This is a genomic window from Actinomadura rayongensis, assembly GCF_009831215.1.
Classification (GTDB): Bacteria; Actinomycetota; Actinomycetes; order Streptosporangiales; family Streptosporangiaceae; genus Spirillospora; species Spirillospora rayongensis.
In genome coordinates this window covers 1706825-1763352 of the sequence record NZ_WUTW01000001.1, presented here as the reverse complement: position 1 = coordinate 1763352, position 56528 = coordinate 1706825, and the positions used below count along the sequence as shown (strand labels likewise).

Below are 56528 nucleotides of genomic sequence, written 5' to 3'. Positions count from 1 at the left end.
GCGCGGATGGAGCGGCGCCGCCCCGAGCACGTGGTCGCCGACCTGGTGAAACGGCTGCCCGTGCCCGCCGCGGGGAAGTGACTCGCGGGACGTGAGAAGAGCGCTGGCCGGGCTGACCACCCGCGGACGGTCGTTCGTCGCCGCCGGGGCCACCGCGATCGTGTGCGCGTTCGTCCTCGGCGAGCGGGACCTGCTGCGCGCCGGGGTGCTGGTCCTCGCGCTGCCGCTGCTGTGCACGTTCGCGGTGTCGCGGACGCGGTACCGGCTGGCGTGCGCGCGGCGGCTGCGCCCGGCGCGGCTGCCGGCGGGCCGGGAGGCGCGCGCGGACCTGCGGCTGGAGAACGTGTCGCGGCTGCCGAGCGGGCTGCTCATGGTCGAGGACCAGGTGCCGTACGCGCTCGGCGGGCGCGCCCGGTTCGTCCTGGACCGGATCGAGCCGCGCGGGTCGCGGCAGCTCAGCTACCGGATCCGCTCGGACGTGCGCGGGCGCTACCAGGTCGGCCCGCTGGTCGTGCGGCTCACCGACCCGTTCGGGATGGTGGAGCTGATCCGGTCGTTCAGCCTGTCCGACACGCTCGTCGTGACGCCGGAGGTGGTGCCGCTGCCGCCGGGCCGTCCGGACGGCGGGCCGCCCGGCGGGGGCGACGGGCCGGCGCGGGCGCTCGCGGCGGCGGGCGAGGACGACGCGGCGCCGCGCGAGTACCGGCACGGCGACGACCTGCGGCGCGTCCACTGGCGGTCCACGGCGCGGCGCGGGGAGCTGATGGTGCGGCGCGAGGAGCAGCAGCGGCACAGCGCCGCGACGCTGTTCCTGGACACGCGCCGCCGCGCGTTCCCCGGCGACGCGCCGCCCACGTTCGAGCAGGCCGTGTCGGCGGCGGCGTCGGTCGGCGCGCATCTGGCGGAGGCGGGGATGCGGCTGCGGTACGCGACCGACGAGGGCGAGGCGCTGCCGACGTCGGACGACTTCACGGGCCCGCTGCTGGACGCGCTGGCGGTCGCGCGGCGGTCCGACGTCCGGTCGCTCGTCCCCGGGCTCGGCGCCCTGCACGGCGCGGGCCGGGAGAACGCGCTGGTCGTCGGCGTGTTCGGGGCGCTCGGCGGGGACGACGCCCGCGCGGTCGCGGCGGCGCGGCGCGGGGCGGCGGTGCATCTGGCGATCCTCGTCGAGCGCGGCGGCGGGACGGCGGCGGGCGCGGCGCGGACGCTGCGCGCCGCGGGCTGGCGCGTCGCGGTGATCGGCGCGGCGGCGGAGCTTCCCGCGGCGTGGGCCGCGCTCGGCGACGTCGGCGCGGAGCGGATGGCGGGAGGCGGCGCATGAGGATCCGCATGACGGTGACGGCCGTGCTGGCGACGCTGGCGGGCTCGGCCGGGCTGCATCCGCTGTTCACCTCGGGCCGCTGGTTCTGGGCGGTGCTCGGCGCGGTGCCGTGCGCGGCGGCGGGCGGGCTGCTCATGCGGCGGCTGCGGTTCTCCGCCGCGATCGGCGCGGCGGGCGGGCTGGCCGCGCTGCTGCTGTACCTGACGGCGGTGTTCGCGCACGCGCAGGCGCTGCTGTGGGTCGTTCCGACGCCGGGGTCGCTGCGGCACCTGGTGGCGCTCGGCTCGGACGGGTGGCGGGCCGTCAACCAGTACGCGGCGCCGGTGCCGCTCGTCCACGGCATCACGCTGCTGGTCGCGGCGGGCGTCGGGCTGGTCGCGGTCCTGGTGGACCTGCTGGCGGTCCGGCTGCGGCGGGCGGCGCTCGCGGGGCTGCCGCTGCTGGCGATGTACAGCGTCCCGGCGGCGGTGCGGGAGGAGGGCGTGAGCTGGCTGGCGTTCGGCGCGGGCGCGCTCGGCTTCCTGATGCTGCTGACGTCCGACGCGCGCGAGCAGGTCGGCGGCTGGGGCCGCGCGGTGTTCGCCCCCCGGTTCGGCGGCGACGTGCCGCTGGCGGGCGCGGACGAGCCCCGGCCCGGCGACCGGGTCCCGGCGGGCGCGCTGGCGGCGAGCGGACGGCGGATCGGCGCCGCCGCCGTGGCGATCGCGGTGCTCGTCCCGCTCGCGCTGCCCGGCCTGCACCCGAACGGCGTGTTCGGCCGGGACGACGCGGGCGGCGGCTCCCGGACCGTCACCACGCCGGACCCGCTGGTCAGCCTCAAGCGGGAGCTGACCCGGCCGGACGACTCGGTCGTCCTCACCTACCGGACGAGCGACGCCCAGCCCGACTACCTGCGCCTCTACGCCCTCGACCGGTTCGACGGCGACCGGTGGACCTACGACCCGCTGCGGAGCACGCCCCGCGACAAGATCACCAAGGCGCCGCTGCCCGCGCCGCCGGGGATGACGCTCGTCCCGACCCGGACGGTCCGGACCCGCGTGTCCGTGCGGCCGGAGGTGCGGCGGATGACGTTCCTGCCCGTCCCGTACGCGCCCGCGCGGGTGACCGTGTCCGGCGACTGGCGGGTCCACCCCGAGTCGCTGATGGTGTACTCGCTGCGCGACTCGGCCGGCGGACGCGCCTACACCGTGGACAGCGTCCGCCCCGAGCCGACGGCGGCGGACCTGTCGGTCGGCGGCGCCCTGCCCGCCGACATCGTCGGCCGGTACACCGCGTACCCGAAGAACGTGCCGGCGATCGTCCGGAACCTGGCCGACCGGGTCACGGCGGGCGCGACCAGCTCCTACCAGCAGGCCGTGCGGCTCCAGCGGTGGTTCACCGAGACGGGCGGGTTCACCTACGACCTGTCCGCGCCCCCGCCGCAGCACGGCAGCGACCTGCTCGCGTTCCTCGTGAAGAACCGGCGCGGCTACTGCGAGCAGTTCGCGGCGTCCATGGCGCTCATGGCGCGGATCCTCGGCATCCCCGCGCGCGTCGCGATGGGCTACACGCCGGGGACCGAGGAGGACGGGCGGTGGGTCGTCCGGTCGCGCGACGCGCACGCCTGGCCCGAGCTGTACTTTCCCGGCGCGGGCTGGATCCGGTTCGAGCCGACGCCGTCGGGGATCGCGGGCCAGGGCACGGCCGTCCCGCCGGTCTACACCGCCCGCACCGACCCGGGCGCGGACGACCCGTCGGGCTCGCGGACGACCGTGGAGGAGCCGTCGGCGGGCGACGAGCCGACCAGCACGCCGTCCGGCAGCGCGTCCGGCCGCCGGGACCTGCTGGACTCCCCTGAGAACACCCGCGAGGAGAACGGCCGGGGCGTGCCCGCCGGGTGGATCGGGCTCGGCGTGCTCGTCCTGCTGCTGCTGGCCGCCCCGACCGTCGTGCGGGTGCTCATCCGGCGCCGCCGCTGGGCCGCGGCCGAGCCGCCGCCCGAACCACGCCCCGGCCCGGTGCCGACGCCCCGCGAGCCGACGCCCGGCGCCGCGCACACCGCCTGGCGCGAACTCCGCGCGGACGCCCTGGACCACGGCCTGCCCTGGCTCCCGAACGAGTCGCCCCGCGCCACCGCCCGCCGCCTCACCGAGACGCTGGAACTGCCCTCGCCCGCCCGCGAGGCGCTCGGACGCATCGCGATGGCCGAAGAACTGGCCCGCTACTCGCGCTCCGGGGTGCGGGTGCCGCGCGGCGCGCTGCGCGCCGACGTCCGGACCGTCCGCGCGGCGTTCGCGGCGGCCGTCCCCCGCCGGACGCGCTGGCGCGCCCGCGTCCTGCCGCCCTCGGCCCTGGAGACCGCCCGCGACTCCGCCCGCGCGTCCGCGCGGGAACTAGGCCGCGAACTAGCACGCCGGGGCCTGCGCACACCGTCCGGCCGCGTCCCAGAACGCCTGGCCGCCCTCACCGCATCAGCCCGCGAGGCCGCCCACCGCGCCCGCAACCGCTTCCGCACCTGACCCGCACGTGGGTCAGCGCGCGGGGCAGCACGCGGGGCAGCACGCGGGGCAGCACGCGGGGCAGCACGCGGGGCAGCACGCGAAGGTGATGCCGGGCGTGCGTGGGCGCGGGTCCAGGCGGACCGTGACGAGGACGTCTGGTGCGGGAGGCCGCGCGGCGGTTGGACCGGGCGTGCGGGCGGCGCCGAGGTTGTGGAGGCGCGCACGGGTGGGCGTCTGGGAGGGCGTGCGGAGGCAGTGGGGGCGCGGGTCCCGGGCGGGTGGCCCCGGCGGAGTGGCCGGGGCCTGCGGACGGCGGCCCTTGTCAGAGAGCGGGAGCGGGTCGGGTCAGGGCTCGTCGCTGCGGCGGCGCCAGCGCTCTTCCATCCGCTCCATGAAACCCGCGCGGGACCGCTTGCGGCGGCCCTGCGGACCGGCGGGCGCGGGCGCTCCCCCGGTCATCTTCTTCCAGCTCGTCAACGCCCACACGCAGCACGCCACCATGAGCAGGAACCCGGCCACGCTGACGACGATGGTGACGGCTCCGGCGTTGACGATCAGGCCGGCCATCAGGGCGCAGACGCCGGCGACGAAGCCGAGCGCGGCCTTGACGATCCGCCGCTTGTAGTGCACCCGCGGATCCTTGTTGCGCACGGCCTGCGCGAACTTGGGATCCTCGGCGTACAACGCCTGCTCGATCTGGTCGAGCATGCGCTGCTCGTGATCAGAGAGCGGCACGGCGCCTCCCATCGACGGCCCCGCGGCGGGTGACCCGGTGCAGGACGTGGACCTCAACGGTGATATGCCCAGAATACGAGGCGGGGCGAGGACACGAAAGCGAACGGCCGACCGCGGTCCCTGTGCCGGTCATCTCACCTTCCTCTGGCGTCGTTCCCTTCATCATCTCTTCTTCCCGTCGCGGCGGCGACGCCGGGTCCGTCCCGTCGGACCAGGGCCGCCGGGCGCAGCGTACCCCGGCCGAACCGGTGCGCCACCTGGTCGACCGCCCGTTCGGCCGCGTGCCAGCCGTCCTCGGCGTCGTCGAGCGCGAGCTGGCGGGGGGCCGCTCCGGCGGTGACCAGGTTCTCGACCCGGACGCCGATCAGCCGGAGACGTACCCGTTCAAGTCCGGACGCCTCGTACAGCTCGCATGCTGTGATGTAGATCACACGCGTCAGATCGGTCGGATCCGGCAAAGTGCGGGACCGCGTGATCGTCGAGAAGTCGCCGCGCCGCAGCTTGACGGTGACCGTCCGGCCCGCGTGGCCGCCCCGGCGCAGCCGCTCGCCGACCTTCTCGGCCAGCCGCAGCAGCTCGCGGCGGATCACGACGGGATCGTCCACGTCCGTCGGGAACGTCTCCTCGGCGCCGACGCTCTTGTCCACGCCGTCCGGGTCGACCGGACGCGGGTCGCGTCCCCACGACAGCTCGTGCAGATGGCGTCCGACGGCGGTGCCCAGCTCGCGCTGCAGCCGCTCCAGCGGCGTCCGGGCGAGCTGACCCACCGTCCGCAGGCCGAGCCGGAAGAGGGCGTTCTCGGTGCGCTCCCCCACACCCCACAGCGCCGCGACGGGCAGCGGGTGCAGGAAGTCCAGGACGCCGTCGGCCGGGACGACGAGCATCCCGTCGGGCTTGCAGCGCGTCGAGGCCAGCTTCGCGACGAACTTGGTGGTCGCCACGCCGACCGAGCAGGTGATGCCCTGCTGCTCGGCGACGTCCGCACGGATCTTCGCGGCGATCTCGGCGGGGCGGCCGAGCCGCCGCAGCGCGCCGGAGACGTCCAAGAACGCCTCGTCCAGCGACAGCCCCTCGACCAGCGGCGTCACGGTGTGGAAAAGCTCGAACACCGCCGCCGACACCGCCGCGTACCGCTCGTGGCGGACCGGCAGGACGACGGCCTGCGGCGCGAGCCGCCGGGCGCGCGACATCGGCATCGCCGAGTGGACGCCGAACCTGCGCGCCTCGTAGGACGCCGCCGACACGACGCCGCGCCCGCCCGTCCCGCCGACGATGACGGGACGGCCGCGCAGCTCGGGCCGCTCCAGCAGCTCGACGCTGACGAAGAACGCGTCCATGTCCACGTGCAGCACGCCGCAGCCGGTGTCGTCGGCGGGCGGCCCGGGCGGCGGTCCCGGCCGGTGCAGCTGCTGCTTGCGGCTCACGGCCGGTCGGCGAGCAGGTGGAGCTGGGCGGCCAGGTCCCGCAGGACGGGGTGCACGGCGGCGGCGGCCTCCAGGGCCAGCAGCGCCTCGGCGGACTCGGCGTCGCCGTCGGTGAGCCCGCTCGGCACCAGGTCGGCGAAGATCCGGACGCCCTGCAGCGCGACGTCCCGCAGCCCCGCGCCCGCCGCCAGCTCCGCCAGCGACTCGCGGGTGAAGCGGCGGGGCATCCGGTCCTGCGCGCCGTACCGTCCGGACGGGTCGGCGAGGGCGGCGCGCGCGTCGGCGAAGTGCCCGCCGAGGGCCCGCGCGAGGACGGCGCCGAGCCGCCCGGCGGCGAGCACGCTCAGCGTCCCGCCCGGCCGCAGCGCGGCGGTCAGCGCCGCCATCGCCGCGGCCGGGTCGTCGACGAACTCCAGCACGTTGTGGCACAGGACGAGGTCGGCCGTCGCCGGGCCGAGCAGACCGGGCAGGTCCACGGCGTCGCCCTGCACCGCGCGGACGACCACGCCCGCCTCGGCGGCGCGCCGCTCCAGCGCGGCCAGCGCGTCGGGGTTGGCGTCCACGACCGTCACCCGGTGGCCGCGCTCGGCGAGCGGCACGGCGAACCCGCCGGTGCCGCCGCCCACGTCCACGACGTCGCGCGGCCCTTCGGCCGTGACCCGCGCCAGCACCGCGTCCCACAGGACCGCGCTGCGCACCCGGCCGCGTCCGCCGCCGGCGGCGCGCCGCCCCTGCCGGGCCGTCACGGCCGCCGCTCTCGTCTCCTCCGCCACGCGTCCACCCTACGCGCAGCCTCCGACAATGTCCGCGTCAGAGGCTGAGCGTGGGCTTGAGCCGCTGGAGCCGGGCCAGGAGGCCGTTGACGAACCGGGGCGACTCGTCGGTGGACAGGTCCGTGGCGAGCGCGACGGCCTCGCTGACGGCGACGCCGTCGGGGATCTCGTCCAGCCACAGCAGCTCGAACGCGCCCATCCGCAGGATGTTGCGGTCGACGGCGGGCATCCGCTCCAGCGTCCAGCCGGTCGCGTACGTCGCGATCAGCTCGTCGATGCGCTCGCGGTTCTCCTGGACGCCCTCGATGATCCGGACGGCGTGCTGGAACTCGGCCAGTTCGTCCTGGTTCGGACGGCCCCGCTGCGCCAGGACGTCCGTCGGGCGCTCCTCGCGCAGCTCGGCGGCGAAGAGGATGTCGAGGGCGAGCCTGCGGGCCTTCGAGCGGGCGCTCACCGCGCCCGCCCCGGGGGAAGAAGGTCGGCCATCAGCCGCGGCCGAGGTATTCGCCGGAGCGGGTGTCGACCTTGACCTTCTCGCCGGTCGTGATGAACAGCGGGACCTGGATCTGCGCGCCGGTCTCCAGCGTCGCGGGCTTGCTGCCGCCGGTGGAGCGGTCGCCCTGCAGCCCGGGCTCGGTCTCGGTGATCTCCAGGACGACGGCCGCGGGCAGCTCGACGTAGAGCGGGTTCTCCTCGTTGAACGCGATCACCGCGGTCTGCTCGGGGAGCAGGAAGTTCGCGGCCGTCCCGACGACGGCGGCCGGGATGTGCGGCTGGTCGTAGGTCTCGGTGTCCATGAACACGAAGTCCTCGCCCTCGCGGTAGAGGTACTGCATGTCCCGCTTGTCGACGTTCGCGACCTCGACCTTGGTGCCGGCGTTGAAGGTCTTGTCGACGACCTTCCCCGACAGCACGTTCTTGAGCTTGGTGCGGACGAACGCGCCGCCCTTGCCGGGCTTGACGTGCTGGAATTCGAGGACGGTCCAGAGCTGACCCTCCATGTTCAGCGTCATGCCGTTCTTCAGGTCGTTGGTGGTCGCCACGCGCGTCCTTCTCCTGCGTCGAGGGACCGCCCGGGCGTCAGAGCACGAGCAGTTCCTTGGTGGTCCTGGTGAGGCGTTCCGGGCCGTCCTCGCGGGCCACGAGCGTGTCCTCGATGCGGACGCCGCCCCGGCCGGCCAGGTACACGCCGGGCTCGGCGGTGACCGGAACTCGGTCCTTGAGCTTACCGGTCCCGTCGTAGCCCATGAGCGGAGCCTCGTGGACCTCCAGGCCGATGCCGTGGCCGACGCCGTGGGCGAACGCGTCGCCGTGCCCGGCGGCGGCGATGACCTCGCGCGCGGCGCCGTCGACGGCCTGCACGTCCGTGCCCGGAACGGCCGCCGCGACGGCCGCGAGCTGCGCGCGCAGGACGAGGTCGTAGATCTCGCGCTGCCAGGCGGCGGGCTCCCCGATCGCGACGGTCCGCGTCATGTCGGCGTTGTAGCCCCGGTACCGGGCGCCGAAGTCCATCGTCACGAGGTCGCCTGCCGCGATCGGCCGGGCGCCGGGGTGGTGGTGCGGGACGGCGCCGTTCGGCCCGGACGCGACGATCGACGGGAACGCGATCTCGTCCGCGCCCTGGTCGATCATCGCCCGTTCCAGCGCGATCGCGATCTCCCGTTCGGTCGTGCCGGGCCGCAGCGCGGGCAGGACGGCGTCGAAGGCCCGGTCGGTGATCGCGCACGCCTCGGCGATGAGGGCGATCTCCGTCTCGTCCTTGACGTACCGCAGCTCCTCCACGAGGCGGCCGAGCGGGGCGAATGCGACGCCCCCGTCCAGCGCGGCCAGTTCGGCGTGCCGCTCGACGGTCAGCGCGTGCGCCTCGAAGCCGACCCGTCCTGCGCCGCCGTCGGCCGCGATGCCGAGCAGCGCGGCGGCGGCGCGGCGCTCCACGACGAGGTCGAGCCCGGGGCACAGCTCGGCGGCCATGCCCGCGTACCGCGCGTCGGTCGCCAGGACCGCCGGGCCGTCGGCGCGGACGAGCACGGCGGCGTTGGAGCTGTCGAGCCCGGTCAGGTAACGGACGTTGATGAGCCGCGTGACGAGCAGCGCGTCGGCCCCGTTGTCGGCGACGAGCCGGGCGAGCGCGCCGAGCCGCCGTTCGTGTTCCTCCCCCACGTCCGCGACTCTAGTTCATCGCGACCGGCCCGCCCGCGATCGCGTCGGCGCAGCGCGCGCAGCCCTCGGCGGCGCAGCGGGTGATCTCGGGGTCGTCGGTCATGGCGGCCTCGGCGGCGTCGAGCGCGGCGCGCACCGGGAACGCGCGCCAGCGGGACGCGCCGACCGTCGTCGTGCGGGCGAGCGGGCCGAGCCGCGGTTCGAGGCGGGGGAACCCGTCGGAGCAGCTGCCGGTCTCGACGGTCCCGACCGCGCCGTCCGGGCGCCGCGCCCAGCGGACGAGCAGCCGCCGTCCCGCGCGCTCCTCGGCGTGGTGCAGCGCGGTCATGCGGTCGAGGCCGACGCCGATCAGCAGGACGGCGCCGTCCTCGTCCGCGAGGGCGCGGATCGGCGCGTAGACGTCGGCGGGCGTCTGAACGCGGGCGAGGTCGTCGGCGCGCGGGCCGAGCGCGGCGAACGAGTTGAGGGGGTGGTCGCCGCGTCGGGCGCCCGCGCGCCGGACGAGGCGGGCGGGCAGCGCGCCCATTCCGTCGTTGACGACGCCGCAGGCGACGTCGTAGATCGCGTCGGTGTCGGGCCCGGACGGCGCGTCGTAGTCGACGGCGTTGCGCGCCGGGCGCATCCCGGGCGGCGGCGCGACGCCGAACTGCGGCTCGGTGAACGCCGGGACGAGGACGGTGCAGCCGCGCGCCAGGAACGCGTCGAGGAGCGCGTCCGCCTCGACCCGCGTGCCGAACGAGCGGAGCGAGGCGTGCACCATGACCGCCCGGCCGTCCAGGCCGAGTTCGGTGATCGCGTCGGTGAGCTGCTGGGGGGCGACGGTCATGGTTCTCCTCATCGGCTCGGGGGTTCGCTCGCGGTCAGCTCAGGTGGCGCGGCGGGTCGGGGTCGCGGCCGTCCTGTAGATCGCGGATCGCCTTCGCGGTCGCGCGGGTGTCCGGGTGGTCGGCGCCGCAGGCCCGCTCGCGGGCGGCGGCGACGTCGGCGAGCGCGGCCAGGGCCTCCCGCCGTCCCCGGGCGGCCAGCGCGAGCGCCCGTTCGTAGGCGGCGACGAGCGTGTCGGGATGGTGGTCGCCGAGCACCCGGCGCAGGTCCGCGAGCAGGTCGCGGTACTGGGCCTCGGCCTCGCGCGGACGGCCCTGCCGCAGCGCGAGCCAGGCGAGTTCGTGGCGGCTGCCGAGCGTCCGCGGATGATCGGGGCCGAGCATTTCCCGCCGGCGTTCCAGGATGACCCGGTGGGCCTCTTCCGCCTCGGCGAACCGTTCCTGGTTCGCGATCGTCCAGGCCAGTTCGTGCTCGGTGATGAGGACCTCGGGATCGCGGTCGCCGAGAACGCGGCGCCGCTCGCGCAGGACCTCCCGGTATCCCTGCTCCGCCTCGGCCCAGCGGCCCTGGCAGCCCGCCACCCAGGCCACCTCGTTCCAGGTCCGCAACGTGTCCGGGTGATCGGGCGGCAGCCGACGCTCCCGGCCCGCGAGGACGGCGCGGAAGATCCGTTCGGCCGCCGCGAAGTCGCCGAGCATCGCCGTCACCCACGCGAGGTCGTGCCGGAGCGCCAGGACGTCCGGATGGTCGCGCCCGAGGAGTCCCGCCCCGTCGTCGAGCAGGGCACGGGCCGCGTCCCGTGCCTCCGACCAGCGGCCCTGGAGGCCGACCGCCCTGACGCGCTCGTGCTCCAGCCGGAACCGGACCTCGTCGAGGTCGCCCGCCCGCCCGAGGACCGCCGCGCAGAGCCGTTCCCCCGGCGCGACCGCGCCGCTCAGCCGAAGCGCCTCGCCCGTCGCCCGCGCAATCTCCAGGAGGTCGCCGGGGGCGTCGAGGCCGTCCGGCATCGTCGCGACGAGGGCGTGCAGATGGGGTTCCGTCGCGACGTAGCGCGGCCAGTCCGCCGGGCTCAGCGGGTCGAGCCCGTCCAGCGTCCGCACGACGAGGCCGACCGCCGCCCGCCAGGTCCCGGCCCAGTCCTCGCCGGGCAGATGGGCGCGGCTGGCGTCGGCCACCAGCGGATGGACGAGGACGGCCGCGTCCCCGACCTCGACCAGGCCGTACCGCCGCAGCAGCTCCACGCCTGCCTCGACGCGACGGTCCGCCTCGTCCGGCGGGACGTCCAGCCGGACCGCGAACAGCGCCGAGCGCGGCACCGGGGTGGCGGCGGCGCAGCAGGAGAGGATCCGCAGCAGCGGCCTGACCTCGGGATGTCCGGACGACGCCAGATGGTCGAGGGTGATCTCCCACGTCCACATCGCGGCCGATCGCGGATCGTCGCCGCCGGAGAGCCGCGTGAGGCCCGCGCCGTCGTCCAGCGCGCGGCGGTAGGCGGCGAACGTGCTCCAGCGCGGGGCGGGCGACCCGAGGTAGCGGCCCGCGAGCTGGAGCGCCAGCGGAAGGCGGCCGAGACGGCGGGCCAGGGCGCGCGCCTCGTCGTCGGACCCGGCGCGCGGCGCGAGGTCGCGCAGCAGCCGGACGGCGTCGTCCTCGTCCAGGGGCCCGATCCGCAGGACGCGGGCGTGCCGGCCCCAGGTCTCCGCGCTGTCGTCGCGGGTCGTCACGACGGTCAGGCCGCGCCGCGACGCGCGCGGCAGCCCGGTGCCGTCGCCCGGCGCGGCGCCCGGCCGGGCCGCGAGCAGGGACGGGACGTCGGCGTTGTCGAAGACGAGCAGCCAGCGCCGGGGCGCGCGGTCGAGCAGCGCCCAGAGCAGGTCCGGGGCGTCCGGGGCGCCGCCCGCGAGCGCGCGTTCGGTCGCCGGGGACGCGCCGAGCCGCCGCGCCACCGTGACCAGGCCCGCCCGCAGCGTCGTCTCGTCGGCGGCCGACACCCACCAGACGTCGCGCCGCCGCCCGCGCCGCCACCGTTCGGCGAGGTCGGCGGCCAGCGTGGTCTTGCCCTGGCCGCCCAGCCCGGCGAGGACGATCACCGCGCCGCCCCGGCGGCGCAGGGCCCGCCGCTCGGCGGCGCGCCCGAGCAGGCGGCGCGGCAGCGCTCCGGTGGGCGGCGCGACCGACGTCCCGCCGGGACGCTCGGGTCCGGGGTCGGGCGGCGGCAGGCGGGCCGGGCGCCGCAGGACGCCGCGCAGCCCCACCCCGACGACGGGCACGGCCGCCACCACTCCGGCGACCGCGCCGAGCGCGTCCCAGCCGAAACCCATCGGGCCCTTCCGTCGTCACCGATCACCGGGCGACCGGATCGTCCCACAGAAGGATTCGGACGTATGTGAACTACGGAACAGGCCGGGTCAAAGGTCGGCGGCCATCTCCTTGACCTTCTCGATGAGCGCGAGGCGGCCCTTGTGGTCCCCGGCGACGGGGGTGACGTTGAGCGTCGTCACGCCGGACTCCTTCATCGCGGCGAGGCGCTCGCGGACGTGCCCCTCCGGCCCGATGAGCGACATCTTCTCCAGCAGCTCGTAGGGGACCTTGGCCGCCGCCTCGTCCTTCTTGCCGGCGAGGTAGAGGTCCTGGATCTCCTCGGCCTCCTTCTCCCAGCCGTAGCGGCGGCAGAGGTTGTTGTAGAAGTTCTTGCCCTTGGCGCCCATGCCGCCGATGTAGAGCGCGGCCATCGGACGGCCGAACTCCAGGTAGTCGGTGACGTCGTCGCCGATCGCCAGGGCCGCCTGGCCGACGACGTCCAGTTCGCCGAGCGCCGGGTCGCGCCGCGCCTTGCCGGCCGCCAGCGCCTCGCCCCACACCTCGCCCGCCTTCTCCGGCAGGTAGAAGATCGGCTCCCAGCCGTTGGCGATCTCGGCGGTCAGCTCGACGTTCTTCGGGCCGATCGCGGCGACGAGCACCGGGATGTCGGCGCGGACGGGGTGGTTGATGAGCTTCAGCGGCTTGCCGAGGCCGGTGCCCTGCCCGGCGGGCAGCGGGATGTTGTAGTAGGTGCCCTCGTGCTGGAGGCGCTCACGCCGCCACACCTTGCGGCAGATGTCGATGATCTCGCGGGTGCGGGCGAGCGGCGCGGTGTACGGGACGCCGTGGAAGCCCTCAATGACCTGCGGGCCGGACGCGCCGATGCCGAGCGTGAACCGTCCGCCCGAGACGTAGTCCAGGCCCGCCGCCGTCATGGCGAGCAGGGTGGGCGTCCGGGAGTAGATCTGGAGGATGCCGGACGCGATCTCCAGCCGCTCGGTCTTCGCGGCGATGTAGCCGAGCTGGCTCACCGCGTCGAAGCTGTACGCCTCGGCGACGTAGACGATGTCGAGCCCGGCCTTCTCGTACTCGGCCAGCTCGTCGACGGTCTCCTTGAAGCCGCCCGCGTAGTTGAGTGCCATCCCGATGCGCATCCGGCATCCCTTCGTCGACCGAACTCGGTTCTGTGGAAACGTACGCCTACTCGGCGGCCGGGGGCAGCGCCGGGCCGTGCAGGGCCGCGAGGGCGCCCCGGTAGAGGTCCTTGCGGATCGTGGCGACGACCGAGCCGTCCTTGCCGGCCAGCGACGCGGCGAGTTCGACGGCGGCGGGCAGGACGTCGGCCTCGGCGGCGGTGCGCCCGACGATCCCCGCGTCCAGCGCCTGCCCGGCGGTGTACCGGCGGCCGGTGATCATCGCCTCGTGCGCGGTCGCCGGGGCCAGCCGCGCCTGGATCAGCGCGTTCATCCCGGGGGTGAAGCTCATGCCGAGGTCGACCTCGGGCAGGCAGAAGTAGCCCCGGTCGTCGCGCATGACGGCGGCGTCGTGGGCGAGGACGAGCATCCCGCCGCCCGCGAACGCGTGCCCGTTGACGGCCGCGACGGTCGGCGCGGGCAGTTCCAGCAGCCGCGCGTAGAGGGCGTGGACGGTGCCGAGGTACTCCTCGAACTTGTCCCGGTTGGCGCCGAGCCACTCCAGGTCCAGGCCGTTGGAGTAGAACTTGCCGGTCCCGACGGTGACGAGGGCGCGCGGCCCGTCCGCCTTCTCGACCTCGTCCAGCGCGGCCTGCGCGGCGTCGAGGAAGTCGGGGTGGAAGCGGTTCTCGCCGTGGTCGAAGCGCAGCACGAACACGGCGCCGTCGCGCTGGAGGTCGATCATCTCCGGTCTCCTTCGTCGGTTCCTGCCCCGAACCCTACTGAACGGTATTCGGACCGAAGATCATGCAGGTGGCCGTCCCGTGCGCGACGAGCTTCCCGTTCGCGTCGGTGACGCGCCCCTCGCAGGTCGCGACGCGGCGGCCGAGGTGGATCGTCGTGCCCTCGCAGCGGAGCGGGCCGCCGTCGGTCCGGGCCGGCCGGACGAAGTTCACCTTGAGTTCGAGCGTCGTGTACCCGGCGCCCTCGGGCAGCGCGGTGTGGACGGCGCAGCTCATCGCCGAGTCCAGCAGCGTCGACAGGACGCCGCCGTGGACCGAGCCGATCGGGTTGCCGTGCTGCGGGCCCGTGTTGAGACCGAAGACCGTCCGGCCCGGTTCGAGCGATTCGACCGTCATACCGAGCAGGGGGCCGATCCCGGTCCCGCTCTCGGCGCTGGCCTCCAGCGCGCTCCTGAGCTGCGCGAGGCCCGCCGTCTCCGCCATCCCGAAGTCCTCTCTGTATGACGGCCGTCATAGACCAGGCTTCCTATGACGTCCGTCATAGTCAAGTCGCGTTGCTTATGACGAATGTCATAATCAGTGCCATGGGGACCGACAGCCGGGAACGCATGGTGCGCAGCGCCGCCTACCTCTTCCGCGAGCGCGGCTACTCGGGGACGGCCTTCCGCGACGTCATCGTCCACAGCGGCGCCCCGCGCGGCTCGATCTACCACCACTTCCCCGGCGGCAAGGTCCAGCTCGCCGAGGAGGCCGTCCGCTATGCCGGGGACTTCCTGAACGCGGGCATCCAGGCGGCCGTGGAGGGCGGCGACGCGGCGGCGGCCGTGGACGCGTTCACCGGCTGGTGGCGCCAGGTGCTCATCAAGAGCGAGTTCCGCGCGGGCTGCCCGGTCGCGGCGGTGACCGTCGAGTCGCACGACGAGGCCCCGCAGCTCGCCGAGGCCGCCGCCCGCGCGTTCGGCCGCTGGGAGGACACGCTCGCGACCGGCCTCGGCAACGCGGGCGTCCCGGACGGGCGGGCGGCGCGGCTCGCCCGGCTCGTCGTCGCGTCCGTCGAGGGCGCCACGATCCTGTGCCGCGCGCACCGCACGGTCGAGCCGCTGGACGACGTCGTCGGCGAGCTGAAGACCCTCGTGGCCGCCGCAGCGGAGGACTAGGCGGCGAGTTCCGCCGCGATGGCCTGGAGCGCGAGCACGTAGGACGTGAAGCCGAAGCCCGCGATCGTCCCGGTCGCGACCGACGCCACGACCGAGGTGTGCCGGAACTCCTCGCGCGTCGCCGGGTTCGTGATGTGGACCTCGACCAGCGGGGCCGTGCGCTGCGCGATCGCGTCGTGCAGCGCGTAGGAGTAGTGGGTGAACGCCGCCGGGTTGAGGACGACCGGGATCCGCTCGTCGGCCGCCTCGTGGATCCACCGGACGAGTTCGGCCTCGTCGTCGGTCTGGCGCACCTCGGCGTGCAGGTCGAGCCGCCGGGCGGTGTCCCGGCAGAGTTCTTCCAGGTCGGCGAACGTCGCGGCGCCGTAGACGTCCGGCTCGCGGACGCCGAGGCGGCGCAGGTTCGGCCCGTTCAGGACGAGCACGCGGCGGGCGTCGGTCACCGGGCCACCCTCTCGTAGGCGGTGCGCAGCAGGTCCTCGTCCGGGCCCTCCAGGCGGCCGGGCTCGGCGAGCGCGTCCAGGACCACGAACCGCAGGGTCGCGCCCCGCGACTTCTTGTCGATCGTCATCGCGTCGCGCAGCTCGGGCCACGCGGCGGCGGCGTAGGACGTCGGCAGCCCCACCGACGCGAGCACGTCGCGGTGCCGGTCGCGGACGGACGGGTCCAGCCGCCCCGCGAGCACCGCCAGCTCCGCCGCGTAGACCATGCCGACCGCGACCGCGTGCCCGTGCCGGAACCGGTAGTCCTCGGCGCGCTCGATGGCGTGCGCGAGCGTGTGCCCGTAGTTGAGGATCTCGCGCAGCCCGCTCTCCTTGAGGTCGGACGCGACCACGTCCGCCTTCACCCGGACGGCGCGCTCGACCAGCTCGCGGGTGTGCGGGCCGTCCGGCCGGGCCGCGCCCGCCGGGTCGGCGGCGACCAGGTCGAGGATCACCGGGTCCGCGATGAACCCGGCCTTGATCACCTCGGCGAGCCCGCTGATGTAGTCCTCGTGCGGCATCGTCGCGAGCGTCGCGAGGTCGCACAGGACGCCGGCCGGCGGATGGAACGCGCCGACGAGGTTCTTGCCCTCGGGGATGTTGATGCCGGTCTTGCCGCCGACGGCCGCGTCGACCATGCCGAGCAGCGTCGTCGGCACGAGCACCGCGCGCACGCCGCGCAGGAACGACGCGGCGGCGAACCCGGCGAGGTCGGTGGTGGCGCCGCCGCCGACGCCGACGACGACGTCGGTGCGGGTCATCCCGGCGGCGGCGAACCGCGACCAGAGCCCGGCGAGGACCCCTGCCTCCTTGGCGGCCTCGCCGTCGGGCACGGGCATCGGCAGGGCGGTGTACCCGGCCTTCTCCAGCGCCTCCCGGACGGGCTCGGCCAGCGCCGCGAGGCCTTCGCCGTGGACGACCGCGACGATCCGCGCGCGCCGACCGACGAGCCGGGGCAGGTCGCCGAGGACGTCCGTGCCGATGACGACGTCGTACGGCTCGGCCCCGCCCACGCGCACGACCGTCATGACCGCTCCTCCAGCGCGGCGGCGATCTCCGCCGCGATCTCGGCGGGCTCCCGCCCGTCGGTGGCGACGTGCAGCGTTCCGAGCCGCTCGTAGATCGGCAGGCGCTCGTCCAGCAGCTTGCGGAGCTGGCTGCGCGGGTTCAGCACCAGCAGCGGGCGGGCGCCGTCCAGGCCGATCCGCTTCACGGCCTCGCCGAGCCCGACCTTCAGGTACACGACCGTGTGCCCGGCCAGCAGCTCCTGCGTCTCGGCCGCGAGGACGGCCCCGCCGCCGAGCGCGAGGACGCCGTCGTGCCCGGTCAGCGCGGCGGCGACGGCCTGCCGCTCCAGGGCGCGGAACGCCTCCTCGCCGTCGTCCACGAAGATCTCGCCGATCGGCTTGCCCGCGGCGGCCTCGGTGTCGGCGTCGGTGTCGCGGAAGCCGACGCCGAGCGCGTCGGCGAGCGCCGCGCCCACGGTCGACTTGCCCGAGCCGGGCGGCCCGATGATCACTGCGCGGGGCCTGGTCGTCACTGCCGCGCCCTTCACTTGATCGCCAGCGAGGACAGGTAGCCCCGCAGGTTGCGCGCGGTCTCCTCGGCCGAGTCGCCGCCGAACTTCTCCAGCGCCGCGTCGGCGAGGACGAGCGCGACCATCGCCTCGGCGACCACCCCGGCCGCCGGGACGGCCGTGACGTCGCTGCGCTGGTTGATCGCCTTGGCGGGCTCGCCGGTGGCGGTGTCGATCGTGTCCAGGCGGCGCGGGACGGTCGAGATCGGCTTCATCGCCGCGCGCACCCGCAGGACCTCGCCGGTCGTCATGCCGCCCTCGATGCCGCCCGCCCGGTTGGTGCGGCGGCGCACCCCGTCGGGGGTGGCGTCGATCTCGTCGTGGGCGCGGGACCCGGGACGGCGCGCGGTGGTGAACCCGTCGCCGACCTCGACGCCCTTGATCGCCTGGATGCCCATGAGGATGCCCGCGAGCCGCGCGTCGAGGCGCCGGTCCCAGTGGACGTGGCTGCCGAGGCCCGGCGGGAGCCCGTAGGCGAGGACCTCGACGACGCCGCCGATGGTGTCGCCCGCGCGCTTCAGGTCGTCCACGTGCGCGACCATCGCGGCGGACGCGGCGGCGTCGAAGCAGCGGACCGGGCTCTCGTCCACGGCCGCGAGGTCGCCGGGGCCGGGCAGCTCGCCGTCGGGCGCCTCGACCTCGCCGAGCGCGACGACGTGGCTGAGCACCGACACGCCGAGCGCCTGCTCCAGGAACGCCTTGGCGACCGTGCCGAGCGCGACGCGGGCGGCCGTCTCGCGGGCGCTGGCGCGTTCGAGGACGGGACGGGCGTCGTCGAACCCGTACTTCTGCATCCCGACGAGGTCGGCGTGACCGGGCCGGGGCTGGGTCAGCGGGGCGTTGCGCGCCTGCGCGGCGAGGACGTCGGCGTCCACGGGGTCGGCCGACATGACCGTCTCCCATTTCGGCCACTCGGTGTTGCCGACCTCGATCGCCACCGGGCCGCCCAGCGTGACGCCGTGCCGGACGCCGCCGAGGATCGTCACCCGGTCCTGCTCGAACTTCATGCGGGCGCCCCGCCCATGCCCGAGCCGCCGGCGGCGCAGTTCCTCGGCGATGTCGCCGGAGGTCACGCGCACGCCGGCCGGAAGGCCCTCCACGATGGCGGTGAGGGCCGGGCCATGCGACTCCCCCGCGGTCAACCAGCGCAGCATGGTGCCGATCCTATTGAGTCGCGGGACGTCCCCGGGCACGTGTCCAACCGGTGAGAAATCGGTCAGTCCAGATCCTCGGGCGGCGCGCCGCGGTCGAGGGCGTCGCGCAGCTCGTCGGTGTAGAGCAGATCGCTGCGGACCTGCCCGGTGCGGTAGGCGGACCGTCCGACCAGGTGCGCGGCGACCGGGACGGTCGTGAGCTGCAGCAGGGCGATGAGCACGAGCGTGGTGATCACGTCGACCGTGGGGTGCCGGATGCCGACCGCGATGAGGATGAGGACGACCCCGACGGCCTGCGGCTTGGTCGCGGCGTGCATCCGCGTGAGCAGGTCGGGCAGCGTGAGCAGGCCGAGCCCGGCGCTGAGCGCGGCGAACGCGCCGACGAGCAGGCAGCCGGCCAGGGCGACGTCGGCGACGGCGCTCACGGGTCCGCCACCTGGTCGTCGCGGTAGAGCATGAACCGGGCGAACGCGGCCGAGCCGGTGAACCCGACGAGCGAGACGACGAGCATCGGCACCAGCTCCCACGGCTCGTCGGCGATGATGGCGCGCAGCCCGAGCCCCGCCATGATCACCGCGACCAGGACGTCGAGCGCGACGGCGCGGTCGAGCATCGACGGCCCGCGCACCAGCCGCACGCCGACGAGCAGCGCGGCGAGGACGTGCGTGCCGGCGACGACGCCGTAGACGATGTTCACGGGTTCTCCTCCCCGGTGAGGGCGCGCAGGTCGGCGCGGGTCCCGATGGCGCGGACGACCCGGGCCTCCAGGTCCAGGACCTGCCGCCGGGCGAGATCGGCGGTGGCGTCGTCGGAGACCCCGAGCGCGTGCAGGAACAGCGTCCCGGTGGCGCGCCGCAGGTCCAGGACGAGCGTGCCGGGCACGGCCGACAGCGCGACCGCCGTCAGGACGAAGACGGCGTCCGACCGCGTCCGCAGCGTCACGGCGATCACCGAGTTGGCGCGGCCGGGACGGTTGGACCCGACGGCCTGCCACGCCAGCGGCAGCACGCTGCGCGCGAGGTCGAGCGCGAACCGCGCGCCGAACCGGACGAGCCCGGCCGGGCGCAGCCGCACGCCCGGGTCCACCGCCGGGAACGGGAACGCGAGCAGCAGCGCGAGGCCGAGCACGAAGCCGTAGATCGCGTTGGCGAGCGTGATCCGGTCCCAGACGAGGACCCAGACCAGCGCGAGCCACGCGACGATCGGCAGCCGGGCCACGCGCCCGCCGACGCGGACGGTCAGCCGGGAACGATCCACCGGGTGTCTCCGTTCGATGCGGGACGGACGGTGTCGATGTACCGGGCGGGCTGCGACATCTCGTCGGCGGCCCGGTCGGTGAGCCGCACGAGCGGCCCGCCCGCGACGGTGTAGGCGAGGCTGAGGGCGATCAGCGCGACCGTCGCGCCGACCATGCCGGGGGCGAGCCTGGCGGTGCCGACGGGCCAGTCGGCGGCGTCCTCCTCGGGGACGTCCACGGCGGGCTCGTCGGTGCGGAACGCGTCCCTGGGCGCCCGCCAGAACACCTGGTTCCACGCCTTCACCAGCGAGTAGAGCGTGAGCAGGCTGGTGAGCAGGGCCGTCGCGACGACCGCGCAGACCAGCGGCCCGCCGAGCGAGAGGCCCGCGTCCACGAGCCCGAGCTTGCCGAGGAACCCCGACAGCGGCGGGATCCCGCCGAGGTTCATCGCCGGGACGAAGAACAGCGCGCCGATGAGCGGCGACGACCGGGCGAGCCCGCCGAGCCGCCGCAGCGACGTGCTGCCGCCGCGCCGCTCGATGAGCCCGGCGACGAGGAACAGCGACGTCTGGATCGTGATGTGGTGCAGGACGTAGAACAGCGTCGCGCCGAGCGCCGAGCGGGTGCTCATCGCCAGCCCGAAGATCATGTAGCCGATGTGGCTGACCAGCGTGAACGACAGCAGCCGGTTCAGGTCCACCTGGACCATCGCGCCGAACACCCCGACGAGCATGCTCGCGAACGCGAAGATCAGCAGCGGCACGCGCAGCGCGTGGCCGGGGAACAGCAGCGTCTCGGTGCGCAGCATCCCGTAGATGCCGATCTTGGTGAGGAGCCCGGCGAACACGGCCGTGACGGGCGCGGGCGCCGTCGGATACGAGTCGGGCAGCCACATCGACAGGGGGAACACGGCGGCCTTGACGCCGAACGCGACGAGCAGCATGACCTCGGCGATGCGCGCCACGCCGTCCGGCAGGTCCCGGACGCGGACGGCGAGCTGCGCGAGGTTCACCGTCCCGGTCGCGGCGTACAGGACGGCGATGGCGACGAGGAACAGCATCGACGACATCAGCGCGACCATGATGTAGGTCATCCCGGCGCGGATGCGGGCGGGCGTGCCGCCGAGCGTGATGAGGACGTAGCTGGCCGTCAGCATGATCTCGAAGCCGACGAACAGGTTGAACAGGTCGCCCGCGAGGAAGCTGTCGGCGACGCCGGAGACGAGCAGCAGGAACGTCGGGTGGAACACCGACAGCGGCGTGACGGGCTCGCGGTCGGCCATGTCCTGCGCGATGGCGTAGATCATCACGCACAGGGTGACGGCGGCGGAGATCGTGAGCATCGCGCCCGACAGCCGGTCCACGATCAGCGTGATCCCGACCGGGGCGGGCCAGCCGCCGATCTGGGTCGTCTGCGGCCCGTGCCGGTCGGCGGTGACGAGCAGCACCGCGCCGACCACGACGACCGTGCTGAGCACGAGGACGCTGATCACGCGCTGCACGACGGGATGCCGCGGCCCGACGACGATCTTGACGCCGGCGGCGAGCATCGGGAGCAGCACCGGCAGCGGCAGCAGCGCGTTCACGCCCCGAGCCCCCGTTCCGGCGGCTCGTCGGGGCCGCCGTCGCGGGCCTCGGGATGCTCGGGGTAGTCCTCGACGCGGGTCGGGTCGTCGGTGGCGCGGCGGCGGCGGTCCTCGCGGATCCGGGCGCGCAGGTCGCGGCGCGCCTGCCGGATCGTCCGCCGCTGCCGCCGCGACCAGGCGCGGAACTCGCGGCGCTGCTCGCGGACCTCGGTGCGCAGCCGCTGGTCGACGTGGGTGACGCGGCGGTCCTCGATGTCGTCGCGGACCTCGTCGTCGCCGGTGATCCGGCCGCTGCGGTAGGAGATCGAGAACACGAACGCCGACGACGCGAGCGTGATCACGATCGCCGTGAGGATCATCGCCTGGGGCAGCGGGTCGCTGAACGGGCCGCCGCCGTGGCTCCCGTCCAGGATCGGCGCGTGCCGGGGCTTCCCGCCGGTGGACAGGATCAGCAGGTTCGCCCCGTTCCCGATGAGGACGGTCCCGACGACGAGCCGCGTCAGGCTGCGCTCCAGCATCAGCAGGACGCCGCAGGACACCAGCACGCCCCCGCACAGCGTCAGCAGGATCGGCGGGGTCTGGTCCGCGCTCACGACACCACCGCCCCGGGGGCCTCGGCCTCGCGGTCGGCCTCGGCGCCGAGCGTGATGAGGACGTCCAGGACGAGCCCGACGACGATCAGGTACACGCCGGCGTCGAACAGCAGCGACGTCGAGATCTCCAGGTGGCCGAACACCGGCAGCGTGACGTCGACCAGCGCGCTTTTCAGCACGGCGCCGCCCCACGCGAACCCGGCGAACGCCGTCCCGGTGGTGCAGATCAGGCCGGTGCCGAGGACGGTCCCGACGCTCATCGGCGCGGCGGCGGCCAGCTCGTACGGGCCGCCCGCCAGATACCGGACGACGACCGCGAGCCCCGCGACGATGCCGCCCGCGAACCCGCCGCCCGGCGAGGAGTGCGCGGCGAACAGCAGGTACAGCGACATGAGCAGCACGGTGTGGAAGATGAACCGCGCGACGACCTCGAAGATCAGCGACCGGCGCTCGGCCGCGAGCGTGCCGCCCCCCTGCAGCCAGTCGCGCTGGCCGCGCCGGGGCGTGCCGGGCTCCGGCTGATCGACCGACTCGAACCCCTCGACGGCCCAGACGTCGGCGCCCCGGCCCTCGGGGGGCCGCGGCCGGTATCCGGCGCGGCGCCGGGCGAACACGATGCTCGTGATGCCGAGCGCGGCCAGCGCGATGACGCACGTCTCGCCGAGCGTGTCCCAGGCGCGGATGTCGACGATCACGGCGGACACGACGTTCTTCGACCCGGCCTCGGCCGCCGCGGCCGGATAGGCGCCCGAGATCGGCGCGGCCGTCCGCGCGTGGCCGGCGATGAGCACGGCCGCGGTGACCGAGGCGCCGACGAGCACGGCCACGACGACGTGGACGGCGCGTCGGGACGCCGGGCGGGTGGCCGGGAAGCCCATCGGCATCGAGCGCAGGACGAGCACGAACACGATGAGGCTGGCCGTCTCCACGAGGAACTGGGTGAGGGCGAGGTCGGGCGCGGCGTGCAGGAAGAACTGCGTCGCCGCGCCGTAGCCGGTGGCCCCGACGAGCACGACGGTCGCGCCCCGGTTGCGGGCGCGGACGACGCCGACGGCGGCCAGCATGATCATCAGCGAGACGGTCCCCTGGAACGGACCGTTCCAGAGCCGCCAGCCGCCGTGCTGCGTCCAGGGCCGGGCGGCGGCTGCGGCGGAGATCATGGCGACCGCGGCGGTCAGCGCGATGACGAGCAGGTAGCCGGGCAGGGAGCCGCGCTGCACCGATCCGGTGATCTGCATCGCGGTGTCGTTGGTCCGGTCCATGATCGCGCGGTAGACGGCGGCGGGCTCGAACACGACGAGGCGCCGGTGCGTCCGGGCGAGCGGTTCGCGGGCGAGGAACAGCAGGCCGCCGAGCGCCAGCGACCCGGCCGTCAGCCACAGCGGCAGCCCGAACCCGTGCCAGGGCGCGAGGTGGTAGGTGTGCGGGCCGGGATAACCGGCGACCTCGCGTTCCAGCGGCGCGTCCAGGACGTTCGCGGCGAGCCCGAGCACGACGCCCGCCACCGCCAGCAGCACGGGCGGCGCGAGCAGGCCGGGGGTGGGCCGGTGGACGGGCGTGTCGGGCACGCCGTCCTTGCGGGCGAACGCGCCCCACAGGAACCGCAGCCCGTACGCGGCGGTGAACGCCGACCCGGCGACGAGCACGACGAGCAGCACGTGGTCCTCGCGCGCGAACGCCTCGTACCCGGCCTCCTTCCCGACGAAGCCGAGCGTCGCGGGGATCCCGGCCATCGACGCGACCGCGACCGTCGCCGCGCCCGCGAGCACCGGCGTGCTGTGCCGCAGCCCGCTCAGCTCGCGCAGGTCGCGGGTCCCGGTGGCGTGGTCGATGATCCCGACGATGAGGAACAGCGCGGCCTTGAACAGCGCGTGGGCGAGCAGGACGGTCATGCTCGCGAGCGCCGCCGTCCGCGTCCCGGCCGCCGCGAGCGTGATCATGAAGCCGAGCTGGCTGACCGTCCCGTAGGCGAGCAGCAGCTTCACATCGGTCTCGCGCATCGCGCGCCAGCCCGCGAACACCATCGTCGCGGCGCCGAGCGAGACGACGATCGGCCCCCAGGTGATCGTGTGCACGAACGCCGGGCCGAGCCGGACGCCGAGGTAGACGCCCGCCTTGACCATCGCGGCGGCGTGCAGGAACGCGCTGACCGGCGTCGGCGCGGCCATCGCGCCGGGCAGCCACAGGCCGAACGGGATGATCGCCGACTTCGACAGCGCCCCGGCGAGGACGAGGCTCAGCGCGGCCACCATCACTCCCCCGCCGGGCGGGCGCGCCATGATGTCGGAGATCCGGTACGTGCCGGCCGCGTTGCCGAGCAGGACGAGCCCGGCCAGCATCGCCAGGCCGCCGAACGTCGTGATGACGAGCGCCTGCGTCGCGGCCCCGCGCGCCGCCCGCTTGCGCGCGTCGAACCCGATGAGCAGGTAGGAGAAGACGGTCGTCAGCTCCCAGAACACGTACAGCAGGATGAGGTTGTCGGCGAGGACGAGCCCGATCATCGACGCGGCGAACGCCAGCATGTGCAGCGCGAAGAACCCGAGGCCCGGCTCGCCGGTCTGGAAGTACCGGGCGCAGTAGGCGACGATCAGCGCCCCGACGCCGCCGATGATCATGACCATCATCCAGGACAGCGCGTCGGCCCGGAAGTCCAGCGACAGGTGCAGTCCCGGGATCCACGCGTGCCGCTCCTCGCGCGGCGCCGCCCCGGAGATCCACGCCGGGATCGCCCAGGCCGCCATCGCGGCGGGGACGAGCGCGAGCGGCAGGAAGGCGTCGCGGCCCCACCAGCGGACGAGCGCCGGGGCCGCGAGCGCGGCCAGGCTGTGCGCGGCGAGCAGGAGCAGCATGACGTCCCAGGGTGAGCGAGTGGTGACCGATTGTCACCCTAGGACCGGGAACGCCGTTCCCCGGGGACCCGCGCCGCGCCGGACGGGTCATGGACGGCCCAAGATCCGTCAGCCGGCGAACGCCAGGATCGCGGCGAACGTCCCGGCGACCATGAACGGGCCGTACGGGATGGCGTCCCGGCGGCCCCTGCGGCGCGCCAGCAGGAGCCCGATCGCGACGAGGCCGCCGGACAGGTACGTGAGGAAGACGCCCGTCACCCACGCGTCCGACCCGTACCAGCCGAGGTACAGGCCGAGGACCCCGGCGAGCTTGACGTCCCCGAACCCGATCTGGCCGGGCAGCAGGAACCACTGCACCGCGTACAGCGCCCACAGCGTCGCGAGCCCGATCAGGGCGTGGACGAACGGCCGCGCGTCCCCCTCGACCGCCGCCGCGACGCCCAGCAGCGCCAGCGCGATCGGGTAGGACGGCAGCGTCAGCGGGTTCGGCAGCCGGTGCAGCTTCAGGTCCACCAGCACGAGCAGCGCGCCGACGACGCCCAGGTACAGCACGGCGGCCAGCTCGGGCCGCGCGAACGTCCGCGCGCCGAGCACGGCGGCGGCGAGCACGCACGCGCCGACCGTCAGCGCCGGACGCCGCCACAGCGGCGCGGTCCAGTCCGCCCGCCACGACCACACCGTCGCCTCCGCCGCCGGTTCCGCGTCCGACGGCGGCCCGCCGGGACCGTCGTCCGCCCCCGGAGGCAGCGCACCAGACGCATCCTGCGGCGACGCGGCGTCCGGGTCCACAGGCCCCACGTCCGCCAGGCCAGCGTCCGGGTCCAAGGGCCGCGCGGCGGGCGGGCCCACAGGCCGCAGGGGCGGCGCGGCGGACGGGTTCGGGGGTGGCGTGGGGGGCGCGGAGTCGCTCACGCCGCGAACCTTATGCGACCCCTGCGCGTAGCCCTGCACATGGCGCCGCGCGCAGCCCTGCGCGCGGGCGCGCGGGACCGTCAGCGGCGCAGGACGCTCAGCTCGACGCCGCCGACGATCCGGCCGCGCAGCAGTTCGGCGAGCCGGTCGGAGACGCGCTGGACGGTCACGCGCTCGTCGTGCCCGTCCACGACCGCGAACCGCACCGCCAGCTCGGCGCGGTCGCCGCGGGCGACGCGGACGCCCGCGACCGCCGGGTCCGAGCCGAACGCGGCGTCGATCGCGGCGAGGACGTCGGGGTCCTCGTGCGGCGGCGGGATGAGGCGGCCCTCGGCGAGCAGGTGCAGGCGCAGGCCGTCCACGGCGAACGGGACCGGGCCCGCGACGTCCACGACGAGCGCGTCGGCGCCCTCGTCCAGCGCCGCCAGGCACGCCTGCCGGACGGTGACGGCGACGGGCCGCGCGTCCGGCCGCCACGCCTGGAGCGCGGCGGTGGAGGTGAAGCCGAGCACGCCGCGCCGCCCGTCCGCGCCGACGAGCGTCGGCAGGGCCATGTCGCTGGACTTCTCGCGGCGCAGTTCGCCGGGTTCGACCGCCTCCTCCTCGGTGAGGACGGCGACGACCGGCACCAGCAGCCGCGCGCCGTGCAGCTCCCGCAGCACGGCGTGCTCGCCGGCGCGGCCGGCGGCGTAGGCGGTCAGGGCCGCGCCGAGGCCGGGGTCGGCGGCGCCGTCGTCGTCGGGGAACTGGGGTTGGGGAATGGTCTTACCGGACACCCGCGCAAGGCTATAGCCTCCCGGCGACAGCGGAGCGCCACTCCGCGAACACGGCCGGTGTCAGGCGCGGGCGCGGTCCCGGCCGAGGCCCGCGAGCCGGCGGACGGCCTCGTCGATGACCTCGTCCCGCTTGCAGAACGCGAACCGGACGAACGCCGCGCCGTCCTCGGGCCGCTGGTAGAAGACCTGGGTCGGGACGGCGACGACGCCCGCCGCGTCCGGCAGCGCCCGGGCCAGCGCGACGCCGTCGGAGTAGCCGAGCGGCCGGATGTCGGCCTGGACGAAGTAGGTCCCCTGCGGCCGGTAGGCGACGAACCCGGCGGCCTCCAGCCCGGTGATCAGCCGGTCCCGTTTGCGCTCCAGCGACGCCCGCAGCTCCGCCACCCACGGCAGCTCCGCGCGCAGCCCGTACGCCGTGGCGTGCTGCCACGGCCCGCCGGTCGCGTACGTCAGGAACTGCTTGACGGTCTGGACCGCCCGCACGTGCGCGGCCGGGCCGGTGACCCAGCCGGTCTTCCAGCCGGTGACCGAGAACGTCTTGCCGACCGAGGACACGACGACCGTCCGGTCCCGCATGCCGGGCAGCGTCGCGAGCGGGACGTGCTCGGCGCCGTCGAACGTCAGGTACTCGTAGACCTCGTCGGTGACGGCGGTGACGTCGCGGTCCCGGCAGACGGCCGCGATCTCGGCCAGCTCGTCGCGGGTGAACACGGTCCCGGTCGGGTTGTGCGGCGAGTTGACCAGGATCACCTTGGTGCGGGGCGTGACGGCGGCGCGCAGTTCGTCCGGGTCGAAGGTGAACCGTCCCTGGACGGGACGCAGCAGGACCGTCCGCAGCCGCGCGCCCGCGAGCGCGACCGTCGCGGCGTAGGAGTCGTAGGTCGGCTCGAACGCGACGACCTCGTCCCCCGGCCCGGCGAGCGCCAGCACCGCCGCCGCGATGCCCTCGGTGGCGCCGACCGTGACGTAGACCTCGGTCTCGGGGTCGTAGTCGAGGCCGTAGCGCTCCTTCTTCTGCGCGGCGACGGCCTCCCGCAGCTCGGGCAGGCCAGGGCCCGGCGGGTACTGGTTGCCGCCGCCCTCGATCGCCGCGACGGCCGCCGCGAGCATCCCGGGCGGCCCGTCGGTGTCGGGGAACCCCTGGCCGAGGTTGATCGACCCGGTCCGGACGGCGAGCGCGGTCATCTCCGCGAAGATCGTCGTCCCGAATCCCCGCATGCGCTCGACCAACGGCTCCGTCACGCCTCCGAGCCTAACCCGCTCACCGCAGCCGGGACTTGACGACCTTGCCCATCGCGTTGCGCGGCAGGGAGTCCACCAGGTGCACCGCGCGCGGGCGCTTGTGGATCGACAGGCGGCTCGCGACGAACTCCGTCAGCTCCCCCGCGCTCGCGCCGTCCGCGACGACGAACGCGGTGACCTGCTCGCCGAGGTCGTCGTGCGGGGTGCCGATGACGGCGGCCTCGCGGACGCCGGGGTGGGCGAGCAGCGCGTCCTCGATCTCGCCCGCGCCGATGCGGTAGCCGCCGCTCTTGATGAGGTCGGTGGACGCGCGGCCGACGATGCGGTGCGTCCCGTCCGGCTCGACGGCCGCGATGTCGCCGGTGCGGAACCAGCCGTCCGCGGTGAACGCCTCGGCGGTCGCGTCGGGGCGGTTCAGGTAGCCGTCGAACAGCGTCGGGGCCTGGACGTGCAGCTCGCCGGGCGTCTCGCCGTCGTGCGGGACGGGCGCGCCCTCCTCGGCGGCGAGGCGGGTGCGGACGCCGGGCAGCGGCGTCCCGACCCGGCCGGGGCGGCGCGGGCCGTCCGCGCGGGCGCTGACGGTGATCAGCGTCTCGGTCATCCCGTACCGCTCGACGGGCCGGTGCCCGGTCAGCTCCGCCACCCGCTCGAACACCGGGACCGGGAGCGGCGCGCTCCCCGACACCAGCAGCCGGGCGCCGCGCAGCGCGGCGGCGGCGCCGGGGTCGGCGGCGAGCCGGGACCAGACGGTCGGGACGCCGAAGAACAGCGTCCCGCCGCGTCCGGCGGCCTCGGCGTACGCGTCGGGGCGGGGGCGGCCGGTGTGGATCACCGGCGACCCGACGCGCAGCGCGCCGAGCACCCCGAGGACCAGGCCGTGGACGTGGAACAGCGGCAGGCCGTGGACGAGCAGGTCGTCCGCCGTCCAGTCCCAGGCGGCGGCGAGCGCGTCGAGCCCGGCGGCGATGGCGCGGCGGGAGATCAGGACGCCCTTCGGCGCGCCGGTCGTCCCGCTCGTGTAGAGGATGAGCGCGGTGGCGTCCGGTGCGGGCGCGGTCGGCGGGACGGCGGCGGACGGCAGGTCGTCCAGCGGGACGAGCGGCGGCCCGTCCGCCGGGGCGTTCGCGCGGGTCGCGAGCAGCAGCGCGGCGCCGGAGTCGCCGAGGATGTGGGCGCGCTCGGCGGGACCGGAGTCTGGCGGCAGCGGGACGACCGGCACCCCGGCCAGCAGCCCGCCCACCACGGCCGCGACCGTCGCGGCGGACGCGTCGGCGTGGACGGCGACGGCCCTGGCCCCGGCGATCTCGGCGGCGACGGCGGCGGCGCGGCCGAACAGCTGTTTGCGGGACAGGGTCTCGTCCCCGATGGTCACGGCGGGGGCGTCCCCGGTCAGGGCGCCCAGCAGGTCGGTCACGCGTGCTCCCGTTCGCTCGCCGTCGGCTCACGGGCAGTATGCACGGTATGGCTAAGGCGACGCTGAGCTACCCGGAGCTGGCCGCGCGGATCCGCGCGCTGCCGCCGTCGTGCGGGCCCGTCCGGGTCGTCGCGGTGGACGGGCCGAGCGGCGCGGGCAAGTCCACGTTCGCGCGGCGGCTGGCGGCGGCGCTCGGCGGGGCGCCGCTGGTCGCGGCCGACGACTTCCCGGTGCCGTGGGACGCCGACCCGCTCGTGTGGTGGACGCGGCTGCGGCGGGACGTCCTGGAGCCGCTGCGCGCGGGCCGCCCCGGTCGGCTCGCCCGCTACGACTGGAAGCGCGGCGCGCGCGGCCCCGAGGAGGACGTCCCTGTGGCGCCGGAGCTGGTCCTGGAGGGCGTCGGCGCGGGCCTGCGCGACGCGCCGGTCGCGCTGCGGATCTTCGTGGACGCGCCCCGGCCGCTGCGCCGGGACCGCGTCCTGCGCCGCGACGGCGTTCAGTTCGCGGCGGCGTGGGACGCGTGGGCGTTGAAGGAGGAGCGCTACTTCACGTCCGGCGCCGGGCCGGCCGATCTGCTCGTGGACGGGGCGTCCCTGATCGGGGAGGACTTCGGCGTGGCCGGATGAGGCCGCGCACGACGGCATTTTGCCAGTGGATACTGGCGGAATTCGTCGTCCCCGCGAGGAGCATCCCCCCAATGCAACCCACGCTGACCCGCCGCTCCGCCCTCACCGCCGCCGCGCTCACGGCCGTCCTGGCGCTCGGCGGTCTGCCCGCCGCGCAGGCCGCGCCGCCGCCCGGCACGTGGACCGCCACCCCCGCCCCGGCCCTCACCGCGCCGTCGTCCCTGCACGGCGTCGCCGCGCCCGACCCCGCGCACGCGTTCGCGGTCGGGATGGAGGCCGGAGAGACCGCGCCCGTCCTGCTGCGCCGCGTGAACGGCGTGTGGACGCGCGACCCCGCGCCCGCCGGGATCGTCCCCAAGCTCGTGGACGTCGCGGCGGGCTCGGCGGCCAACGTGTGGGCGGTCGGGCAGCGCGTCCTCGACGACCGGGTCCCGGCCCGCGCCGTCCACTGGAACGGACGCCGCTGGAAGCCCGTCGAGCTGCCGCTGCTGACCCCGATGGCCGTGTCCGTCGACGGCGCGGGCAAGCCGTGGGTCACCGGCGTCAACTTCAACGAGAACGACGGCTCGGCCGTCTACCGGCGGCGCGCCGGGACGTGGGAGAAGTCCCTCGACCTCCCGGCCGGCACCACGCTGTCCGCGATCGCGGCGCGCTCGCCCCGCGACGTCTGGGCGGGCGGGCTGGCGTCGTCGTCCACCGACCCGACCGCGCTGTACCACTTCGACGGCTCCGCCTGGACGCGCGTCGAGTGGCCCGGCACGTGGAGCCGCTGGGTGATGCAGATCGCGCCCGTCTCGGCGCACGAGGTCTGGTTCTACGAGATGCCGCTGGACCCGCTGTTCTCCGGGCCCGCGCTCGTCCACTGGAAGGACGGCGTGTTCACCGAGCACAAGATCCCCGCGCCGGGCTCCGGCGGCCTGACGGCCCAGGTCGCCGACCCCGGCTTCCTCGGCGACATCACGCTCGACGGCGCGGGCGGCGTCTGGCTCCAGAACAACCGCGAGAACGCGTTCCTGCACTTCGACGGGACGTCCTGGACGCGCGTCGCCAAGCCGTCCACCCCCGGCTACCTGTGGGACCTGACGCGCGAGCCGCGCACCGGCACCGTCTGGGCCGCCGGGGACGCGGGCACCCTGCTGCGCTTCGGCTGACCCCCGGACCCGCCGTCCGGGTCCGCCCGCCGCTCGGCGGGCCCGGACGGCGGCTACGCTGAACGCCGTCCGCACGACCGACGACCCTGCATGGAGCCCGCGACATGGCGCTTGAACGCCCCGAGATCGACTTCCCCGAGGGACAGCCGCCCGCGTACCTCGACATCACCGACATCACCGTCGGCGACGGCGCCGAGGCCGCCAAGGGCGACACCGTCTCCATGCACTACGTGGGCGTGAGCTTCTCCACCGGCGAGGAGTTCGACGCGTCCTGGAACCGCGGCCAGACGTTCGACTTCGAAATCGGCGCCGGCCGCGTCATCAAGGGCTGGGACATGGGCATCGCCGGCATGAAGGTCGGCGGCCGGCGCAAGCTCGTCATCCCGCCGCACCTGGCCTACGGCTCCCGCAGCCCCAGCCCCGCCATCAAGCCGAACGAGACCCTGATCTTCGTGGTGGACCTCGTAGCGGTGAAGTAACCAAAGGATGCGGCGCTCGCCTAACGGCTCGCGCCGCATCCACCCCCACCCACGCACAGCAAGCCCCCAAGCCGCGCACTTCCCCCCGCACAAGACGCACGCCGCGCGAAGCGCGTGCCGCGCGAGCGCAAGAAGCACGCCGCGCAAAAGCGGCGCAAGGCACGCCGCAGGACGCGCGTGCTGCGCGGGACCCGCGACGCGCGCAAGGCGTGTGCCGCGCGCCGCGCAAGTTGAACACCGCGCGAAGACAGCACGAAGCACGCCGCAGGGCGCGCCGCAGCCCGCGCGAAGCGCCGCAGCCCGCGCGAAGCGCCGCAGCCCGCGCGAAGCGCCGCAGCCCGCGCGAAGCGCCGCAGCCCGCGCGAAGCGCCGCAGCCCGCGCGAAGCGCCGCAGCCCGCGCGAAGCGCCGCAGCCCGCGCGAAGCGGCGCGGTCCCGGCGGGGTCTCGGCGCGGGGGCGGGGGTGGTCAAAAGGTGGGCCATTGGGGGGTGAAGTTTTTCCTGGTCGTCCGTCTTCGTCGTTTCCGGGGGCGAACGCGTCGGTATCGACCTGACATGATCCAGGCGCGGGGGCTGACCAAGCGGTACGGGCACAAGACCGCGGTGGACCACGTCGAGTTCACGGTCGAGTCCGGGCACGTCACGGGGTTCCTCGGGCCGAACGGCGCCGGGAAGTCCACGACCATGCGCATGATCCTCGGGCTGGACCGGCCCACGGCGGGCGACGTCACCGTCCGGGGGCGCCGGTACGAGAGGCTCGGGGCGCCGCTGCGCGAGGTCGGCGCGCTGCTGGAGGCGCGCGCCGCGCAGGGCGGCCGGACGGCCCGCAACCACCTGCTGTGCCTGGCGCAGAGCAACGGCATCCCCGAGGCGCGCGTGGACGACGTCCTGCGCCTGGTCGGGCTGGAGGCCGTCGCGGGGCAGACGGTCGGCAGCTTCTCGCTCGGCATGTCCCAGCGGCTCGGGATCGCGGCGGCGCTGCTCGGCGACCCGCCCGTCCTGATGTTCGACGAGCCCGTCAACGGCCTGGACCCCGAGGGCATCCTCTGGATCCGCACGCTGATGCGGCAGCTCGCCGCCGAGGGCCGGACGGTGTTCGTGTCGAGCCACCTGATGTCGGAGATGGCGCTGACCGCCGACCACCTCGTCGTCATCGGACGCGGCCGGATCCTCGCCGACACCGGGATGAGCGAGTTCATCGAGTCCAACGCCACCAGCCACGTCCGGGTGCGGTCGCCGCGCCTGAGCGAGCTGGCGCCGCTGCTGACCGCGCGCGGCTGGCGGGTCGAGCCCGCCGACCGGGACGGCGCCCTGGCCGTCCACGGCGCGTCGGCGGCGGCGATCGGCGACCTGGCCGCCGAGCACGGGCTGCGGCTGCACGAGCTGGCGCCCGTCCGGCCGTCCCTGGAGGAGGCGTTCATGCGGTTGACCGGCGACACGGTCGAGTACCACGCGGGGCCGTCGGCGCGTCCGCCCGTCCCGCCGGGCGAGCCGCGTCCGGCGCCGCCGCCGCCCGAGGCCCCGGCGCCGGGGGACGCGCCGTGAGCGCCCCGGCGCGGGAGGCGCCCGCGCAGGCGCAGGAGGCGCGCGCGTCGTTCGCCAACGTCGTCGTGTCGGAGTGGACGAAGATCCGCACGGTGCCGTCGACGTTCTGGACGCTGCTGTCCGGCGCGATCGTCGTCATCGGCTTCTCGGCGCTGTGGTCGTGGGCGTTCGTCGCGAGCTACCACCAGATGACCGAGGCCGACCGCGCGTCGGTGAGCCCGACGTCCCCGATGCAGATCGCGTTCTACTTCGGCATGGTGATCTTCGGGGTGCTCGGCGTGCTCGTCATCACCGGGGAATACAGCAGCGGGATGATCCGCACGGCGCTGACCGCGATGCCGCGCCGTCCGGAGTACCTGGCGGCCAAGGCCGTCGTGGTGGGCGGCGTCGTGCTGGTCGTCGGGGTGCTCGTGTCGTTCGCCTCGTTCTTCGTGTCGCAGCCGATCCTGTCGGTCCACGGCTTCGACGGCTCGCTCGGCGAGCGCGGCGTGCTGCGCGCGGTGTTCGGCGGCGGGCTGTTCCTCGCGCTCATCGCGCTGATGGCGCTCGGCGTCGGCGTGATCGTCCGGCACACGGCGGGCGCGGTCGTGACGGTGTTCGTCGTGCTGTTCGTGCTCGGCATCGTCGGCGGATTCCTGCCGGGGTCGTGGGGCGCGACGCTGAGCGAGTACCTGCCGTCCAACGCGGGCGGCGCGATCCTGTCGCCGACGCGGCAGGCGGGCACGCTGGCCCCGTGGGCGGGCCTCGGCATGTTCGCGCTCTACACGGCCGTCGTGCTCGCCGTCGCGGCGGTCCTGTTCCAGTCCCGCGACGCCTGACAGACTCCCCTGGCCGGGAAAGGACGAGCGGAAACCGCGTCGCTCCCCGGTCCCGGACGCCGGACATGGTCAGATATGTCCCGGCAATCCTCGTTCGGAGCGAACCGCGACGCGTGCGCGGCCGTCCATCCATGCGAGGAACCGAACGAGGAACAGGGGAACACCGCCGATGCGAGGGAAGACGCCCGTGGCCGCCACCGTGGCCGCCGCGATCGTCGGGGTGGCCGCCGCGGCCGGTCCGGCCGTGGGCTCGGCGGGCGGGTCGTCCGGGCCGTCCATGTCGGCGCAGCTCGCCGCGGTGCTCGCCGACCAGCGCTGGCCCGCGCCGAAGCCGGGCTCGTGGACGCCCCCGAAACCGGCCGTCGACGGCCTCCCGACCGTGATCAACAAGATCGACACGCAGGACAAGGTCGTCTTCCTCACGATCGACGACGGCTACGAGTACGACTCGCAGTTCGTCGACATCGTCCGCAAGGAGCGCGTCCCGATCCTCACGTTCCTCACCACGACGTACGTGCGCGGCGAGGCGCAGTACTTCTGGGCGATGCGCAACGCGGGCTCGCAGATCGAGGACCACACCGTCACGCACCCGAACATGGCGACGCTGCCGCTGGAGTCGCAGCAGCGCGAGATCTGCCAGTCCGCCGACACGATCGCCGCGCAGTACGGCCGCCGCCCGATGCTGTTCCGTCCGCCGTTCGGCAGCTACAACACGCTGACGCGGCAGGCGGCCAAGGCGTGCGGGATGAAGGCGATCCTGCTGTGGTCCGCCGAGTTCTACAACGGGACGAGCGGCCCCGGCGTCGGGTTCAACGGGTTCGCGCGCGGCGACGGCGCGGGCACCGGATTCCGTCCCGGCGACATCGTGCTCATGCACTACCGCAAGGGCCTGGCCGGGCAGTTCCAGACGATCCTCGGGTGGATCAAGCAGCAGGGGTTCCGGCCCGCGGCCGTCCAGGAGTACCTGCCGCGCTCGCTCGGCGGGAACGCTCCCGACGCGCCGCCCGCGACGCCCTAGACGGGCGGGCGCACCGGCCCGCCGCTGTCGTCCTCGGCGGGCGCGATGATGCCCCGGCCGGTGTCGCCCGGGGACCACCGTCCGCTCAGCCCGTTCAGCACGTGATACCCGACGAGGACGGCGATCGTCCCGAACGCGATGCCGCCGAGCGGGAAGTCGTCGGTGATCGCCAGCGTGACGCCGCCGATCGCGAGGATCAGCGCCGCCGCGACCGGGACGAGGTTCACCGGGTCGCCGAAGTCCACCCGGTTCTCCACCCAGATCTTCGCGCCGAGCAGCCCGATCATCCCGTAGAGGACGACCGTGATCCCCCCGAGCACCCCGCCGGGCGTCGCGGCGACGAGCGCGCCGAACTTGGGGCACAGCCCGAACAGGACCGCGACGGCCGCCGCGACGAGGTAGGCGGCCGTGGAGTAGATCCGCGTCGCGGCCATGACGCCGATGTTCTCGGCGTAGGTCGTCGTCGGGGAGCCGCCGACGCCGGTGGCGAGGACGGTCGCGACGCCGTCCGCGCCGAGCGCCCGGCCCATCACCGGGTCCAGGTCCTCGCCCGTCATCGCCGCGACGGCCTTGACGTGCCCGGTGTTCTCCGCGATCAGCGCGATGACCGGCGGCAGCGCCAGCAGGATCGCCGACGTGGTGAAGCTCGGCGCGTGCAGGCTCGGGAAGCCGAACCAGTCGGCGTGCCGGACGGCCGAGAAGTCCACCCGGTAGTGCGGGAACGCCGTCGCGACGCAGTACGGCCCCTCGGCCGGGCACGGCTTCCCGGCCGCGTCCAGGAGATGCTGCCCGGGCAGGACCGACGTAATTTTCCCGGCCGTATGGTCCAGCACCCACGACAGCGCGAACCCGAACACCAGCGCCAGCAGAATCGACACCCGCGACCAGAAACCGCGCAGCAGGACGTTCGCCAGCACCGCCGCGCACAGCGTCGCCAGCCCGACCCACTGGTCCTGCGGCCAGTACGTCGTCGCAACGACCGGCGCGAGGTTGAACCCGATGAGCATGACGACCGCGCCCGTCACCACCGGCGGGAACACCCGGTGGACGACCTGCGCCCCGAGCACGTGGATCACGACGCCGACCGCCGCCAGCACCGCGCCCGACACCAGGATCGCGCCGGTGACCGTCGCGCTGTCGCCGCCCGCCGCGCGGATCGCCGCGACCGCGCCGACGAACGACGCGCTGGACCCGAGGTAGCTCGGCACCCGGCCGCCCACGACGAGCAGGAACAGCACCGTCGCGACGCCCGACATCATGATCGACAGGTTGGGGTCCAGGCCCATGAGCACGGGGAACACGAACGTCGCGCCGAACATCGCGACGACGTGCTGGACGCCGATGCCCGCCGTCCGCGGCCACGTCAGCCGTTCCCCGGGGCCGACGACCTCGCCCGGCGGCGGGGTCCTCCCGTCACCGTGCAGCTTCCAGCCGAACGTCATCCGCTGTCTCCTCCCGACCTGGGAAAACTCTATGACCCTGCGGTCAGATGCCGCGCATCCGCAGCACGTGGAGCGCCAGCGTCAGGTTGAGCCGGAGATTCGCGTCGCGGGTGAACGGGCCGAGCATCCGCTCCAGCTTCCCGATGCGGTAGCGGAGCGTGTTGTAGTGGAAGTGCAGGCGCCGCGCCGTCTCGGCGACGTTCAGGTTCGTCTCCAGCAGCTCCTGGAGCGTGCGGCGCAGGTCCTCCATCTCGGGGTCGTCGCCCGCGGCCAGGTCGCCGAGCGTCTCGCGGACGAACGCGTGCAGCTCCGCCGGGTCCGGCACGAGGCTGAGCAGCCGGTACACGCCGAGGCCGTCGAAGTGGGCGCGGGCGCCGGGGCCGTGGAGCCGCCGTCCCACCCGGACGGCCGTGCCCGCCTGCTCGTACGCCTCGGGCAGGCCGGACGGCCCCGCGACCGTCCGGCTGACGCCGGTGGAGAACGTGCGCGCCGTGGTCCCCTGCTCGGTGAACTGGGCGGCGGCCTCGGCGGCGAGGGCGGCGGCGAGCGCGGCGGCGTCCTCGTCCACGCCCTGGTCCGTGCCGACCAGCGCGACGACCTCGTGCGCGAAGCTCGCCACGGCCGCGCCCGGGTCGCGGCGCCGGGCCGCCGCCGTCCACGCCGCCGTGAGCCGGTCCTGCGCGGCGCGCTCGTCGGCGCGCGTCTGCGTCGTCCCGTCCGGACGGGCGTCCAGCTCGGCGACGACCACCGCGAGCCGCCGGTCCAGGTCCCAGCCGAACCCGGCGCAGTGGGCGGTGATCTGGTCGTCGTCTCCGGCGCGTCCGGCGAGGACGTCGCGCAGGAAGTCCGCCCGGTACTTGCTCTCCACCGCCGCGACGGCCTGCTGCTTCGTCACGACCAGCGCCGCGACGGTCGCCGCGCGCTCCAGGATGCCGAGGTCGGTGTCGCCGAGCGCGCCGTGCGCGACGATCCGGCCGTGGTCGAACCCGCCCGCGAGGACCGGGACGGCCGGCGACCCCGGCGGCGCGGCGGCGAGGTCGGGGCGGCCCGCGCGGGCGAGGACGCGCCCGTCGCCGTCCAGCAGCGCGACCGGGACGCCGAGCACCGCCGCGACCTCGGCCACGACCTCCTGCACCCCGCCCCCGCACAGGACGATCTGCACGAGCGCGCGGTGGACCTCCTCGGTGCGGGCGAGGACGGCGGCCTGCCGGTTCAGGATTCCGGTGAGCACCTGGTTGAGGACCTCGTCGAACCCGGTCCCGGCGGGCAGCAGGATCAGCGGGACGCCGAGCCGGTCGGCCTCGGCGATCAGCCGCGCGGGCGGCGCCTCCCCGGGACGGCCCGCGCGGACGGCGAGCGCGGCCAGTCCCCGCGCGGCCAGGTCGGCGAGCCGCACGGCGCGCAGCACCCGGCCGGACGCCAGCAGCAGCTCGTCCGGTTTGACCCGGACGTCCGGGGCGTCCAGCACGTTCAGCCGCCGCACGACCCGGCCGAGCCCCGCCCGTCCCGCCGCGAGGCGCGCGCCGGCCAGGCTGGGCACGCCCAGCACCTCCGCGACCGACAGGCCGGGGGTCAGCGTTCCGGTGCTCGCGAGCCGGAGGACCGGTGGGCCGGGCTCGACGGGACTGTGGCTCATGCGGGGGGTCACCTCGCCGGTGGAGCGTTCGGCGCCGGGTGGGCCGGCACCTGATCAAGACTGACAACAAACGCCAACGCTGACAACAGGGCTTGGCAGATTTGCCCGTACGCGGGCGGCGCGCCACCCGTCTAGCGTGCGCCCCGAGGGCACTCCCGACTCCCGCTCCCAGGAGGTTGCACCGTGAGTGAGCCGGAGGCGCGCGCCGTGCGCTGGACTGAGGAGCGCGCGCAGCGAGGAACGAGCGAGCACGCGACGAGGGAAGCGCGCGGCTTCGAGCGCGCCGCAGGCGAGCGGGGAACACCGTGAGTGAATCGTCTTGTCCGGCGCCGCTGCCTGGTGCGGCGAGTACGGCGCTGCGGGGTGTGCTGGACGGGCCGCCGCGTGCCGCCCGGGTTCTCGCGCGCTTTCCCACCGCGCTCTATCTGGAGCTGCGCGGGCCGGGCGAGCCGAAGGTCGTCGCGGTCGTCACGTCCGACGCGGCCCGGCCGCCGAACGCGGTGGTGCTCGCGGCGGCGGCGCGGGATCGTCCGTTCCTGCGCGTCGGGGACCGGGCGGGCGCGCGGGTCGGCGAGGGACGCGTCGAGGCCGGCGGGCTGGTCGTGCGGGCGCGGCGGCGGTTCGACCCGCGTCCGGCGCTCGGCGCCCCGTCGTCGGCGACGGTCGCGCTCGGGCTGCGCGCCGTCGAGCGGGCGCTGGCGGGCGCGGCGGGCGGGCTGGACGGTCATCCGGCGCCCGCGCTGCTCGCCGGCCGGTGCGCCGGCGACGACCTGGCGGGCGCGGTCGAGGCGGCCGAGCGGATCGTCGGGCTCGGGCCGGGCCTGACGCCGAGCGGCGACGACATCCTCGCCGGGCTGCTCGCGGCGTTACGGCTCGTCGGCGGGGCGCTGCGGGACGGCGCGCGGGCGGTGCGGCTCGCCGAGTGGCTGGGCGCGGCCGTCACCGAGGACGCCGACACGCGCACCACGTCCCTGTCGGCGACGCTGCTGCACTGCGCGGCGCGCGGCGAGACGAGCGCGGAGGTCGGGGCGCTGCTGCGCGGCGTCGCGGGCCGGGAGCCGCCCGTCCCGGCGCTGCGGCGGCTGCTGGCGGTCGGGCACACCTCGGGCGCGGACCTCGCGCAGGGCGTCGTCGCGGGCGCCCGCGCGGCGCTCGCGCTCGCCGTGCCGCACGCGCGCCGCGCCACCGCGTGATCTGGCCGTTCACGGCGAATCTTGTGTCCAACTGGACCCGGATTGGGGGATCATGGCGGGGTGAATCTCAGCTTCTCCGCGATCGAGGACCTGTCCGCTCGCATCGAGTCCGTCCGCGCCGAGCACGCGGCCCGGTTCCCCGGCCCGGCGGCCGGGCGGCAGCCGGTCCACACCGTGTACGTCCCGGCGGACCGGTTCTCGCGGTCGACGCCCGCCGAGTTCGGCGCGGAGGCGCTGCGGCTGCTGAACACCCACACGCCGGGCGACGGGTCGTTCGGGGGCGCGTTCGGCCTCGACCCGGAACTCGCCGGGACGGTCCGGCAGCGCGTCGCGGCGAAACTGGCGAGCGAGCCCGTCGAGGACGTCCGGATCGACTTCGAGGACGGCTACGGCACCCGTTCCGACGCCGAGGAGGACGGCCACGCCGCGCAGGTCGTCGAGGCCGTCGCCACCGCGTACGAGGCCAAGACGCTGCCGCACTACTGGGGCCTGCGCGTCAAGTCGTTCACCGACGGCGGCCACGAGCGCGCGATGCGCACGTTGGACGGGTTCCTCACCGCGCTGCGCGACCGCCTCGGCCGCCTGCCCGGCGGGTTCACGATCACGTTCCCGAAGATCGTCGCGGCCGAGCAGGTCGCGCTGTTCACCGAGTACCTGGACGGGCTGGAGGAGGCGCTCGGCCTGCCGTCCGGCATCCTGCGCTTCGAGGTGCAGATCGAGACGCCCGGCTCGGTGATCGACGCCGACGGCCGCTCCGGGCTGCGCGCCATCGCGGACGCGGGCCAGGGCCGCATCACCGCCGCGCACTTCGGCGTGTTCGACTACACGGCCGCGCTCGGGCTGCCGCCGCAGGAGCAGCGTCTCGACCACCCGGCGTGCGACTTCGCCCGCCACCTGATGCAGGTGACGCTGGCCGGGACCGGGATCCGCCTGTCGGACGGCTCCAGCAACGTCATCCCCCGTAACGACGGGCCGGACGAGGTGAACCAGACGTGGGCCGTCCACGCGGCGCACGTCCGGCACTCGCTGAGCCACGGCTTCTACCAGGGCTGGGACCTGCACCCGGCGCACCTGCCGAGCCGGTACGCGGCCGTCTACGCGTTCCACCTGGACGGCGTGGACTCGGTGATCGGCCGTGTCCGCGCCTGGCACGAGCAGGCGGCGAGCGGCAGCGGCGTCCTGGACGAGCCCGCGACGATCCGCGCCCTGACCGGCCGCCTGCGCCGCGCCGTCGACTGCGGCGCCCTGGACGAGAGCGTCCTGCCCCCCGCCGACTAGCTCCGGCGCGGCAGGGCGGCGTCCAGGACGGCCACGAGCTGTTCCTCCTCGTAGGCGAAGTGGGCGTCCAGGTCGGCGGTGATCCGGTCCAGTCCGGCGCGGACGACGGCCGGGTCGGCGGTGCCGAGTGCGTCCAGCAGCCCCGCCAGGTCGCCGCGCAGCCGGGTGACCGCGACGTGCTCGCGGCGCAGCCGTTCCAGGACGGGCGCGAGCCCGGGGAACGCCGCGCCGACGCCCGGGAAGCCGCGCGTCTCCTCGTTGTCGTGGTGCTCGCCGAGCGCGTCGCAGACCGTCCGGCAGCGGGCGCGCAGCTGCGCGGCGAGGTCGGGCGCGGGGGCGCGGCCGTCCAGCGCCGCGAGGACGTCGTCGCGCAACGCCGCCAGGTCGGCGCGCAGCTCGGCGTGGACGCTCAGCAGCAGGGAGCCGACCGGTCCGCCCCGCGCGTCACCCGCGCGGACGAGTTCCACGACCGGGATGACCCGGTCTGTCATCTTCTGGTACTCGGCGTACGGCGGGACGCGCTCGGCCTGGAGCGCGTAGAGGCGGTCGCGCTCCGCCGCCTCGACCGGCAGCGCGGCGCCCGCGTACGTCTCGGCGCCGGTCTCGACCGTGACGCGCGGGTCGCGGCGGATGTTGGCGTACCAGGCCGGGTTCGCGTCCCGGCCCGCGTTGGACGCGAAGACGAACAGCCGTCCGCCCTCGGTCATGCTTCCGAGCGGCGTGGTGTGCGCGCGGCCCGAGCGGGCGCCGGTCGTGGTGAGCAGGACGAGGGACGCGCCCTCGAACATCCCGCCGACCCGTCCGCCGTTGGCCCGGAACTCCTCGATGACCGGCCGGTTGACGTCGTTCACGGCGCGCTCTCCTATCCTGCTGGGTACGGCACGAACATCTTTGCTTTGCAAGCAAAGCTATTTTGGAAGCAGAGGCATGTCAACCGACGAGACCGCCACCGGGCCGAGCGTGGAGGACGGCGTGCGCGCGATGCTGCTGCTCATGCCCCGGATCGTCGCCGCCGCGAAGAAGATCCGCGTCCCGGACGAGCTGCGCTCCTTCGACCTCGCGCCCCGCCACCTGTCGCTGCTGTCCTATCTGCTGTTCGACGGGCCGACCGGCGTGAACGCGCTGGCGGAGCGGCTGGAGGTCGCCCCCGCCACGGTCAGCCTCATGGTCGGCGACCTCAGCCGTCAGGGCATCCTGGAGCGCAACGAGGACCCGGCCGACCGGCGCCGCACGATCGTCGCGATCGCCGCCGCGCACGAAACGGCGATCCGGGGCTGGCTCGCGGTCGGCGCGACGGCCTGGCGCACCGCGCTCGAACCGCTCTCCCCCGCCGAACGCGCGACGTTCCTCGCCACGATCGCCGCGTACGAACGCGCGTCCGCCGAGGCGCGCCGCGCCTAGCGGTCGCGGTAGGCGGCGAGGTCGGCCGGCGTGTCCAGGTCGGCGGGCGAGGCGACGTCGTCGCAGGGCACGGGCGTGACGAGGTCGGGACGGGTTCGCAGGAACGCGCGGGCGCCGCGGTCGCCGTGCGCTTGTGCCGCGATCTCTGCCACGTGTCGGCGTGTGAAGAGAACTGGATTGCGCGGCTTGCCGTCGTAGGTCGCTACGGCGATTTCGGCGCCGTTCGCGTGGGCGGTTACGAGGCGGCGGACGGCCTCGGCGGTCACGTCGGGCTGGTCCACGAGCGCGACGACTACGGCGTCGCATTCGTCGGGCAGCGCGGCGAGGCCGACTTTCAGCGACGAGCCCATGCCCGTCTCCCAGGCGTCGTTGCGCACGATCTCCGCTCCGGGTACCCCGACGTCCGCCGCACCCGTCACGACGAGCACCTTCGTGCAGCCGCCGTCGGCGAGCGTCCGGACGCCCCGGTCCACGAGGCGTTCGCCGCCGATCTCGATCAGCGCTTTGGGCCGTCCCATCCGGCGCCCGCCGCCCGCCGCGAGCAGCAGCCCGATGATCACCGGTGGATGCGCCCGCTGGTCGTGCCGAGCGGACGTCCCGAGCCGCCCCAGCGCGTCTGCACCAGCTCCGCCGCGATCGACACGGCCGTCTCCTCCGGCGTCCGCGCGCCGAGGTCCAGGCCGATCGGCGACCGCAGCCGCGCCAGCTCGGCGTCGGTCAGGCCCGCCGCGCGCAGCCGCGCCATCCGGTCGTCGTGGGTGCGACGCGAGCCCATAGCCCCGACGTACCCGGCCTGCGTGCGCAGCGCGAGTTCCAGCAGCGGGACGTCGAACTTCGGGTCGTGGGTGAGGACGGCGATGGCGGTCCGCTCGTCCACCTCGGTCTCGGCGAGGTATCGGTGCGGCCATTGCACGACGACCTCGTCGGCGTCGGGGAAGCGCTTGGCGGTCGCGAAGACCGGACGCGCGTCGCACACCGTCACGCGGTAGCCGAGGAACTTCCCGACGCGCGCGACGGCCGCCGCGAAGTCGATCGCGCCGAACACCAGCAGGCGCGGCGGCGGCGCGAACGCCCGGACGAACACCGTGAGGTCGTCGCCGCGCCGCTCCCCCTCCGGCCCGTACCGCAGATCGCCGGTGCGGCCCTGGGCGAGCATGCCGCGCGCGTCGTCGTCCACGGCGGCGTTGAGCCGGTCCTCGTGCGCGGCGCCGGGCGCGAGGCTGCCGGCCGCCCGATCCGGCCAGACGACGCGGCGCGCACCGATCCGTCCGGGCCCCGCGACGACCGTCGCCACGGCCACCGGCTCGCCCTTCTGGACCGCCGCCGCCACGTCCCCGAACTCCGGGAACGTGGCGGGACCGACCGGCTCGACCAGGATGTCCAGGATCCCGCCGCAGGTCAGCCCGACCGCGAACGCGTCGTCGTCGCTGACCCCGTACCGCTGCACGACCGGCCGCCCGGACGCGACGACCTCCTGCGCCAGCTCGTACACCGCGCCCTCGACGCAGCCGCCGGACACGCTGCCGACGACCTCCCCGTCCGGCGCGACCGCCATCACGGCGCCGGGCGGCCGAGGCGCGCTTCGGAACGTTCCCACGACGGTGGCGAGCCCGAACGTCCGCCCCGCGTCGTACCACGCGGCGAGATCGCCGAGCACATCACGCATGCGCTCAATCTACCCATCGAAGTAATGTTAATTGGTAGGCAATGTTGACTTCTGCGAACGGGCTCAGCACCATACGAGCCATGACCGCCCCCGACACGAGCGCGCCGGGCCTGCCGCGCCGCCGCCTGCTCCAGATCACCGCCGGGGCCGGCGGCGCGCTGGCGCTTCCGTTCGCCCCCGGCTCCGCCAGCGCCGACAGCGGCATCGTCAAGCCGCTGCCGCCGGAGCTGTTCGTCCCGCGCGGCACCAACGCCGAGACGCGCTGGGAGGCGATGGCCGGGCAGGGGTACCTCACCCCGATCGACCGGTTCTTCGTCCGCAACCACGTCGCCACGCCCCGGATCGACGCCGCGACCTGGCGGCTGCGGCTGTGGGGCGACGGGCTGCGCGGCGCGCCCGGCGAGGACCGCGCGGTCGAGTTCCGCTACCGGGACCTGCTGCGGCTGCCGTCCGAGACCATCACCGCGCGCATCGAGTGCACCGGCAACGCCCGCTCCCTCTTCACGACGCAGCAGGGCCAGAAGGTGTCGGGCACCGCGTGGGGGCTCGGCGCCGTCGGCGTGGCCCGCTGGCGCGGCGTCCGGCTGTCGGTCCTGCTGGAACGCGCCGGGATCACGCCGGACGCGGTGGACCTCCTGCCGCGCGGCCTCGACGCCGACTACGTGGACGCGGGCGAGAACCTGGGCCGCGTCCGCCGTCCGCTGCCCGTCGCCAAGGCCCGCAAGGACGTCCTGGTCGCCTACGAGATGAACGGCCGCCCGCTGCCGCCCGACCACGGCTTCCCGGCGCGGCTCGTCGTCCCGGACTGGGTCGGCATCGCGTCCATCAAGTGGCTAGGCGACATCCAGGTCTCCACGACACCGCTGGCGTCCCCGTGGAACACGCGCTACTACCGCTTCTTCGGCCCCGGCTACCCGCCCGAAGGCAGCGCGCCACTAACACGCGTGAACACCAAGAGCACCTTCGAACTGCCATGGGACGGAGAAATCAGCGACATCAGCGCCTTGCACGGACGCTCCTGGTCCGGCACCGGCCGCATCACGGCCGTCTCGGTCAGCACCGACGGCGGCGCGTCCTGGCGCCCCGCCCACCTCCACGGCCCCGGCACCGCCCGAGCCTGGACGCGCTGGACCCTCCCCTGGCACCCCACCCCGGGCCGCTACGAACTCCTAGCCCGCGCCACCGACGAAACAGGCACCGCACAACCCGACGTCGCCCCCTACAACACCCTCGGCTACCTCTTCGGCGCCGTAGCCCGCCACCCGATCACCGTCCGCTAACGGCCGGTCCCGGAACAGTCCGACGCAAGGTCAGGACGGCTCGGGAGTTCGGGTGTGGAGGAGGGTCTGGAGTTCGCGGAGGTCGCGGACGGCGCGGGTGCGTTCGGCGCCGTTGATGCCCATCGCGCTGATCGACGTGCCGTCGGCGAGGTCGAGCGTCGGCCACGGGTCGCCGACGTTCATGTCGGCGGCGACGACCTCGGCCCAGGCGAGGCGGCGGGTGCGGAAGGCGTTGACGACCGTCAGGCCGGACGCGTCCGCCACGACCCGGCAGCGCGCCAGCATGTGCAGCACCCACGCGCAGAGCAGCCCGAACAGGACGAGCATCACCCGGTCGAACGTCTTGAACTGCGGCGCCACCACCACGGCGAGCGTGACCATGCCGAGCATGAGCACGCCCGCCGCGGCGTAGGCGATGACACGGGTCGTGCGCGGACGCCACACGACCGGCAGCGACGGACCGTCAGTCAACGATCTTGGAGATCGGGATCTCGAGGATGTCGTGCGCCCCGGCCGCCTTGAGCGCCGGGATCAGCGTGTTCACGCCGCGCTTGGCGACGACGCCCTCCACGGCGTTGTCCCCGCCGGCCAGCGACGTCACGGTCGGCGACGACAGCGACGGCATGATGTCGAGGACGGCCCGCAGGTTCTCCTGCGCGACGTTCAGCTTCAGCAGCACGTTGCCGCGCGCCCGGATCGCGCCCTGGAGCAGCAGCGCGATGTCCTCCATGGCGGCGCGCTTGGCCGGGTCCGCGTAGGCCTCGCGGTTGGCGACCAGCTCGGTGTGGCTGGTGAGCAGCGTGTCGAGGATGCGCAGGCCGTTCTTGCGCAGCGACGAGCCGGTCTCGGTGAGGTCGACGATGACGTCCACGATGTCGGGGACCTTGGCCTCGGTCGCGCCGTAGGACGGGACGACCTTCGCCTTCACCCCGTGCTTCTCCAGGAAGCGCCGCGTCATCTCCGGGAACTCGGTGGAGATCCGGACGCCTTCGGGCAGGTCCGACACGGCCTGCCACGGCGCGTCGTTCGGCACCGCCATGATCACCCGGACGGGGTTGGACGTGGCCTTGGAGTACTGGAGCTGCCCGAGGCTGACGACGTCGGAGTCGGTCTCGGTGATCCAGTCGCGCCCGGTGATGCCGAGGTCGAACAGGCCCTGTTCGAGATAGGTCGGGATCTCCTGCGGACGCAGGACGCGGACGCGGTCGATGCGGGGATCGTCGATGGACGCGCGGTAGTCGCGGTCGGACGTGCGCCGGACGGTGAGGTCGGCGGCGTCGAACAGCGCCATCGTCGCCTTCTCCAGCGACCCCTTGGGCAGAACGAGAGACAGCACGGTGGATGAGCCTTTCACAGACGGGACGAGCAGGAACCGGTGGCGATCAGGAGCCCAGATGCTCCGCGCCGTGCCCGGCATGACCGTGATGCCGCAGCCCTCGCAGGGTCAGTGCCGTGTCGAGTGCGGCCACAGTCGCCTCCCATCCCTTGTCCTCGTGGCTGCCCGGCAGCCCGGCGCGGTCCAGCGCCTGGTCAATGGTGTCACATGTGAGGACCCCGTTGCCCACCGGTGTGGACTCGTCGAGCGCCACGCGCGTCACACCGGACGTCAGGGAATCGCAAACGTAGTCGAAGTGCGCGGTCTCCCCCCGGATGACGGCGCCGAGGCACACGACGGCGTCCAGGTCGCGGGCGAGCTGCTGCGCGACGACCGGGATTTCCAAAGTGCCCGCGACGCGCGCGACGACCGGCGCGTCCACCCCGCACGCCTTGGCCGCGTCCAGGGCCCGGGCGAGCAACTGGTCGGTGATCTGCCCGTGCCAGCGCGCGGCGACGATGCCGAGCGTGAGCCCGGCGGCGTCGACGGTGCGGTCCTCGGGACGTCCTTCGCCGCTCACGCCAGCGCTCCGATCTGGTGGCCGAGCCGGTCGCGCTTGGCGGCCAGGTAGCGGACGTTGTGCTCGGTGACGGCGGGCGGCATCGCCTCGCGTCCGCGCACGTCGATGCCGAGCCCGGTCAGCGCGGCGATCTTGTCGGGGTTGTTGGTCAGCAGCCGGACGGACCGGACGCCGAGGTCCCGCAGGATGTGCGCCGCGTTGGAGTACTCGCGGGCGTCCACCGGCAGGCCGAGTTCGACGTTGGCGTCCACGGTGTCGGCGCCGTCGTCCTGGAGGGCGTAGGCGCGCAGCTTGGCGAGCAGGCCGATCCCCCGGCCCTCGTGCCCGCGCAGGTACACGACGGCGCCGCGTCCCTCGGCCGCGATGCGCTCCATCGCGGCGTCGAGCTGGGCGCCGCAGTCGCAGCGCGCGGAGTGCAGGACGTCCCCGGTGAGGCATTCGGAGTGGACGCGCACCAGCACGTCGTCGCCCGCGCCGAGGTCGCCGAGGACGAGCGCGACGTGCTCCCCGTCGTCCACGACGCCGGAGAACCCGACCGCGCGCCACTCCCCGTACCGGTTCGGCAGCCGCGTCTCGACGACGCGCGTGACGGTCGGCTCGGTGCGGCGGCGGTACTCGGCGAGCTGCTCGACGGAGATCAGCGCGAGCCCGTGCTCCTTGGCGAACACCTGGAGTTCGGGGAGCCGCGCCATCGTCCCGTCGTCGTTGACGACCTCGGCGAGGACGCCCGCCGGCGGCAGCCCGGCGAGCCGCGCGAGGTCCACGGCGGCCTCGGTGTGCCCGCGCCGACGCAGCACGCCGCCCTCGCGGTAGCGCAGCGGGAAGATGTGGCCCGGACGGGTGAAGTCCCCCGGCACGGACGCCGCGTCCGCCAGCTTGCGGATCGTGTTCGCGCGGTCGGCGGCCGAAATGCCGGTGCTGACGTCCGCGGCGGCGTCCACGCTGACGGTGTAGGCGGTGCGCATCTTGTCGGCGTTCTGGGCCGTCATCAGGGGGATCTGGAGGCGGTCCAGGTCGTCGCCGGTCATCGGGACGCAGATCACGCCGCTGGTGTACCGGATCGTGAACGCGAGGAGTTCGGGGGTCGCGGCGGACGCGGCGAAGATGATGTCGCCCTCGTTCTCGCGGTCCTCGTCGTCCACCACGACCACCGGCTGACCTGCCGCGATGGCCGCGACCGCCGTCTCGATCGGATCGAAGATGCCATCGCTCATGTGGTCACCGTCCTGCTTTCCGAGTGTTGCGGGTTGGCCTCGCGGAGCCAGTTGCGGAACCCCGCGAGCACCATGACGAAGAAGATCCCGTAGACCAGCCCGGACACGTACAGCCCGGACTTCAGGGCCAGCGGGACGCCGACCAGGTCCACGAGGACCCAGATGATCCAGAAGTCGACGAGCGCGCGGCTCTGCGCGAACGTCGCGGCGGCGCTGCCGACGAAGATGTAGGCGTTCGCCCACGGCGACCAGGTGACGTGCAGCCAGGTCAGGTGGGCGAAGATCTGCGCGACGGCGACCGTCCCGGCCGCGAGGGCGGCCAGCAGCACGATCCGCTCGCGCGCGGTGGCCTTGCGGACGACGAGGTCGCCGCCGCCGCGCCGTCCGCGCGTCCACATGGCCCAGCCGTAGATCGCGAGGACGCCGAACAGCACCTGCTTGAGAGCGTTCCCGGGGACGTGCGCGTGCAGGGACGCGGCCAGCAGCAGCGCGGCGCCGGCGAACTGCACGGGCCAGGTCCAGATCGTCCTTCGCATCGCGAGCCACACGACGGCCAGCGACAGGACGTTGCCGACGAGGTCCGTCCACAAGACGTGCTCGCCGAACAGGGAGAACCCGGCGCCGAGCCAGTTCACGGCGCGACCCTCGCGCCGAGCATCCGCTCGACGTACTTCGCGACGACGTCCACTTCGAGGTTCACCGGGTCGCCGGGGCCCTTGTGGCCGAGCGTCGTGAGTTCGAGCGTGGTCGGGATGAGCGAGACGCTGAACCGGTCGTTCGTCGCCTGCACGACGGTGAGGCTGATGCCGTCGACCGTGATGGAGCCCTTGTCCACGACGTACCGGGCGAGGTCTTCGGGGAGGGAGAACGTGACGACGTCCCAGCGCTCGCCGGGCTCGCGGGAGATCAGGGTGCCGACGCCGTCCACATGGCCCTGGACGAGGTGGCCGCCGAGCCGGTCGTTCAGCCGGACGGGACGTTCCAGGTTGACGCGGGAGCCCGCTTTCAGCGCGCCGAGGGAGGACCGGTCCAGGGTCTCCTTCATCACGTCGGCGGTGAAGATCCCGTCGCGCGTCTCCACGACGGTGAGACAGACGCCGTTGACGGCGATCGACGCGCCGTGCACGGCGTCCTCGGTGACGAGCGGGCCGCGGATCGCGAGCCGCGCCGAGTCGGCGAGCGGCTCGACCGCCGTGATCTCGCCGAGTTCCTCGACGATGCCGGTGAACATGTCTCCCGGGCCTCCTGACCGTTCCAGGCGAGGCTCCGGGGATGCTTTCCCGCATGATGCGAGGACACGTCACCCCTGGTACGCAGGGGTGACTCGCGCGCTGCCTCCCATCCGGACTTTCACCGTCGGTCCCGGAATTCCACCGGATCAACCGGCCGATGGCTTCGGCCGGGTCGCGGACTGTCACCGCCGGTTCGGACTTTCACCGACCCCGGAGCACGCGTTTCACTGCTTGCCAACCAGTGTGCCACGCCCGACATTCCCGTCCCTATGTGGGATTCACCACGATGAAACATTCAGGACACACGACCCGTCTCCACCCACCTGCCCCCAAACCGCACCGCGCACCCCGCCCCACCAGCGCAAACGACCCGCCGCGCAGGGCCGCAGGCTCGCGCGGCGCGACATCTCAGCACGCGCAACCCGCGCGCACGCGTGGCACGACACGCCGCGCCAGCGCACACGACGCACCGCGCAGGACCGCAGGCTCGCGCGGCGCGAGCCGTTACTCAGCGCACGCGGCCTGTGAGCCCGTCCGCGCGACGCGGCCGGGCTCGTCACGTCCGGCCCGGCGGCTCGCCGACGCATCGGCGCGGGCGCGGCGCGTCCGATCAGTGCGGTCCGGCCCGCGCGGGCTGGGTCGTCCGGCGGGCGCGGACGGTGCGGCGCCCCGGCCGTCCGGCGGGGGCGGTCAGGCCCAGCCGGCGGCTTCGGTGGCCTTCTCGGCCTGGGCGCGGAGGCGGCGCGCGGCCTCGGCGGGGTCGTCGGCGCCGTAGACGGCGCTGCCCGCGACGAACACGTCCGCGCCGGCCTCGGCGCAGCGCTCGATGGTCTCGGCGCTGACGCCGCCGTCTACCTGGAGCCAGACGGGCAGGTCGCGGTCCTTGATGAGGGTGCGGGCGCGGCGGACCTTGGGCAGGACGACGTCCAGGAACTTCTGGCCGCCGAAGCCGGGCTCCACGGTCATCAGCAGCAGCATGTCGATCTCGCCGAACAGGTCCGCGTAGGGCTCGATGGGCGTCGCGGGGTTGATCCCGAGGGACGCGCGGGCCCCGGCCGCGCGGATGGCCCGGAGCGTCCGGATGGGCGCTTTGGCGGCCTCCGCGTGGATCGTGACGCTGCCCGCCCCGACCTCGGCGAACTGCGGCGCCCACCGGTCCGGGTCCTCGATCATGAGGTGGCAGTCGAGGGGGATCGGGCTCGTCCGGAGCAGCGCCTCCACGACCGGCAGCCCGATCGTGAGGTTGGGGACGAAATGGTTGTCCATGACGTCGACGTGGACCCAGTCGGCGGCCTCGGCGACGCGGTTGACGTCGTCGGCCAGATGGGCGAAGTCGGCGGACAGGATGCTGGGTGAGATCTGCGGAGCCATGATGCCGAAAGTCTAGATGCGCCCGTCCCGCCCCTCCTCACCCGCCCGAGGGAGAGTACGGGTGACCCGGCCGCCGGAAAGCCCTCCGGCCGGGCGCACGAACCGCCCGGCCAGAGGGCCGCGGACGCTCAATCGCCGCCGAGCGCCTTCACGACGGCGGACGGGTCCCCGTCGAAGTAGTCCCGGACGACGCTCTGCAGCACCGCCAGCGCCCGCAGGCCGGGGACGAACTCGGCCTCCTCCCGCGGGACGGCGGGCTCCTTCACGTTCCCCACCTTGAGCAGCTCGTGGATCTCGGCCGCGGGATACCGCCGGTGACCCGACGGCAGCGTGATCGGGTTCAGCGTCCCCATCCGCGCCCACCGCGTGACGGTCTTCGGGTCGACGCGGAAAAACTGCGCCACCTCCGAGGGCGTGTAGAGGGTCGGCTGCTTGCCTTCGTTGTCTTCGCTCATCGCCATGTGTTTTCGTTCGAGACGGTTCGTACTTCGGACAAACCTCCGACCCACGCCGACCAGCAAGGCCATGCGCAGCCCAGAGACACTTGAATGCCGCGAACGCGGCGACCGGGCGGGGCCTCCGGGTGGAGCCCCCTCACCAGGACCGGCGGACGGCCGCGCCGACCCGCCCCACCCGGAGGAGTTCCCAGGCCAGGGCCCGGCCAGAAGATGGCGCGAACCAGCGCCGGGCCGGGCGATTCCCGTGCGATCCCCTCGGGCGACATGGCCGGCCGCGATAACGGGAATTCATCCGGCCGGTGTCAGTGATCGGGGTGGTGCCGAATGCCGAGGACGTTCGCGACGGCGAAGGCCGCGCGCCGCAGATCAGCGACCGGACCGATGACGTTGCGAGGGTCGAAACCCCACACGAACGCCCATCCATCGACGGAGAGGTCACACCCGACGTCTTCCGCGACCTCCTGCCGCTCGACCCGGAGCGTCGGCGGCAGACCGGCCGTGAGCCGCGAGATCTCACATGAGACGTCCGAGTACCGCTCCCTGAGCGTCAGACTCAACGCCTCCAAGAAGACGACGCGCTGGTTGGTGAGCTTGCCCGGGTCGGCAGGACCGGGCGGTGAAGCGTGCATGGCCGATCTTCCTCCTCGTGAATTCTGCGGTCGAGATCGGCCCAAATGCATAAAATCACCAGATTTCTGCCGGGCGTGCGATCTTTCGTCACTTCCAGTGTCCGAGCGCCGATGAGACATCTGCACCGCATTCGGAGGACGTTCGGGACGTTCTCGCGCTAGCTTCTGTGAACGTCACAGACGTCCCGATCGAAAGGTCGACGCAGTGGTCAACCTCGCTCTTCACCAGGCAATGGACGATGCGAAACTGACACCGCAGGACCTCGCGGAGCGCTGCGAGGTCGATGTGAAGACGGTGGCCCGCTGGCTGGCCGAGGAGGATCGGGTTCCTCATCCTCGGCATCGGTGGGCCGCCGGACAGGCTCTAGGAGTTGATCAGACCGTGCTGTGGCCCGAGGCGATCCGCAAGAACGTCAAGACCGGTGCCGACCGCGAGATCGTCACCGCCTACCCCTACCGTTCGGCCGTCCCCAAGTCCCTGTGGCGCACGCTCATCAGCGACGCGACCACCGACCTCACGTTCGCCGGGTACACCAACTACTTCTTCTGGCTGGAGATCCCCAACCTCCGCGCGGTCCTGCGCCGCAAGGCCGAGCACGGCTGCCGCGTCCGGTTCCTGCTCGGCGACCCCGACAGCGAGGTCACCCGGCGGCGCGAAGAGAAGGAGGCCGTCCCCCTCACGGTCGGCACCCGCATCAAGATCACGCTGGACGAGCTGGCCAAGCTCGGCGACCCGCCCGGCATCGAGACCCGCCTCAGCGACGAGCACATCGCGATGAGCGTGTTCACCTTCGACGACCACATGCTCGTCAGCACACACCTGGCGAACCTCGTCGGGCACGACTCGCCCGTCCTGCACCTCCATCGCACCCAGAGTGACGGCCTGTACGACCGCTACGCGCACCACGTCACCGAACTCTGGAACACCGCCCGTCCGCTCCGCCCGGCCCTCAACGGCTAGGCACCGATGACGAGCACGATTCCGGCCGAGCACCGCGCCAGCGTGGAGACCCTGTGGGACTACCGCGACATGCACCACCCGCGACCTGACGCGCCCCTAGAGTCGGCTGAGTGACCACCGACCCGACCGAGAGCTTCGCTCGTCCCCGCGTCGCAGCCGGTGTCCTCTTCTGGGACGAACACGACCGTGTGCTCTTGGTCGTCCCGTCTTACAAGGACTACCGCGACATTCCCGGCGGATACATCGAGACCGGCGAAACGCCGACCCAGGCCGCCGCACGCGAAGTCCGCGAGGAACTCGGCATCAGCCCGCCGATCGGCCGCCTCCTGGTCGCGGACTGGGCGCCCAACGAGACCGAGGGCGACAAGCTCCTCTTCCTCTTCGACGGCGGCGTCCTCGCACACGAACACCTCACCTCGATCAAGCCCGACCCCGCCGAGATCGTCGGCTACGAATTCCACGACGTCGCCCAGATCGACAAGCTCACCATCCCCCGCCTGGCCTGGCGCCTCACCCAAGCCCACACCGCCCGTCACACCAACACCGTCCGCTACCTCGAACACGGCCGACCCACCCAGTGACTCACCGGCCGCTCAGGCGAGGGGTCCGCCAGGGCCTGTTCCAAGGTTGCTCCGAGCCATTCGCTGACGGCGGTGATGTGGACGGCGGGCTGGCCGGCGAATTCGTTCACCCGCCTGGCCGGGACGCCAAGTGGCGGTCGCGGTAGGGCATTGTGGTGTCTCCGAAGTTTTATCGGCACGCCGGTGCCTCATGAACTTTCCGGCCGCGTATCAATGGACCTTTTTGGCGAACCCGCGGAGACGGTGTCCGCTTTCGGTCAACGGGGCGATTAGCGGTCCCCGACATCGGGCGGCTCAAAGTGTGAAAATCGGGTGGTGGCTCCCGGTGAACGGATGATCCGTTCGTGTGAAGACCGGGGGCCTGATCCGGTTCACAGGACGGACATGCGCAAAGCCGGGGGTCGCCACTGCCGGTCCACGCCTCGGGCGGCAGTGAGCGACATGGCCGTGTCGGCGTCCCGTGCCATCGGGCAAGGGACTGCGGGCGCGGCCAGGACCTGGAAGGGGTTCCTGGTATGTCCGATCGCATGTTGAAATCGTCCGCCGCGCGAGCGTTGCCGCGCCGTGTCGGGCGGGTTCGGTCCGCCCTGGCGGCGGTGCTGCTGTCCGCGGTGTTCGTGGTGGCGGGCCCGTTAGGGACGGTCGCGCGGGCCTCGGTGACAACGCTGGTCTACGTCACCAACAACGACGACAACACCGTCTCGGTCATCGACCCGGCCACCAACACGGTGACGGCGACGATTCCGGTCGGGGCAAGTCCGGACGGCGTGGCCTTCAGCCCGTCCGGAAACAAGGCCTACGTCACCAACTTCAACGGCAACAGCGTCTCGGTCATCGACCCCGGCACCAATACCGTGACCGCCACCATTCCGGTCGGCAGTCACCCTCTCGGCGTGGCGTTCACGCCCTCGGGGAGCACCGCCTATGTCACCGATAACGGCACGTCCGTCGTTTCGGTGATCGACACGGCCACCAACACCGTGACCGGGACCATCTCCGTCGGCACCGCACCGAACCAGGTCGCCGTGGCTCCTTCGGGCGCCACCGCGTACGTCACCAACAACGTTGACAACACCGTCTCGGTCATCGACACGGCCACCAATACCGTGACGGCGACCATCCCGGTCGGCAGCGCGCCCGCCGGGGTGGCCGTCACTCCCTCCGGCGGCGCCGCCTACACCGCCAACAACGCCACGACCACCGTCTCCGTGATCGACACCGCGACCAACACGGCGGTCGCGACCGTGCCCGTCGGTCAGCTCCCGAACGGGGTGGCGGTCACCCCGTCCGGCAGCACCGTGTACGCGACCAACTTCGGTGGGACGAGCGTGTCGGCGATCGACACCGCGACCAACACGGTGACCGCGTCCATCCCGGTCGGCAACTCGCCCGCCGAGGTCGCCGTCACCGGCACCACCGCCTACGTCACCAACTTCGACAGCAACACCGTCTCGGTGATCGACACGGCCGCCAACACCGTGACGGCGACCGTCCCGGTCGGCCACTCCCCCTACGCCGTGGCCGTCCGGCCCGGCACGCCGCCCTTCGACTTCACCGGCTTCTTCCAGCCCGTCGACAACCCGCCCGCCGTCAACGTCATGAACGCCGGACGGTCGGTGCCGGTGAAGTTCAGCCTCGGCGGCGACAAGGGCCTGAACATTCTCGCGCCCGGCTCACCCTCCTCCCAGAACGTCACCTGCGGCACCGGCTCCGCCGACCCGATCGAGACCACCACGACCAGCAAGGCCGGCCTCACCTACGATCCCTCCAGCCAGACGTACACCTACGTGTGGCAGACCGACAAGGCGTGGAAGGGCACCTGCCGCACCTTCCACCTCGTCCTCACCGACGGCACCGACCACACCGCCAACTTCGAGTTCAAGTAGCGGGCGCGCGTCAGGGCGGCCCCGGGCACGCGCCCGGGGCCGCCCATCCGTGAGGTCCGCCGCTGGATCCCCCGGCTTCTTCCGTTCAGGCGAGGAGGTCCGCCAACTGGGCCATCTCGGCGGGCGGGTCGATCACCGGCTGGATGAGCAGTTCGTCGATACCGGCCTGGTGCAGGGTGGCGATGCGGGCGCGGAGGTCGTCGCGGGCGCCGACCAGGGCGAGGGCGTTCATCAGCGAGGGCAGGATCAGGTCGCGGTCCTGCGGTGCGATGCGTCCCAGGTAGTTGGGATAGAGCTTCGTGTGCCGGTCGGGTGCGGTGGCGCCGGTGCCGCGCCGGTCCAGCAGCAGCCGCACCGCCTCGCGTTCGGCGGGGCCGAGCTGGTCGGCGAAGGCAAGGGTGTCGGCCGCGAAGGCCAGCAGTGAGAGGACGAGGTGGCCGGTCGCGTCGCGGGCCGCGTCGCCGTGGGGGTCTTCGTTCTCGTCCAGGATGTGCAGCGCGGTGACCAGGTAGGAGTCCGCGTGCGCGCCCGGCGGCGTGCGGGCGGCGCGACGGCGGGCGTCGTGCAGCGCCCGCCAGGCGGCGGGGTCCAGCAGGCCGAACGAGATCAGGCCGGTGCCGCGACGGCCCGCGACGGCGGCGGCCTTCGGGCCCAGGGCGGCGACGACGAACTCGATCGGGTCCGCCGTGTTCACCTGCCCTCCGGCGTGCAGGAAACGGACGTCGCGAGCCCGGTCGCCCTCGCGGTACTCGACGGTGCCCCCGGCGCACAGGCCCTGCAACGCGGCGGTGAACGTCTCCAGCTCGGCCACCGTGGTCGGTCGCATGCCCAGCGTGCGGCGGGCGGTGTTCCCCGTTCCGACGCCGCAGACGATCCGGCCCGGCGCCAGCGCGTTGAGGCCGGCGAACCCGCTCGCGGCGGCCGGTGCCGAACGCAGCGCCGGCGACGTCACGCCGATGCCGAGCCTGATGCGGCGGGTGGCCTTGGCGCACAGGCTCAGGGCGACGAAAGGGTCCCCGTGGACCATCGGGGTGTCGTTGACCCAGAAACTGTGCAGGCCCAGTTCCTCGGCCTGTACGGCAAGGTCCTCGACACCGGGCTGCGCGGTGACCACAACGCCTGCACGCATCGAACCCTCCAACGGCCGGGGATCAACGCACTCAGCTTGACAGCTCACCGGGTCGGCCGGGCAGCAGGAGGCACAGCGGAATGGCCGCGGCGGTGAAGGCGGCGGACCACCAGAAGGCGTCCGCGAAGCCGGACGCGAGGGCGGCGGGCGTGTGGGCACCGGCGGTGGCGCGTTGCAGGATCATCACGAGGGCCGCCACGCCCACGGAACCGCCGACCTGCTGGGTGACGCGGCTGATGCTGGACGCGGCCGGGATCTGTTCGCGCGGCATGCCGACGAACGCCGCCCCCATGATGGCGATCATGGCCGCGCCCAGTCCGATGCCGCGCACGAACAGGACGGCCATCAACGTGACGTTGCTCGTGGACGCGGTGATGAGGCCGAACGGCACGGTGGCCGCGAACGAGGCGGCGAGGGCGACGAGGGCGACCGGACGTGCCCCGAAGCGGTCCATGTACCGTCCGGCCACCGTGCGGGACAGCAACGTGCCCACGCCCTGGGGAATGAGCAGCAGCGCGGCGTCCAGGGCGGATTCGCCGCGAACCTGCTGCCAGTACAGCGGCAGCAGGAGCATCGTCCCGTACAGCGTGGCGCCGGACAGGAACACCAGCGCCGTGGACGACGCCAGGGAGCGGTGGCGCAGCAGCCGGACGTCGAGCAGGGCGGCGGGTCCGCGGCGCAGCGCCCACAGGACGTAGCCGACGAGCAGGATGAGACCGCAGGCCAGGGGCAGCGCCGCCTTGAGGTCGGGCCCGTCGGATCCGGCGA

The 56528-nt window shown here is 74.1% G+C and carries 57 protein-coding genes, 1 pseudogene and 1 riboswitch (2 of these 59 running past the window's edge); of the genes and pseudogenes, 17 read left to right on the top strand and 41 right to left on the bottom strand.

From position 1 onward, the window contains the following. The 3 genes in view from GQ466_RS08370 to GQ466_RS08360 are tightly spaced (at most 10 nt apart) and all read left to right on the top strand, a layout consistent with a single transcriptional unit that may run on beyond the window. Positions 1-81 carry the 3' end of an AAA family ATPase gene (locus tag GQ466_RS08370; RefSeq protein ID WP_378186506.1) on the top strand. Its footprint begins 915 nt before the window's first position, so only the last 81 of its 996 coding nucleotides appear in the window; the start codon falls outside the window, past its left edge; it ends in the stop codon at positions 79-81. A 10-nt stretch (positions 82-91) separates the two neighbouring features. Beyond that, complete coding sequence (locus tag GQ466_RS08365) at positions 92-1321, top strand: DUF58 domain-containing protein (RefSeq protein WP_161102120.1); 1230 nt, start codon at positions 92-94, stop codon at positions 1319-1321. Then, positions 1318-3819, top strand: coding sequence for a transglutaminase TgpA family protein (locus GQ466_RS08360; RefSeq protein WP_237417620.1), 2502 nt, complete (start codon positions 1318-1320; stop codon positions 3817-3819). The genes GQ466_RS08365 and GQ466_RS08360 overlap by 4 nt, the downstream gene beginning before the upstream one ends. A 327-nt stretch (positions 3820-4146) precedes the next feature. On the opposite strand, the gene GQ466_RS08355 is transcribed toward GQ466_RS08360, so the two are convergent. From GQ466_RS08355 to GQ466_RS08305, 11 genes are all read right to left on the bottom strand, one after another. Further along, the gene (locus GQ466_RS08355; protein WP_161102119.1) at positions 4147-4536 is read right to left on the bottom strand and encodes a DUF3040 domain-containing protein; all 390 of its coding nucleotides are present in this window, start codon (positions 4534-4536) and stop codon (positions 4147-4149) included. Positions 4537-4670: 134 nt separating this feature from the next. Continuing rightward, positions 4671-5960 carry a DNA polymerase IV gene (locus tag GQ466_RS08350; RefSeq protein ID WP_161102118.1) on the bottom strand — a complete coding sequence of 430 codons (1290 nt, stop codon included), beginning with the start codon at positions 5958-5960 and terminating at the stop codon, positions 4671-4673. Further along, positions 5957-6733: a methyltransferase domain-containing protein gene (locus GQ466_RS08345; RefSeq protein ID WP_161102117.1), complete on the bottom strand. Its 777-nt coding sequence runs from the start codon at positions 6731-6733 to the stop codon at positions 5957-5959. Before GQ466_RS08345 ends, GQ466_RS08350 begins: the two co-directional genes overlap by 4 nt. A 37-nt stretch (positions 6734-6770) precedes the next feature. Continuing rightward, positions 6771-7187, bottom strand: a complete 417-nt coding sequence (gene nusB, locus GQ466_RS08340) for a transcription antitermination factor NusB (protein ID WP_161102116.1) — start codon at positions 7185-7187, stop codon at positions 6771-6773. A 31-nt stretch (positions 7188-7218) separates the two neighbouring features. Beyond that, a complete protein-coding gene (gene efp / locus GQ466_RS08335; RefSeq protein ID WP_161102115.1) occupies positions 7219-7776 on the bottom strand; it encodes an elongation factor P in 558 nt (185 codons plus the stop codon). A gap of 37 nt (positions 7777-7813) precedes the next feature. Further along, positions 7814-8893, bottom strand: a complete 1080-nt coding sequence (locus GQ466_RS08330; RefSeq protein ID WP_161102114.1) for a M24 family metallopeptidase — start codon at positions 8891-8893, stop codon at positions 7814-7816. Positions 8894-8903: 10 nt separating this feature from the next. Beyond that, positions 8904-9719 carry an AAC(3) family N-acetyltransferase gene (locus GQ466_RS08325; RefSeq protein ID WP_202420010.1) on the bottom strand — a complete coding sequence of 272 codons (816 nt, stop codon included), beginning with the start codon at positions 9717-9719 and terminating at the stop codon, positions 8904-8906. Positions 9720-9753: 34 nt separating this feature from the next. Further along, on the bottom strand, positions 9754-12039 hold the full coding sequence (locus tag GQ466_RS08320; RefSeq protein WP_161102112.1) for a tetratricopeptide repeat protein: 2286 nt from the start codon (positions 12037-12039) through the stop codon (positions 9754-9756). Positions 12040-12126: 87 nt separating this feature from the next. Then, entirely contained in the window at positions 12127-13173 is a 1047-nt protein-coding gene (locus tag GQ466_RS08315; protein WP_161102111.1) for an LLM class F420-dependent oxidoreductase, read from the bottom strand. Between the two features lie 46 nt (positions 13174-13219). Further along, positions 13220-13897: an enoyl-CoA hydratase-related protein gene (locus tag GQ466_RS08310; RefSeq protein ID WP_161102110.1), complete on the bottom strand. Its 678-nt coding sequence runs from the start codon at positions 13895-13897 to the stop codon at positions 13220-13222. Between the two features lie 34 nt (positions 13898-13931). Next, positions 13932-14378, bottom strand: coding sequence for a PaaI family thioesterase (locus GQ466_RS08305; protein WP_161102109.1), 447 nt, complete (start codon positions 14376-14378; stop codon positions 13932-13934). Between the two features lie 101 nt (positions 14379-14479). On the opposite strand from GQ466_RS08305, the gene GQ466_RS08300 reads away from it, so the two are divergent. Then, positions 14480-15052, top strand: a complete 573-nt coding sequence (locus tag GQ466_RS08300) for a TetR/AcrR family transcriptional regulator (RefSeq protein WP_161102108.1) — start codon at positions 14480-14482, stop codon at positions 15050-15052. Here the strand turns inward: GQ466_RS08300 and aroQ are convergent. The 14 genes from aroQ to GQ466_RS08230 all read right to left on the bottom strand — a co-directional run bounded on the left by aroQ (position 15049) and on the right by GQ466_RS08230 (position 28872). Then, complete coding sequence (gene aroQ, locus GQ466_RS08295) at positions 15049-15495, bottom strand: type II 3-dehydroquinate dehydratase (RefSeq protein ID WP_161102107.1); 447 nt, start codon at positions 15493-15495, stop codon at positions 15049-15051. The two genes, GQ466_RS08300 and aroQ, sit on opposite strands and share 4 nt — an antisense overlap. After that, positions 15492-16562 carry a 3-dehydroquinate synthase gene (gene aroB, locus GQ466_RS08290; protein ID WP_161102106.1) on the bottom strand — a complete coding sequence of 357 codons (1071 nt, stop codon included), beginning with the start codon at positions 16560-16562 and terminating at the stop codon, positions 15492-15494. The genes aroQ and aroB overlap by 4 nt, the downstream gene beginning before the upstream one ends. After that, positions 16559-17074: a shikimate kinase gene (locus tag GQ466_RS08285; protein ID WP_161102105.1), complete on the bottom strand. Its 516-nt coding sequence runs from the start codon at positions 17072-17074 to the stop codon at positions 16559-16561. Before GQ466_RS08285 ends, aroB begins: the two co-directional genes overlap by 4 nt. Before the next feature lie 11 nt (positions 17075-17085). Next, a complete protein-coding gene (gene aroC / locus GQ466_RS08280; RefSeq protein WP_161102104.1) occupies positions 17086-18264 on the bottom strand; it encodes a chorismate synthase in 1179 nt (392 codons plus the stop codon). Between the two features lie 62 nt (positions 18265-18326). After that, the gene (mnhG, locus tag GQ466_RS08275; protein ID WP_161102103.1) at positions 18327-18689 is read right to left on the bottom strand and encodes a monovalent cation/H(+) antiporter subunit G; all 363 of its coding nucleotides are present in this window, start codon (positions 18687-18689) and stop codon (positions 18327-18329) included. Continuing rightward, entirely contained in the window at positions 18686-18961 is a 276-nt protein-coding gene (locus GQ466_RS08270; protein WP_337193368.1) for an MrpF/PhaF family protein, read from the bottom strand. Before GQ466_RS08270 ends, mnhG begins: the two co-directional genes overlap by 4 nt. Further along, entirely contained in the window at positions 18958-19521 is a 564-nt protein-coding gene (locus GQ466_RS08265; protein WP_161102102.1) for a Na+/H+ antiporter subunit E, read from the bottom strand. The genes GQ466_RS08270 and GQ466_RS08265 overlap by 4 nt, the downstream gene beginning before the upstream one ends. Then, positions 19503-21086, bottom strand: coding sequence for a Na+/H+ antiporter subunit D (locus GQ466_RS08260; RefSeq protein WP_161102101.1), 1584 nt, complete (start codon positions 21084-21086; stop codon positions 19503-19505). Before GQ466_RS08260 ends, GQ466_RS08265 begins: the two co-directional genes overlap by 19 nt. Then, entirely contained in the window at positions 21083-21679 is a 597-nt protein-coding gene (locus tag GQ466_RS08255) for a Na(+)/H(+) antiporter subunit C (RefSeq protein WP_161102100.1), read from the bottom strand. The genes GQ466_RS08260 and GQ466_RS08255 overlap by 4 nt, the downstream gene beginning before the upstream one ends. After that, positions 21676-24528 carry a Na+/H+ antiporter subunit A gene (locus tag GQ466_RS08250; protein ID WP_161102099.1) on the bottom strand — a complete coding sequence of 951 codons (2853 nt, stop codon included), beginning with the start codon at positions 24526-24528 and terminating at the stop codon, positions 21676-21678. Before GQ466_RS08250 ends, GQ466_RS08255 begins: the two co-directional genes overlap by 4 nt. A gap of 108 nt (positions 24529-24636) precedes the next feature. After that, complete coding sequence (locus tag GQ466_RS08245) at positions 24637-25440, bottom strand: A24 family peptidase (RefSeq protein WP_337193367.1); 804 nt, start codon at positions 25438-25440, stop codon at positions 24637-24639. Positions 25441-25520: 80 nt separating this feature from the next. Beyond that, on the bottom strand, positions 25521-26216 hold the full coding sequence (locus GQ466_RS08240) for an SseB family protein (RefSeq protein ID WP_161102098.1): 696 nt from the start codon (positions 26214-26216) through the stop codon (positions 25521-25523). Positions 26217-26276: 60 nt separating this feature from the next. Next, complete coding sequence (locus tag GQ466_RS08235; protein WP_161102097.1) at positions 26277-27458, bottom strand: pyridoxal phosphate-dependent aminotransferase; 1182 nt, start codon at positions 27456-27458, stop codon at positions 26277-26279. A 19-nt stretch (positions 27459-27477) separates the two neighbouring features. Then, positions 27478-28872 carry an AMP-binding protein gene (locus GQ466_RS08230; protein WP_161102096.1) on the bottom strand — a complete coding sequence of 465 codons (1395 nt, stop codon included), beginning with the start codon at positions 28870-28872 and terminating at the stop codon, positions 27478-27480. Between the two features lie 47 nt (positions 28873-28919). Between GQ466_RS08230 and GQ466_RS08225 the strand changes: the two genes are divergently transcribed. From GQ466_RS08225 to GQ466_RS08200, 6 genes are all read left to right on the top strand, one after another. Next, positions 28920-29498 carry a uridine kinase family protein gene (locus tag GQ466_RS08225; RefSeq protein WP_161102095.1) on the top strand — a complete coding sequence of 193 codons (579 nt, stop codon included), beginning with the start codon at positions 28920-28922 and terminating at the stop codon, positions 29496-29498. A 71-nt stretch (positions 29499-29569) separates the two neighbouring features. Then, the gene (locus tag GQ466_RS08220; protein WP_161102094.1) at positions 29570-30649 is read left to right on the top strand and encodes a hypothetical protein; all 1080 of its coding nucleotides are present in this window, start codon (positions 29570-29572) and stop codon (positions 30647-30649) included. A gap of 104 nt (positions 30650-30753) precedes the next feature. Next, positions 30754-31128 (top strand): FKBP-type peptidyl-prolyl cis-trans isomerase, encoded by a 375-nt coding sequence (locus GQ466_RS08215; protein WP_161102093.1) that lies wholly within the window; start codon positions 30754-30756, stop codon positions 31126-31128. Between the two features lie 554 nt (positions 31129-31682). Then, positions 31683-32672 (top strand): ABC transporter ATP-binding protein, encoded by a 990-nt coding sequence (locus tag GQ466_RS08210; protein WP_161102092.1) that lies wholly within the window; start codon positions 31683-31685, stop codon positions 32670-32672. After that, positions 32669-33490 carry an ABC transporter permease gene (locus tag GQ466_RS08205; protein ID WP_161102091.1) on the top strand — a complete coding sequence of 274 codons (822 nt, stop codon included), beginning with the start codon at positions 32669-32671 and terminating at the stop codon, positions 33488-33490. The genes GQ466_RS08210 and GQ466_RS08205 overlap by 4 nt, the downstream gene beginning before the upstream one ends. A 187-nt stretch (positions 33491-33677) precedes the next feature. Next, on the top strand, positions 33678-34508 hold the full coding sequence (locus GQ466_RS08200; RefSeq protein ID WP_337193366.1) for a polysaccharide deacetylase family protein: 831 nt from the start codon (positions 33678-33680) through the stop codon (positions 34506-34508). Here the strand turns inward: GQ466_RS08200 and GQ466_RS08195 are convergent. Both GQ466_RS08195 and GQ466_RS08190 read right to left on the bottom strand, forming a co-directional pair. Continuing rightward, positions 34505-35950, bottom strand: coding sequence for a uracil-xanthine permease family protein (locus GQ466_RS08195; protein WP_161102089.1), 1446 nt, complete (start codon positions 35948-35950; stop codon positions 34505-34507). The two genes, GQ466_RS08200 and GQ466_RS08195, sit on opposite strands and share 4 nt — an antisense overlap. Before the next feature lie 43 nt (positions 35951-35993). Beyond that, positions 35994-37586 carry a helix-turn-helix domain-containing protein gene (locus GQ466_RS08190; protein ID WP_161102088.1) on the bottom strand — a complete coding sequence of 531 codons (1593 nt, stop codon included), beginning with the start codon at positions 37584-37586 and terminating at the stop codon, positions 35994-35996. Positions 37587-37891: 305 nt separating this feature from the next. Between GQ466_RS08190 and GQ466_RS08185 the strand changes: the two genes are divergently transcribed. Then, entirely contained in the window at positions 37892-38779 is an 888-nt protein-coding gene (locus tag GQ466_RS08185; protein WP_161102087.1) for an oxamate carbamoyltransferase subunit AllH family protein, read from the top strand. Between the two features lie 60 nt (positions 38780-38839). Beyond that, positions 38840-40057: a DUF6986 family protein gene (locus tag GQ466_RS08180; protein ID WP_161102086.1), complete on the top strand. Its 1218-nt coding sequence runs from the start codon at positions 38840-38842 to the stop codon at positions 40055-40057. Here GQ466_RS08180 and GQ466_RS08175 read toward each other — a convergent pair. After that, positions 40054-40908 (bottom strand): nitroreductase/quinone reductase family protein, encoded by an 855-nt coding sequence (locus GQ466_RS08175; RefSeq protein WP_337193365.1) that lies wholly within the window; start codon positions 40906-40908, stop codon positions 40054-40056. The two genes, GQ466_RS08180 and GQ466_RS08175, sit on opposite strands and share 4 nt — an antisense overlap. Positions 40909-40984: 76 nt before the next feature. Here GQ466_RS08175 and GQ466_RS08170 point away from each other — a divergent pair, with 76 nt between their 5' ends. After that, positions 40985-41458 carry a MarR family winged helix-turn-helix transcriptional regulator gene (locus GQ466_RS08170; RefSeq protein WP_161102085.1) on the top strand — a complete coding sequence of 158 codons (474 nt, stop codon included), beginning with the start codon at positions 40985-40987 and terminating at the stop codon, positions 41456-41458. On the opposite strand, the gene GQ466_RS30670 is transcribed toward GQ466_RS08170, so the two are convergent. Beyond that, the gene (locus GQ466_RS30670) at positions 41455-42015 is read right to left on the bottom strand and encodes a nucleotidyltransferase family protein (protein ID WP_337193398.1); all 561 of its coding nucleotides are present in this window, start codon (positions 42013-42015) and stop codon (positions 41455-41457) included. The two genes, GQ466_RS08170 and GQ466_RS30670, sit on opposite strands and share 4 nt — an antisense overlap. Beyond that, the gene (locus GQ466_RS08160; protein WP_161102084.1) at positions 42015-43124 is read right to left on the bottom strand and encodes an XdhC family protein; all 1110 of its coding nucleotides are present in this window, start codon (positions 43122-43124) and stop codon (positions 42015-42017) included. Before GQ466_RS08160 ends, GQ466_RS30670 begins: the two co-directional genes overlap by 1 nt. Before the next feature lie 80 nt (positions 43125-43204). On the opposite strand from GQ466_RS08160, the gene GQ466_RS08155 reads away from it, so the two are divergent. Continuing rightward, a complete protein-coding gene (locus tag GQ466_RS08155; protein WP_161102083.1) occupies positions 43205-44404 on the top strand; it encodes a sulfite oxidase in 1200 nt (399 codons plus the stop codon). Positions 44405-44434: 30 nt separating this feature from the next. Here GQ466_RS08155 and GQ466_RS08150 read toward each other — a convergent pair whose 3' ends face one another. The 9 genes and pseudogenes from GQ466_RS08150 to GQ466_RS08110 form a co-directional block, all read right to left on the bottom strand. After that, the gene (locus GQ466_RS08150; protein WP_237417619.1) at positions 44435-44875 is read right to left on the bottom strand and encodes a PH domain-containing protein; all 441 of its coding nucleotides are present in this window, start codon (positions 44873-44875) and stop codon (positions 44435-44437) included. Further along, a complete protein-coding gene (hisG, locus tag GQ466_RS08145) occupies positions 44868-45740 on the bottom strand; it encodes an ATP phosphoribosyltransferase (protein ID WP_161102082.1) in 873 nt (290 codons plus the stop codon). The genes GQ466_RS08150 and hisG overlap by 8 nt, the downstream gene beginning before the upstream one ends. 46 nt (positions 45741-45786) lie before the next feature. Then, positions 45787-46299 carry a 6,7-dimethyl-8-ribityllumazine synthase gene (gene ribH / locus GQ466_RS08140; RefSeq protein ID WP_161102081.1) on the bottom strand — a complete coding sequence of 171 codons (513 nt, stop codon included), beginning with the start codon at positions 46297-46299 and terminating at the stop codon, positions 45787-45789. Continuing rightward, positions 46296-47513 (bottom strand): bifunctional 3,4-dihydroxy-2-butanone-4-phosphate synthase/GTP cyclohydrolase II, encoded by a 1218-nt coding sequence (locus GQ466_RS08135; RefSeq protein ID WP_161102080.1) that lies wholly within the window; start codon positions 47511-47513, stop codon positions 46296-46298. The genes ribH and GQ466_RS08135 overlap by 4 nt, the downstream gene beginning before the upstream one ends. Then, positions 47510-48148: a nicotinamide riboside transporter PnuC gene (gene pnuC / locus GQ466_RS08130; RefSeq protein ID WP_161102079.1), complete on the bottom strand. Its 639-nt coding sequence runs from the start codon at positions 48146-48148 to the stop codon at positions 47510-47512. The genes GQ466_RS08135 and pnuC overlap by 4 nt, the downstream gene beginning before the upstream one ends. Further along, complete coding sequence (locus tag GQ466_RS08125; protein ID WP_161102078.1) at positions 48145-48744, bottom strand: riboflavin synthase; 600 nt, start codon at positions 48742-48744, stop codon at positions 48145-48147. The genes pnuC and GQ466_RS08125 overlap by 4 nt, the downstream gene beginning before the upstream one ends. Before the next feature lie 93 nt (positions 48745-48837). After that, positions 48838-48968, bottom strand: a riboswitch (FMN riboswitch). Positions 48969-49435: 467 nt separating this feature from the next. Then, a complete protein-coding gene (rpe, locus tag GQ466_RS08120) occupies positions 49436-50116 on the bottom strand; it encodes a ribulose-phosphate 3-epimerase (RefSeq protein ID WP_161102077.1) in 681 nt (226 codons plus the stop codon). Between the two features lie 278 nt (positions 50117-50394). Continuing rightward, positions 50395-50571, bottom strand: a pseudogene (locus GQ466_RS33100) (helix-turn-helix domain-containing protein); the annotation flags it as partial. A gap of 305 nt (positions 50572-50876) precedes the next feature. Beyond that, entirely contained in the window at positions 50877-51203 is a 327-nt protein-coding gene (locus tag GQ466_RS08110) for a hypothetical protein (RefSeq protein ID WP_161102075.1), read from the bottom strand. A 232-nt stretch (positions 51204-51435) separates the two neighbouring features. Between GQ466_RS08110 and GQ466_RS08105 the strand changes: the two genes are divergently transcribed. From GQ466_RS08105 to GQ466_RS08095, 3 genes are all read left to right on the top strand, one after another. Beyond that, a complete protein-coding gene (locus GQ466_RS08105) occupies positions 51436-52164 on the top strand; it encodes a DUF5919 domain-containing protein (RefSeq protein WP_202420007.1) in 729 nt (242 codons plus the stop codon). Between the two features lie 110 nt (positions 52165-52274). Next, the gene (locus GQ466_RS08100) at positions 52275-52745 is read left to right on the top strand and encodes an NUDIX domain-containing protein (protein WP_161102073.1); all 471 of its coding nucleotides are present in this window, start codon (positions 52275-52277) and stop codon (positions 52743-52745) included. 515 nt (positions 52746-53260) lie between these two features. Next, complete coding sequence (locus tag GQ466_RS08095) at positions 53261-54631, top strand: PxKF domain-containing protein (protein ID WP_161102072.1); 1371 nt, start codon at positions 53261-53263, stop codon at positions 54629-54631. 85 nt (positions 54632-54716) lie between these two features. Here GQ466_RS08095 and GQ466_RS08090 read toward each other — a convergent pair whose 3' ends face one another. Both GQ466_RS08090 and GQ466_RS08085 read right to left on the bottom strand, forming a co-directional pair. Next, positions 54717-55760, bottom strand: a complete 1044-nt coding sequence (locus GQ466_RS08090; protein ID WP_161102071.1) for an LLM class flavin-dependent oxidoreductase — start codon at positions 55758-55760, stop codon at positions 54717-54719. 31 nt (positions 55761-55791) lie between these two features. Further along, a protein-coding gene (locus tag GQ466_RS08085; protein ID WP_202420006.1) for an MDR family MFS transporter crosses the window boundary here: on the bottom strand, positions 55792-56528 show its 3' portion. The gene runs 703 nt beyond the window's last position; 737 of the gene's 1440 nt are visible here — the last part of the coding sequence; its start codon lies off the right edge, out of view; its stop codon occupies positions 55792-55794.

Bases quoted from the DNA above. Each gene is read 5' to 3' on its own strand.
- GQ466_RS08155 (WP_161102083.1), top strand. From the start codon at position 43,205: ATGACCGCCCCCGACACGAGCGCGCCGGGCCTGCCGCGCCGCCGCCTG.
- GQ466_RS08220 (WP_161102094.1), top strand. From the start codon at position 29,570: ATGCAACCCACGCTGACCCGCCGCTCCGCCCTCACCGCCGCCGCGCTC.
- GQ466_RS08305 (WP_161102109.1), bottom strand. From the start codon at position 14,378: ATGGCGGAGACGGCGGGCCTCGCGCAGCTCAGGAGCGCGCTGGAGGCC.
- GQ466_RS08250 (WP_161102099.1), bottom strand. From the start codon at position 24,528: ATGCTGCTCCTGCTCGCCGCGCACAGCCTGGCCGCGCTCGCGGCCCCG.
- GQ466_RS08090 (WP_161102071.1), bottom strand. From the start codon at position 55,760: ATGCGTGCAGGCGTTGTGGTCACCGCGCAGCCCGGTGTCGAGGACCTT.
- GQ466_RS08215 (WP_161102093.1), top strand. From the start codon at position 30,754: ATGGCGCTTGAACGCCCCGAGATCGACTTCCCCGAGGGACAGCCGCCC.
- GQ466_RS08195 (WP_161102089.1), bottom strand. From the start codon at position 35,950: ATGACGTTCGGCTGGAAGCTGCACGGTGACGGGAGGACCCCGCCGCCG.
- GQ466_RS08320 (WP_161102112.1), bottom strand. From the start codon at position 12,039: ATGGGTTTCGGCTGGGACGCGCTCGGCGCGGTCGCCGGAGTGGTGGCG.
- GQ466_RS08095 (WP_161102072.1), top strand. From the start codon at position 53,261: ATGTCCGATCGCATGTTGAAATCGTCCGCCGCGCGAGCGTTGCCGCGC.
- GQ466_RS08135 (WP_161102080.1), bottom strand. From the start codon at position 47,513: ATGAGCGATGGCATCTTCGATCCGATCGAGACGGCGGTCGCGGCCATC.
- GQ466_RS08315 (WP_161102111.1), bottom strand. From the start codon at position 13,173: ATGCGCATCGGGATGGCACTCAACTACGCGGGCGGCTTCAAGGAGACC.
- GQ466_RS08300 (WP_161102108.1), top strand. From the start codon at position 14,480: ATGGGGACCGACAGCCGGGAACGCATGGTGCGCAGCGCCGCCTACCTC.
- GQ466_RS08125 (WP_161102078.1), bottom strand. From the start codon at position 48,744: ATGTTCACCGGCATCGTCGAGGAACTCGGCGAGATCACGGCGGTCGAG.
- GQ466_RS08310 (WP_161102110.1), bottom strand. From the start codon at position 13,897: ATGATCGACCTCCAGCGCGACGGCGCCGTGTTCGTGCTGCGCTTCGAC.
- GQ466_RS08190 (WP_161102088.1), bottom strand. From the start codon at position 37,586: ATGAGCCACAGTCCCGTCGAGCCCGGCCCACCGGTCCTCCGGCTCGCG.
- GQ466_RS08360 (WP_237417620.1), top strand. From the start codon at position 1,318: ATGAGGATCCGCATGACGGTGACGGCCGTGCTGGCGACGCTGGCGGGC.
- GQ466_RS08170 (WP_161102085.1), top strand. From the start codon at position 40,985: ATGTCAACCGACGAGACCGCCACCGGGCCGAGCGTGGAGGACGGCGTG.
- rpe (WP_161102077.1), bottom strand. From the start codon at position 50,116: ATGGCTCCGCAGATCTCACCCAGCATCCTGTCCGCCGACTTCGCCCAT.
- GQ466_RS08325 (WP_202420010.1), bottom strand. From the start codon at position 9,719: ATGACCGTCGCCCCCCAGCAGCTCACCGACGCGATCACCGAACTCGGC.
- GQ466_RS08160 (WP_161102084.1), bottom strand. From the start codon at position 43,124: ATGCGTGATGTGCTCGGCGATCTCGCCGCGTGGTACGACGCGGGGCGG.
- GQ466_RS08225 (WP_161102095.1), top strand. From the start codon at position 28,920: ATGGCTAAGGCGACGCTGAGCTACCCGGAGCTGGCCGCGCGGATCCGC.
- GQ466_RS08110 (WP_161102075.1), bottom strand. From the start codon at position 51,203: ATGCACGCTTCACCGCCCGGTCCTGCCGACCCGGGCAAGCTCACCAAC.
- aroC (WP_161102104.1), bottom strand. From the start codon at position 18,264: ATGCTGCGCTGGTTGACCGCGGGGGAGTCGCATGGCCCGGCCCTCACC.
- GQ466_RS08210 (WP_161102092.1), top strand. From the start codon at position 31,683: ATGATCCAGGCGCGGGGGCTGACCAAGCGGTACGGGCACAAGACCGCG.
- aroB (WP_161102106.1), bottom strand. From the start codon at position 16,562: ATGACGGTCGTGCGCGTGGGCGGGGCCGAGCCGTACGACGTCGTCATC.
- GQ466_RS08105 (WP_202420007.1), top strand. From the start codon at position 51,436: ATGGACGATGCGAAACTGACACCGCAGGACCTCGCGGAGCGCTGCGAG.